This window comes from Arthrobacter rhizophilus (genome assembly GCF_026241105.1).
In the GTDB taxonomy this organism is placed as follows: Bacteria; Actinomycetota; Actinomycetes; order Actinomycetales; family Micrococcaceae; genus Arthrobacter.
In genome coordinates, this window is sequence record NZ_JAPFFT010000010.1 from 111,808 (window position 1) to 155,441 (window position 43,634).

Annotated in this window: 36 protein-coding genes (1 of these 36 running past the window's edge); 16 read left to right on the forward strand and 20 right to left on the reverse strand. The window is 64.0% G+C overall.

The window, feature by feature from the left end:
• The 6 genes in view from OOZ51_RS10810 to OOZ51_RS10835 are tightly spaced (at most 55 nt apart) and all read right to left on the reverse strand, a layout consistent with a single transcriptional unit that may run on beyond the window.
• On the reverse strand, positions 1–567 hold the 5' portion of the coding sequence (locus tag OOZ51_RS10810; protein ID WP_265979512.1) for an HpcH/HpaI aldolase family protein. It extends 270 nt beyond the left edge of the window; 567 of the gene's 837 nt are visible here — the first part of the coding sequence; it begins with the start codon at positions 565–567; its stop codon lies beyond the left edge, outside the window.
• The gene (gene hpaH / locus OOZ51_RS10815; RefSeq protein WP_265979513.1) at positions 552–1,337 is read right to left on the reverse strand and encodes a 2-oxo-hept-4-ene-1,7-dioate hydratase; all 786 of its coding nucleotides are present in this window, start codon (positions 1,335–1,337) and stop codon (positions 552–554) included. Before hpaH ends, OOZ51_RS10810 begins: the two co-directional genes overlap by 16 nt.
• A gap of 53 nt (positions 1,338–1,390) precedes the next feature.
• The gene (hpaD, locus tag OOZ51_RS10820; protein ID WP_265979515.1) at positions 1,391–2,479 is read right to left on the reverse strand and encodes a 3,4-dihydroxyphenylacetate 2,3-dioxygenase; all 1,089 of its coding nucleotides are present in this window, start codon (positions 2,477–2,479) and stop codon (positions 1,391–1,393) included.
• A 36-nt stretch (positions 2,480–2,515) separates the two neighbouring features.
• Positions 2,516–4,030 (reverse strand): 5-carboxymethyl-2-hydroxymuconate semialdehyde dehydrogenase, encoded by a 1,515-nt coding sequence (gene hpaE / locus OOZ51_RS10825; protein ID WP_265979517.1) that lies wholly within the window; start codon positions 4,028–4,030, stop codon positions 2,516–2,518.
• A gap of 55 nt (positions 4,031–4,085) precedes the next feature.
• Positions 4,086–4,760 (reverse strand): GntR family transcriptional regulator, encoded by a 675-nt coding sequence (locus OOZ51_RS10830; RefSeq protein WP_265979519.1) that lies wholly within the window; start codon positions 4,758–4,760, stop codon positions 4,086–4,088.
• Positions 4,753–6,222: a fumarylacetoacetate hydrolase family protein gene (locus tag OOZ51_RS10835; RefSeq protein ID WP_265979520.1), complete on the reverse strand. Its 1,470-nt coding sequence runs from the start codon at positions 6,220–6,222 to the stop codon at positions 4,753–4,755. Before OOZ51_RS10835 ends, OOZ51_RS10830 begins: the two co-directional genes overlap by 8 nt.
• Positions 6,223–6,444: 222 nt before the next feature.
• Between OOZ51_RS10835 and OOZ51_RS10840 the strand changes: the two genes are divergently transcribed.
• Together OOZ51_RS10840 and OOZ51_RS10845 are read left to right on the forward strand one after the other, a co-directional pair.
• Complete coding sequence (locus OOZ51_RS10840; RefSeq protein WP_265979521.1) at positions 6,445–8,349, forward strand: FAD-binding monooxygenase; 1,905 nt, start codon at positions 6,445–6,447, stop codon at positions 8,347–8,349.
• Between the two features lie 73 nt (positions 8,350–8,422).
• A complete protein-coding gene (locus OOZ51_RS10845; RefSeq protein ID WP_265979522.1) occupies positions 8,423–9,151 on the forward strand; it encodes an alpha/beta fold hydrolase in 729 nt (242 codons plus the stop codon).
• Between the two features lie 10 nt (positions 9,152–9,161).
• On the opposite strand, the gene OOZ51_RS10850 is transcribed toward OOZ51_RS10845, so the two are convergent.
• Both OOZ51_RS10850 and OOZ51_RS10855 read right to left on the reverse strand, forming a co-directional pair.
• Positions 9,162–9,791 (reverse strand): hypothetical protein, encoded by a 630-nt coding sequence (locus tag OOZ51_RS10850; RefSeq protein ID WP_265979523.1) that lies wholly within the window; start codon positions 9,789–9,791, stop codon positions 9,162–9,164.
• A gap of 50 nt (positions 9,792–9,841) precedes the next feature.
• Complete coding sequence (locus OOZ51_RS10855; protein WP_265979524.1) at positions 9,842–10,774, reverse strand: NAD-dependent epimerase/dehydratase family protein; 933 nt, start codon at positions 10,772–10,774, stop codon at positions 9,842–9,844.
• A 181-nt stretch (positions 10,775–10,955) separates the two neighbouring features.
• Here OOZ51_RS10855 and OOZ51_RS10860 point away from each other — a divergent pair, with 181 nt between their 5' ends.
• On the forward strand, positions 10,956–12,110 hold the full coding sequence (locus OOZ51_RS10860) for a hypothetical protein (RefSeq protein WP_265979525.1): 1,155 nt from the start codon (positions 10,956–10,958) through the stop codon (positions 12,108–12,110).
• A 32-nt stretch (positions 12,111–12,142) separates the two neighbouring features.
• Positions 12,143–12,586, forward strand: coding sequence for a tautomerase family protein (locus OOZ51_RS10865; protein WP_265979526.1), 444 nt, complete (start codon positions 12,143–12,145; stop codon positions 12,584–12,586).
• A 56-nt stretch (positions 12,587–12,642) separates the two neighbouring features.
• On the opposite strand, the gene OOZ51_RS10870 is transcribed toward OOZ51_RS10865, so the two are convergent.
• The 3 genes from OOZ51_RS10870 to OOZ51_RS10880 all read right to left on the reverse strand — a co-directional run bounded on the left by OOZ51_RS10870 (position 12,643) and on the right by OOZ51_RS10880 (position 14,958).
• Complete coding sequence (locus OOZ51_RS10870; RefSeq protein WP_265979527.1) at positions 12,643–12,957, reverse strand: carboxymuconolactone decarboxylase family protein; 315 nt, start codon at positions 12,955–12,957, stop codon at positions 12,643–12,645.
• Between the two features lie 829 nt (positions 12,958–13,786).
• The gene (locus tag OOZ51_RS10875; RefSeq protein WP_265979529.1) at positions 13,787–14,482 is read right to left on the reverse strand and encodes a maleylpyruvate isomerase family mycothiol-dependent enzyme; all 696 of its coding nucleotides are present in this window, start codon (positions 14,480–14,482) and stop codon (positions 13,787–13,789) included.
• Between the two features lie 26 nt (positions 14,483–14,508).
• Positions 14,509–14,958 carry a MarR family winged helix-turn-helix transcriptional regulator gene (locus tag OOZ51_RS10880; protein WP_265979530.1) on the reverse strand — a complete coding sequence of 150 codons (450 nt, stop codon included), beginning with the start codon at positions 14,956–14,958 and terminating at the stop codon, positions 14,509–14,511.
• 103 nt (positions 14,959–15,061) lie between these two features.
• Here OOZ51_RS10880 and OOZ51_RS10885 point away from each other — a divergent pair, with 103 nt between their 5' ends.
• From OOZ51_RS10885 to OOZ51_RS10895, 3 genes are all read left to right on the forward strand, one after another.
• Positions 15,062–16,951, forward strand: a complete 1,890-nt coding sequence (locus tag OOZ51_RS10885) for an ABC transporter ATP-binding protein (protein WP_265979532.1) — start codon at positions 15,062–15,064, stop codon at positions 16,949–16,951.
• Between the two features lie 143 nt (positions 16,952–17,094).
• A complete protein-coding gene (locus tag OOZ51_RS10890; RefSeq protein WP_265979533.1) occupies positions 17,095–18,198 on the forward strand; it encodes an ImmA/IrrE family metallo-endopeptidase in 1,104 nt (367 codons plus the stop codon).
• Positions 18,198–18,728, forward strand: coding sequence for a hypothetical protein (locus OOZ51_RS10895; RefSeq protein WP_265979535.1), 531 nt, complete (start codon positions 18,198–18,200; stop codon positions 18,726–18,728). Before OOZ51_RS10890 ends, OOZ51_RS10895 begins: the two co-directional genes overlap by 1 nt.
• Positions 18,729–18,946: 218 nt before the next feature.
• Here the strand turns inward: OOZ51_RS10895 and OOZ51_RS10900 are convergent, their stop codons facing one another.
• The 6 genes from OOZ51_RS10900 to OOZ51_RS10925 are packed head-to-tail and all read right to left on the reverse strand — an operon-like array spanning position 18,947 to position 26,854.
• A complete protein-coding gene (locus tag OOZ51_RS10900) occupies positions 18,947–19,624 on the reverse strand; it encodes a response regulator (protein WP_265979536.1) in 678 nt (225 codons plus the stop codon).
• Positions 19,621–22,269, reverse strand: a complete 2,649-nt coding sequence (locus OOZ51_RS10905; RefSeq protein ID WP_265979537.1) for a DUF4118 domain-containing protein — start codon at positions 22,267–22,269, stop codon at positions 19,621–19,623. The genes OOZ51_RS10900 and OOZ51_RS10905 overlap by 4 nt, the downstream gene beginning before the upstream one ends.
• Positions 22,270–22,326: 57 nt before the next feature.
• Positions 22,327–22,938 carry a K(+)-transporting ATPase subunit C gene (gene kdpC, locus OOZ51_RS10910; protein WP_265979539.1) on the reverse strand — a complete coding sequence of 204 codons (612 nt, stop codon included), beginning with the start codon at positions 22,936–22,938 and terminating at the stop codon, positions 22,327–22,329.
• 8 nt (positions 22,939–22,946) lie between these two features.
• Complete coding sequence (gene kdpB / locus OOZ51_RS10915) at positions 22,947–25,085, reverse strand: potassium-transporting ATPase subunit KdpB (protein WP_265979540.1); 2,139 nt, start codon at positions 25,083–25,085, stop codon at positions 22,947–22,949.
• Complete coding sequence (kdpA, locus tag OOZ51_RS10920; protein ID WP_265979541.1) at positions 25,082–26,749, reverse strand: potassium-transporting ATPase subunit KdpA; 1,668 nt, start codon at positions 26,747–26,749, stop codon at positions 25,082–25,084. Before kdpA ends, kdpB begins: the two co-directional genes overlap by 4 nt.
• A gap of 6 nt (positions 26,750–26,755) precedes the next feature.
• A complete protein-coding gene (locus OOZ51_RS10925; RefSeq protein ID WP_323054733.1) occupies positions 26,756–26,854 on the reverse strand; it encodes a potassium-transporting ATPase subunit F in 99 nt (32 codons plus the stop codon).
• A gap of 367 nt (positions 26,855–27,221) precedes the next feature.
• Between OOZ51_RS10925 and OOZ51_RS10930 the strand changes: the two genes are divergently transcribed.
• Positions 27,222–29,198: an APC family permease gene (locus tag OOZ51_RS10930; protein ID WP_265979542.1), complete on the forward strand. Its 1,977-nt coding sequence runs from the start codon at positions 27,222–27,224 to the stop codon at positions 29,196–29,198.
• 251 nt (positions 29,199–29,449) lie between these two features.
• The gene (locus OOZ51_RS10935; RefSeq protein WP_265979543.1) at positions 29,450–30,868 is read left to right on the forward strand and encodes an amino acid permease; all 1,419 of its coding nucleotides are present in this window, start codon (positions 29,450–29,452) and stop codon (positions 30,866–30,868) included.
• Positions 30,869–30,927: 59 nt separating this feature from the next.
• On the opposite strand, the gene OOZ51_RS10940 is transcribed toward OOZ51_RS10935, so the two are convergent.
• The gene (locus tag OOZ51_RS10940) at positions 30,928–31,962 is read right to left on the reverse strand and encodes a LacI family DNA-binding transcriptional regulator (RefSeq protein ID WP_265979544.1); all 1,035 of its coding nucleotides are present in this window, start codon (positions 31,960–31,962) and stop codon (positions 30,928–30,930) included.
• A 291-nt stretch (positions 31,963–32,253) separates the two neighbouring features.
• Here OOZ51_RS10940 and OOZ51_RS10945 point away from each other — a divergent pair, with 291 nt between their 5' ends.
• From OOZ51_RS10945 to OOZ51_RS10975, 7 genes are read left to right on the forward strand one after another with little or no spacing between them, the layout of a single operon-like run.
• On the forward strand, positions 32,254–33,573 hold the full coding sequence (locus OOZ51_RS10945; RefSeq protein ID WP_265979546.1) for an extracellular solute-binding protein: 1,320 nt from the start codon (positions 32,254–32,256) through the stop codon (positions 33,571–33,573).
• 3 nt (positions 33,574–33,576) lie between these two features.
• The gene (locus OOZ51_RS10950; RefSeq protein WP_265979547.1) at positions 33,577–34,479 is read left to right on the forward strand and encodes a carbohydrate ABC transporter permease; all 903 of its coding nucleotides are present in this window, start codon (positions 33,577–33,579) and stop codon (positions 34,477–34,479) included.
• Entirely contained in the window at positions 34,479–35,402 is a 924-nt protein-coding gene (locus OOZ51_RS10955) for a carbohydrate ABC transporter permease (protein ID WP_265979548.1), read from the forward strand. Before OOZ51_RS10950 ends, OOZ51_RS10955 begins: the two co-directional genes overlap by 1 nt.
• 34 nt (positions 35,403–35,436) lie before the next feature.
• Complete coding sequence (locus OOZ51_RS10960) at positions 35,437–36,630, forward strand: Gfo/Idh/MocA family protein (protein ID WP_265979549.1); 1,194 nt, start codon at positions 35,437–35,439, stop codon at positions 36,628–36,630.
• A 13-nt stretch (positions 36,631–36,643) separates the two neighbouring features.
• The gene (locus OOZ51_RS10965) at positions 36,644–37,648 is read left to right on the forward strand and encodes a sugar phosphate isomerase/epimerase family protein (RefSeq protein ID WP_265979551.1); all 1,005 of its coding nucleotides are present in this window, start codon (positions 36,644–36,646) and stop codon (positions 37,646–37,648) included.
• Positions 37,649–37,699: 51 nt separating this feature from the next.
• Positions 37,700–38,398: a ThuA domain-containing protein gene (locus OOZ51_RS10970; protein ID WP_265979552.1), complete on the forward strand. Its 699-nt coding sequence runs from the start codon at positions 37,700–37,702 to the stop codon at positions 38,396–38,398.
• Positions 38,383–39,522 (forward strand): Gfo/Idh/MocA family protein, encoded by a 1,140-nt coding sequence (locus tag OOZ51_RS10975; RefSeq protein WP_265979553.1) that lies wholly within the window; start codon positions 38,383–38,385, stop codon positions 39,520–39,522. The genes OOZ51_RS10970 and OOZ51_RS10975 overlap by 16 nt, the downstream gene beginning before the upstream one ends.
• Here OOZ51_RS10975 and OOZ51_RS10980 read toward each other — a convergent pair.
• On the reverse strand, positions 39,504–40,718 hold the full coding sequence (locus OOZ51_RS10980) for an ROK family transcriptional regulator (RefSeq protein WP_265979554.1): 1,215 nt from the start codon (positions 40,716–40,718) through the stop codon (positions 39,504–39,506). The two genes, OOZ51_RS10975 and OOZ51_RS10980, sit on opposite strands and share 19 nt — an antisense overlap.
• A 156-nt stretch (positions 40,719–40,874) precedes the next feature.
• Positions 40,875–43,493: a glycoside hydrolase family 78 protein gene (locus OOZ51_RS10985; protein ID WP_265979555.1), complete on the reverse strand. Its 2,619-nt coding sequence runs from the start codon at positions 43,491–43,493 to the stop codon at positions 40,875–40,877.
• Positions 43,494–43,634 lie beyond the last annotated feature (141 nt).

Genomic DNA, 43,634 nt, shown 5'->3' on the forward strand with positions numbered 1-43,634 from the left:
CAGGCCCATGGAAGCGGCGAGGTCGGAGGGACCGACGAAGATGGCGTCGACGCCGTCGACCGCCAGAATGTGCTCCACCGCCGCGACGGCGGCCTCGGTTTCGATCTGGACCGTCACGCTGACCGTCTCCGAGGCGCGGGTGAGGTAGTCCGGGATGCGGTTCCAGCGCGAGGCGCGGGCCAAGGCCGAGCCGACGCCCCGCACGCCATGCGGCGGGTAGCGGACAGCAGCCACCGCAGCTTGCGCCTCCAAAGCCGTGTTGACCATGGGGATGAGAAGGTCCTGCACGCCCAGGTCCAAGTATTGCTTGAGCAGCACGGTGTCGTTGGCCGGAGGGCGGACCACGGCCTGGACGGGGTAGCCGCGGACTGCCTGCAGTTGGGCGAGGATGGATTCAAGGCCGTTGGGGCTGTGCTCGGCGTCGATCAGGAGCCAATCCAAGCCGGCCCCGGCGCACAGTTCGGCGATCAGCGGGCTGCCGGAACACACCCACATCCCGGCGAGGGGCCGGTCCGCGGAGGCCAAGGCTTGACGGAACGTGCGGTCTGGTTCTACTCGAACCGGCATGTGACAACTCCCAAGGGTCCGTAGTCGGCGTGGACGGTATCGCCTTTGTACACCCAGAGCGGGCGGGTGAAGGAGCCGGCGAGGATGATCTCCCCGGCCTTCAGCCCGTCACCGTGCGGGGCGATCTTGTTGGCGAGCCAGTGCACGCCGTTCGCGGGATGGTCCAGGACGCCCGCGGCGACGCCGGTTTCCTCCACGGTCTGGTTCTTGTAGAGGATCGCTGAGACCCAGCGGAGGTCGACGGCGTCCGGCTTCACGGGGTTGCCGCCGATCACCATGGCACCCATGGCTGCGTTGTCCGAAATGGTGTCCACGATGGTCCGGCCCTCCATCTCGATCCTTGAATCCAGGATCTCGAGGGCCGGAACCACGTAGTCGGTGGCGTTCAGGACGTCGAAGATGGTGCAGCCGGGTCCGGCGAGGTCCTTCTTCAGCACGAAGGCCAGCTCCACCTCCACCCTTGGGTGGGTGTACTGGTCCCATGCCACGGAGCATCCCGTTTCCAGGACCATGTCGTCAAAGATGGCGCCATAGTCGGGTTCGGTGATGCCCGTGGCGGCCTGCATGGCCTTGGACGTCAGCCCGATCTTGCGGCCTACCAGCTTCCGGCCGGCCTCCTCGTTCCGGCGGCGCCATAACTGCTGCACGGCGTAGGAATCCTCCATCGTCATGTCCGGGTAGCGGGCAGTCAGGCGCGGAATCGGGGTCCGGGACCTGCCGGCCTCCAGTAGTTCGTCCGCAATCGCTTCTATCGTCTTCGGGTCAAGCATCTCCACACTCCGTTCGGGCATCCTGCGGTCAGCATACGTTTAGCGTTGCGAGCCTAGAGCTGGGAGCCGACCTTGAAGCCCTTCTTTTCCCCGGCGGGGCCGTCCTCGGGTTGGCGGGTGTAGGAGAAGCCGTCGGCGCCGACGGTGACGGCCATTTCGCTCTTTTCCTCACGGACGATGACCGGCTGCGGGTTGCCGTCGAGGTCCAGGACGAGGGAGGCCTCGGTGTACCAGGAGGGGACCACGGGGTTGCCCCACCAGTCGCGGCGCTGGTTGTCGTGCACGTCCCAGGTGACGGTGGGGTTGTCCGGGTCCCCGGTGTAGTAGTCCTGGGTGTAGATCTCGATGCGGTGCCCGTCCGGGTCCAGGATGTACAGGTAGAAAGCGTTGGAGACGCCGTGCCGGCCGGGGCCGCGTTCGATCCGGTCGCTGATGCGCAGGGCGCCCATCTTGTCGCAGATCTGGATGATGTTGTGTTTCTCGTGCGTGGAGAACGCGATGTGGTGCAGACGGGGCCCGTTGCCGCCGGTCAGGGCGGTGTCGTGGACGGTCTGCTTGCGGTGCATCCAGGCGGCGTACGTGACGCCGTCGGAATCCTTGATGTCCTCCGAGACACGGAAGCCCAGGTCCTCAAGGTACTTCCGGCCGCGGGGAACGTCGGGGGTGACCTGGTTGAAGTGGTCCAGGCGGACCAGCTCGCCGGCGGAGTAGAGGTCGTAGCGCTGGGTGAGGCGTTCGACGTGTTCCACCTCGTAGAAGAATTCGTAGGGGAAGCCCAGCGGGTCCTCGACGCGGACCGAGTCGCCGACGCCCTTGGTGAAGCCGTCCTTGCGGCGCTCAACCCGGCAGCCCAACTCGCGGTAGTAGGCCTCGGCCGCGTCCACCTCGGCCGGGGACTTCACCCGGTAGGCGAACGCGGCGGCCGCGGCGACGGGTCCCTTGCGGAGCACCAGGTTGTGGTGGATGAACTCCTCGAAGGAGCGCAGGTAGATGGTGTTCTCGTCTTCCTCGGTGACGTGCAGGCCGAGCAGGTCAACGTAGAACTCGCGGGACTTGGCGAGGTCCGTGACCACGAGTTCGAGGTAGGCGCAGCGGACGATGTCCGGTGCCGGGACGGTGGGCGTGGGGACGAAGTTGGTCATTGTTGTCTCTCTTCTTTGAGGAGGGTGGAAGCGCGTTTAGGCGCCGAATTTGGGCGTATGAACAGCGCCGAGGGTGATGTGCACGGCCTGCTGGTCGGTGTAGAAATCGATGGAGCGGTAGCCGCCCTCGTGGCCCAGGCCGGAGGCCTTCACGCCGCCGAAGGGGGTGCGAAGGTCCCGGACGTTGTGGCTGTTGAGCCACACCATGCCGGCCTCGACGTTCTGCGCGAAGTTGTGGGCGCGGGTCAAGTTCTGGGTCCAGATGTAGGCCGCCAGGCCGTATTTGGTGTTGTTCGCCAGGGCGAGGGCTTCGTCGTCGTTCTCGAACGGGGTGATCGCGACGACGGGACCGAAGATTTCCTCCTGGAAGATCCGCGCGTCGGGCGCGACGTCGGCGAACACCGTCGGTGCGATGTAGTTGCCTTCCGGGAGGTGTTCCGGGCGTCCGCCGCCGGCGAGCAGCCGGCCTTCGGTCTTGCCGATCTCAACGTACGAGGCCACTTTGGCGTAGTGCTCGGGGTGGACGAGTGCGCCCACTTGGGTCTTGGGGTCGTGCGGGTCCCCGACGACGATGTTCTTCGCGCGGGCGGCGTACTTTTCGCAGAACTCGTCATAGATGGCGCGCTCGACCAGGATGCGCGAACCGGCGGTACAGCGTTCCCCGTTGAGGGAGAAGACCCCGAACAGGGCCGAATCGATCGCGGCGTCCAGGTCGGCGTCGGCGAACACGACGCACGGGGACTTGCCGCCCAGCTCCATGGAGAGGCCCTTGAGGTTCGCGGCGGCGTTGCGGAAGATCGTCTGGCCCGTAGTGGTCTCCCCGGTGAAGGAGATCAGCGGCACGTCCGGGTGCTTCACGAGGGCGTCGCCGGCTTCTTCGCCGAGGCCGTTGACCAGGTTGAACACGCCGTCGGGGAGGCCTGCGTCCTTGAAGATCTGCGCCCACAGCGAGGCCGAGAGCGGCGTGAACTCGGCAGGCTTGAGAACCACGGTGTTGCCCGTGGCCAGGGCCGGGGCGAGCTTCCAGGATTCGAGCATGAACGGGGTGTTCCACGGGGTGATCAGGCCCGCGACGCCGATCGGCTTGCGGTTCACGTAGTTGATCTGGGCGCCCGGGACCTTCATGGCGTCGTCGAACTGGGCCACGATCAGGTCCGCGAAGAAGCGGAAGTTTTCCGCCGCACGCAGGGCCTGGCCCTTGGCCTGAGTGATCGGCAGGCCGGTATCGAAGGTCTCCAGCTCGGCGAGCCGCTCCTCCTGGGCCTCGACGGCGTCGGCGATCCTGTTCAGGACGCGGGCGCGTTCGCGTGGCTTCATCTTCGGCCACGGACCGCTCACGAAGGCTTCGCGGGCCGCGGCGACGGCGAGATCGATGTCTTCCTTCTGCCCTGCCGCGGCGGTGGCGTAGTTGGTGTTGGATACCGGGTCCAGGACATCGAAGGTCTTACCGCTCATCGAGTCAACGAACCGGCCGTTGATGAAGTGCTGGATGTGGGCGGGAAGGTCCTTCGGCACGTAGTGGGTGGTGGTTTCTGGTGCAGTGAACGTCATTGTTTCTTCCTTTACTAGTGCAACGCGGGGTCACTTACGGCCCATGTTGGCCCGTTTAATGGGCGCTAAGTGACCCCGCGTTGCTTTGTGCGAGGTACGCGTCCAGGGTGGCGGCGCGGTGCCGGCGGGCGGCTTGTTCGATGGTGTCGGCGTCGGCGTTGCTTTCAATGAGTTGGAGCAGCGCTTCGTGTTCGTCCACGGATTCATGCGCGCGCCCGGGGACGAAGCGGAACGTCGAGGCCCTAATCGAGGCGAGCCGGTTCCAGCCCCGGTGCACGAGGTCCAGGATGTGCGGATTCGGGCAGTGTTCAAAGAGCACGCTGTGGAAATCCTGGTTCAACGCCGTGAAGCGGACGGGATCGAAATGCTCCAGGCAGTCCCGCATCTCCGCGTTGACCTCACGGGCCCTGGCAATGTCCGCCGGGCCGATCAGCGGTGCGGATAACGCCGTCGCGGCCCCCTCGATGATGCTCAGCGTCTGCATCGTGTACAGGTACTCGGTCGGGTCGATCCCGGAGACGGTGGCGCCGACGTTGCGCTCGAACTTCACGAGCCCTTCGGCCTCCAGGCGGCGGATGGCTTCACGGACCGGGACCACGCTGACGCCGAGGTCCTCGGCGATCTTGGCCAGCACCAGCCGGTATCCGGGCGAGTAAGTGCCATCCACGATGCGCGCCTTGACGGCGGCATAAGCTTGCTCGGATTTGCTCCCGACGGCGGTTTCAGTCACCTTGGGCCCCTTCCCATTGCTCGTAGCGGGCACGCCACTGCGCGTTCATCGGGTAGAGCCCGTCCACGCTGTTGCCCTGCTTGACCATCTCGAAAATGAAGGCTTCTTCCTTCTCCTGTTCGATGCACTCATCCACAAGTTCCTCGGCGATGGCCGGCGGAATCACCAGGATGCCGTCCGAGTCGGCCACGACGATGTCGCCTGGCTGGACGGTGGCTCCACCGCAGGCGATGGTGATATCCGTGTCCCACGGGATGTGGCGACGCCCCAGCACGGCGGGGTGCGGGTTGGCGAAGTAGGTGGGCATGTCCAGTCCTGCCACCGCCGAGTAGTCGCGGACGCCGCCGTCGGTGATGATCGCCGCGGCACCGCGCATCTGGGCACGCAGCGCCAGGATGTCCCCCACCGTCCCAGTGCCCTTTTCGCCCCGGGCCTCCATGACCAGGATCTCGCCCTCGTTGACGGAATCGATGGCCCGCTTCTGCGCATTGAACCCACCGCCATGGGTCTTGAACAGGTCCTCGCGGTTCGGAACATAACGCAAAGTCCGGGCGAGTCCGACCACTCTGCGGTCCGGACGGGTGGCCTGCAGACCGTCGATGCTCACGTTGTTCAGCCCGCGCTTTCGCAACTGGCTGGACAACGTAGCGGTGGCGACGCTTTCGAGCTTCTTCTTCAGCTCCGGGGTCAGGACAGGCACGACGACGGTGAGGCCCGCCGCTTCCCGCGAACCGTACGCTTCCTCCCGCTGCGTGTCATCAGACTTGGGCCGGGCACCGAAGTCCGCGAACGCCGTCGTACCTTCCACGACTGTGGAGGCCAGACGACCGCTGCTGATCCCGCCACTGGTGACCTCAACCTCGACGACGTCGCCGGGTTGGGCGACGGAGGCGCCGGCCGGGGTGCCGGTCAGGATAATGTCGCCGGGTTCGAGGGTGAGCAGCTGGGAAAGGTCAGCGACGAGGCGCGCGAAGGGGAACAGCAGGTCTTCGGTGGTGTCGTCCTGGACGAGTTCGCCGTTATGCCAGGTGCGGATGCGCAATTGGGAGGGGTCGACGTCGGCGGCCGGGATCAGCGCGGGGCCCACCGGCGTGAAACCGTCGCCGCCCTTGGACCGGAGGTTTGAGCCCTTGTCCGCGTAGCGGAGATCGTAGACGCCGAGGTCGTTGCTGGCCGTGACCCACCCGACGTGGCCCCACGCGTCCTCAAGGCTCACGCGGCGGGCAGGCCTGCCAATGATCAGCGCGATCTCGCCCTCGTACCCGAGGAGTTCACAGCCGGCCGGACGCTCCACTGTCGACGGGACTTCTGCCGAACCGACCGTCAGGGACGACGAAGGCTTCAGGAAATACGACGGCTGTTCCGGGGTGCGGCCGCGCTGCGCGGCCCGGCTCGGGTAGTTGATATGCACCGCGATGACCTTGCGGGCCGCGGCCAGAATGTGGTCGGTGACCTGTTCCAAGATTGTCTCCTCATCGAGTACGAAATCGTATACGATAACTATGGCCGGGGATCTTCGCGACGTCAACCCCTTGTTTTCGGGAGTTTTCAGGAGCCCTTGTCACCTTCGTCACACCTGCCGTACAGTTTTGAATCAGATAATTGTTTCGATTATTGAACATCGAGTTCTAATATCGAACACCGATAACGTTAAGACCACCGCACAACGAAGTGAGGAAAGCCCGTGCAGTTCCACCACCACGGTTATGTATCCGGTGACCCGCGAGTCCAGCCAGCCGCCGGCGTCGGCATCAACAGACCCACGGACCTTCCCGACGAGGTCGATGTGCTCATCGTTGGCAGCGGGCCCGCCGGCATGCTCGCCGCCGCTCAGCTGTCCCAGTTCCCGGGCGTCACAACCCGGATCGTGGAGCGCCGCAGCGGAAGGCTTGCGATCGGCCAAGCAGACGGCATCCAGGCCCGCAGTGTCGAGACTTTCCAGGCCTTCGGGTTTGCCGAGCGGATCATCGCCGAGGCGTACCGGATCACCGAGATGGCGTTCTGGAAGCCGGATCCCGCGGACCCCTCGCGCATCATCCGGACCGCCCGCGCCCTCGACGATCCAACGGGAGACATCAGCGAATTCCCGCACCTCATCGTCAACCAGGCGCGCGTGTTGGACTACTTCGCCGAGTTCATGGCGAACTCCCCCACCCGCACCTCTCCCGATTACGGATACGAGTTCCGTGGCCTCGAGGTCACGGGTGAGGGCGACTACCCCGTCACCGTCACCCTTCTCCACACCGCCGGACCCAACGAAGGCCAGGAGCGCACTGTCCGGGCCAAGTACGTCGTCGGCGCGGACGGCGCGCGCAGCAAGGTACGCGAGTCGATCGGCTGCACCCTCGCCGGCGACCAGGCCAATCATGCCTGGGGCGTCATGGATGTCCTCGCCGTCACGGATTTCCCCGACATCCGGACGAAGTGCGCCATCCAGTCCGGCACGGGCGGCAGCATTCTGCTGATCCCGCGCGAAGGCGGACACCTCTTTCGCATGTACGTCGACCTCGGCGAAGTGGATCGGAATGACAACCGCTCCGTACGCAACACCACGATCGAGCAGATCATCGCCAAGGCGAACGACATCCTCCACCCCTACACCCTCGATGTGCGCAACGTCGCCTGGCACAGCGTCTACGAAGTCGGCCACCGCCTGACAGACCGGTTCGACGACGTCCTGCCGGAGGAACGCGGCACCCGCACGCCACGCGTTTTCATTACGGGCGATGCCTGCCACACCCACAGCGCGAAGGCCGGCCAAGGCATGAACGTCTCCATGCAAGACGGCTTCAACCTGGCCTGGAAGCTCGGTCATGTGCTCGAGGGCCGCAGTCCGGAGAGCCTGCTGTCCACGTACTCGGCCGAGCGCCAAGTGGTTGCCAAGAACCTCATCGACTTCGACAAAGAGTGGTCCACGCTCATGGCGAAGAAGCCCGAGGAGTTTGAGGATCCCACCGAGCTGGAGAACTTCTATGTGAGCACGGCAGAGTTCCCTGCTGGTTTCATGACCCATTACGCCCCCTCGCCGCTCATCGCCGAGCCCACCCACCAAGGTTTGGCGACGGGATACACCATCGGCAAGCGTTTCAAATCCGCGCCCGTGGTGCGCGTCTGCGACACCAACCCGGTCCAACTCGGCCACCAGGCCAAGGCGGACGGACGATGGCGCATCTATGTCTTCGCGGACGCGGCCGAAGCTGGCGCGCCGTCGCCCGTCGTCGACTTTGCCGAGTGGATCGCGAACTCGCCGGATTCGCCGCTGGCCGCAACGCCGTCGGGCGCTGACCGTGACGCGTGGTTCGACGTGAAGGTGATTTACCAGCAGGAGCACACGAGCGTCGACATCGGCGCCGTGCCGGAGGTATTCAAGCCGCAGGTGGGCCCGTTCAGGCTCACCTACCTTGAGAACGTCTACGGCACGGATCCTTCGGCGGATATCTTCGCGCTGCGCGGCCTGGACCGTGCCGGCCTCATGGTGGTGGTGCGCCCGGACCAGTACGTCGCGAACGTCTTGCCCCTCACGGCGACGGCGGAACTCGCCGCGTTCTTCGCGCCCCTCCTGCGATCGGGACGGACCGCGGCAGTGTGAGCTGTTGGCGCGTCCTGGCGCGCGGGACACCGGAAGGGTTCATTCTGTCGGTGGCCCGTCGTAGGGTACCGGCATGGACATCATCTTGGTTCCCGGATTCTGGTTGGACGCCTCATCATGGTCGGAGGTCACGCCGCCGCTCGTTGCTGCGGGACATACCGTCCACCCACTTACGCTGCCTGGGCTGGAGGCCGTTGATGCCCCACGGTCCGGCATCGGCCTCAGGGATCACATCGACGCCGTAGTGGCAGCTGTAGACGCCGTCGGCAATCCTGTTGTTCTAGTCGGCCACTCCGGCGGAGGTGCCATCATCCACGGCGCCGTCGACGCCCGCCCGGACCGCGTGGTCCGGGCGGTTTACGTGGACAGCGGCCCTCTTGGCGAGGGCGGCGTCATCAACGACGAACTGCCGGTTGAGGGCGACGCCGTGCCCTTGCCGCCATGGGAGCTTTTCGAAAATGAGGACCTCGTGGACCTCAATGACGAGCTGCGCGCCGCCTTCCGCGCACGCGCCATCCCGGAGCCAAAGAACGTGGCCACCGATAAACAGCGGCTGCACGATGTTCGCCGCTACGACGTCCCGGCCACCATCATCGCGTGCGAGTTCCCCTCCAGCCTGCTCGGCGAGTGGATCGAATCCGGCCACCCCTTCGTGGCCGAGCTCGCGCGCATCAACGATGTCGAATTCATGGATCTGCCCACCGGACACTGGCCCCAGTTCACCAAGCCGACCGAACTCGGCGAAGCCATACTCGCGGCTGTTGAGCGGAAGGGAGCGGAAGGGATAGGGCAGTTCAGGTGAGCGTCGCGCGCTATCCGACGCCGTGATGGGAAACTGTCGGGTCCGCGACTTCAACTAGGAAGACCGGATGTTCGGGCTGAGGTTCACTGGGAACCCAGACTCGGATCTCGGCGCCGATGCCCGGGACCTGGGACTCCAGGAGGAATGCCGGGCCGCCCGCGGGCGGGCGCCAATTAGCTCTGAACGAAGCTAGGCCGGATTCGCCAGTCGCGACGGTCAGCGTGAATGAGGCCACGCCCCCTTCTTCCAAGAACCCTACGCGTCTGGACGAAACGATTCCCCGGATGGGCCGGGCGGTTACCCGCAGGCTGCTCCATTGCCGCTGTGCAGCACGTTCCCGGGCGGCATCCCTGACGGACGCGACATACCCGGCCCAGAAGCCGATCGGGAGCCCGACGAGCATCACGGTGAAGATCGCGTTGAACCACCAGCCTGGCGTGTCCGAGGTCCACAGAATCGCGACGGGCCATCCACAGACCATCGTTGCGATAACGAAAGCACAAGCCACGATGGTCCGCCCGGCTGAGCCCAGTCTTCGTTGGAAGAGCAACTCCAATGGCGGTGCGGAGTCTGAACTGATACTCGGAACGAGGTGGACGAGGCGAACCACTCTCGGGATGTTTGGAACGCTGGACTCCATGCGCCGATCGTAGCAAGACCCTGAGCTGCCTGAGGCAGCCTCAGGACGCCTTAGCTGCTCGTTGGGGGCTTGCGGTAACTGTCCACCGTAACTTCCAGAGCTTCGTTCCATGGTGTTGCCGTGACACCCAGCATCTTCTGTGTCTCCGTGGAGTCGATCACGAAGGGCGTCCTGAATTGGTAGCTTGAGGCTGAGATCTCGCGCAGGATGGGAATGACCGTACCGAGGGCTCTGAGTGACCACTGCGGGATCGAGGCGACCCGGCCTTTCACGCCCCAGCGCTCATTCACCTGCCGCACGATTTCCGAGCGCGGGACGGACGCACTCGGCACATGCCAAGCACGGCCCCATTCGCCTGTGTGCTCTGCGGCTGCGATCAGTGTCGCGGCGATATCGGGCAGGAAGCTCCAACTGTGCTCTAGTGCGGGGTCTCCAACGACGCGCGCCGTTTTGGAAGCCAACACTGGTTCGAAAAAGCCACTACCGAGGTGCGTTGACATGCCAGCGGCCCCTGGGCCGAAGTAGTCGCTCGCCCGAACCTCTGCGGCCCGGAGTTCACCGCGTTCGTGCGCCGCCAGCACCTTCTCCCAGCCCGCCTTGCGCACCAGGCCCTTTTTCTCGGTCGTAGCGAGCGCTGAGTGCTCGGTCATCGGACCGTCCGGGGAGCCGTAGGCATAGAGGTTACCCATGAGCACAAGAGCTGCCCCGGAGTCACGCGCCGCCTTGATTACGGCGTCGAAGATCGGAGGCCAGTCTGCTACCCAGTCGGTGTACGGCGGGTTGGTGCAAACGAAGATTGTGTCGGCTCCGCGTGCGGCCTGCGTGACGGCGGCAGGGTTGTTGGCGTCCAGCTTCACCGGAGCCGCGCCAGGGATCGTAGTGCCGCTGCGGGTGCCGATAGTGACTTGGTCGCCACGGGCGGTGAGCTGCCTCGCAAGCGTCCCGCCTACGAGTCCCGCGCCGAGGATGAGATGGCTTGCCAAAATGGTTATCTCCTGAGCTGTCCGGCTATACGTTGCTGGGTGACATCGCACACCCTACAACACGACGGAGCCCACCACCCTTGACAAGAATCGAGGGGGCATGAATGATACGAGCCTCACAGCTTTGTCCCTTCCCTTGGACAATGGCTGAATTGGTGTCCGGCATTGTCGAAAGAGTGTATTGACAGTAATCGTGTGGGCGTGTTTTTCGGTCGGGATGGTTGGGTTGCTCCTGAACTGGATGAGTGTGATCGGAACGCTGATAGTGCCGCGACCGCTGCACAGCAGCCTTTCACGGGTGACCCACTTGGTCACGGCGAAAATCTTCCTTGCCATCACAAGACCCGTGACCTCGTACGAAGTACGTGACCGGATCCTTGCCTGGCAGTCTCCGATGTCGCTATTTGTCCGCTTGCTTGTTTGGGTGATCCTGTTCGATTTGTCGTTCAGCCTCCTGCTTCTTCCCTTCGTCGACGGTGACATCTGGCAAGCCGCTAGTGAAGCCGGCTCCGCGATGTTCACGCTCGGCTACGCTGCGCCGTCGAACGTTGGCAACACAGTGTTGGTGTACGCGGCCGCGTATACCGGGTTGATAGTCATCGCTTTACAGATTGGCTACCTGCCAACGCTTTATGCGGCCTTCAACAGGCGTGAATCGGAAGTCACGCTCTTGGTGTCAAGAGCAGGCTCGCCGTCGTGGGGACCTGAGCTTCTGGTGCGCACACGGTTTGGCATGGCCGCTCAGAACAGCACCAGCGAGCTTAGCGATCTCTACCGCATCTGGGAGCGGTGGGCCGCTGATGTGGCAGAATCACACAGCACTTACCTCACGTTGGTGTGGTTCCGTTCACCCGCTCCGCAATCGAACTGGCTCAACTCCCTGCTCAGCGTGATGGACGCGGCTGCGTTGCAACTTTCGTTGAGTCCGGGGTCTGCACCGAGTACCCGGGCGCGGCTGGTTCTTCGGATGGGGTTCACCTGCCTGAACCAAGTGGCGCGGGCCATTCGTATCCCGGTGGAGGATGACCCCGATCCCGATTCCCCACTCGATGTGACTTTCGAAGACTTCCAAACGGCAGTGGAACTCCTGCGAGCCGTCGACTACCCGGTCGAAGTGACCGCGGAGCAGGCGTGGCCCCACTTCAGGGGCTGGCGCGTCAACTACGAAAAGGTGGCGTACGCCCTCGCCTACGCAATCGACGCCCCGCCTTCAATGTGGAGTGGCCCGCGGCGATTCGCGTCAGAACCCACAATGCCGTACCGGCCGAAGAACCGAACCTCAAAGGAAGTAAAGCCAGACGATCCGCAAATGCTTGGCCAGCGGAGGACACGCTAAAGGTTGACCCAACTTAGAAAAGGAGAAGCGTCATGCCCATGATCGACGTATATGCCACCACCGGAACCTTTGCGGACAAGCACCGGCTCGCGGTTGACCTGGCATCAACTGTGATGCGGGTGGAGCAGGTCCCGAACATTCCGATGTTCCGAAAGAACACGGCAGCATTCATCCATGAACTCCCGGAAGGGGACCTGTCGAATGTCGACGGCGACAGCGGCTACGTGCGGGTCCAGGTGCTCACTAACGCGGGCGCATTGGACCGCGACAAGCAGCTCGTCTTGGTCGAAGAGCTGACCGCCCTCATCGCGAGCGCCGCGGCGGACCCGACGCTACCCGAACGCACTTGGGTTCTGCTCACAGAAGCGCCCGACGGCGGTTGGGGCCTCAACGGCCACGCCAACACCAACAATGAGCTCATCGAGGCCGCGCGTGCACAGATCGCCTCTCTCCAAGGGCAACCCCCGCAGGCCTGAACTTCCGGCAGTAACCGGAGATGGAGGCACCAGGCGCCCCTCGGACGTGAACACTGCTACTCGGCAAACACCTGCTTGGCGACCGCCATGGCAGACATCGCCTTCGGCCAGCCCGCGTAGAACGCCAAGTGCGTGATTGCCTCGCTCAATTCGGCCTCGGTCAGTCCGTTGGCCTTCGCCAGGCGCAGGTGTCCAAGAAGCTGTTCGGTGCTGCCGCTCGTTACGAGACTCGCAACGGTAATGAGGCTCCGGTCGCGCTTGGCCAACTCGGTCCGTTCCCAGACGTCGGCGAACAGCACGTCGTCGGTGAGTGAGGCCAGTTTGGGTGAGATGTCCCCGACGAGTTGCTGGGCGCGGGATTGTTCGGTCATGTTGTTCTCCTTGTTTGTGATTCTCCGGCCGGGGCGAATTTATCCCTCGTTCGGTGTGCTTTCGGCTTCGCTTTCAATCCTAGGAACGCACAACAGAATGAGGGAGGGGCGGCCTTTACCTGTCTCCTGAGGAGACGCCGGGTGTTCCACCTAAGCCGGGTGTTCGCGCCTAAAGCGACGGATATCTTCTGAGACCCACCATGCCCCCGGCGGCGATCAGTGCTCCGCCAAAGGCCAATAACAATCCCGCCACAGACAAGGTCGGTGCTGAGGGCTGGCTGTTCGGGGCTGGGCCGCCGGGGTCAAACCTGGGACCCACCGCCGACGCTGAATTCTGAACGGAAGGAGCAAGAGGAGCGGCGATCAGCGACGGCGATGCGGACGCTGTCGCAGCTGGCGGCGCGGTCTTGATCGGGTCCTGCTCCACAGTCGCCACCGGCGACGGGGGTGAGGCCCCACCAGCCGGAACCGTAGCTCCGGGATCCGGTTGGGGTTGCGGTTGTACCGGTGGGCTGGGCGTACTTGGCGGTGTAGGTTTGCCCGACGGGCGGGGAGTTGGGGAGCTACTCGGAGAGCACATACCGACCAGTCCAAGAAGGCCCGGCGAATCGCAAGGCGCGGCCACTGCGGTCCCTGCCGGTGCAAGTGCGATCAGGCACAAAGCGAAAGGAATCGCGACAAGGGCAGCTGGTACCTTCCGGCGAGTCATGGCTTCGACTCTACCTACTGAGCGGCAACTTGGGAGACAAGTCCGGCCCGGGCCGAGCCACAAGGCCAGCGCACCAACGATCACGGCCGTATCGACAGCCGCTTAGGTGTCCGATGATTCTCAGGGCGTGATTGGCCCTTTCAGGACACGGAGCGCAAGGGAAGTATCCCCCTCGATGGCGGCGGTATCTGTGAGGTCTGAACGCCCCCAGAGACCGAGGTACATGCTGCGCAGAGGTGCGGTAATCGACGCCGCGACGGGCCCCGTACCAACGGTCCATCCGCCGGATCCTGGGACGTTGAAGGTCACTGCCGCTTCCGGTTGCGGCATCCGCCCTAGCCTCAACTGGCGAGGGGTGAACATTTCCAACACCTCGCCGATGCCATCGAATAGGAAGTCCTCGCTGAAAGCGGGGGCCTCTAGACCGGATGCCATGCGGGCATCGACAAGGTGGATCGCGTGTTCGTGTGCCTGGCGCCTGAGCCAGAATCCGGCCTTGCGCGGAGGGGGCCCGAAAGTCCAGCACTCGTTCTCTGGATCAATCCTTGCCATTGTCTCAAGAAACGAGTTCGCCCTCTCAAGGAACCACCCTGAAGCGCCGACGGACGGGGCAGGAGGTTCCTCGACGAACTTTCCCCGAAGAACAATCTCGGCGGCCCATCGTTCGATCGAACCGAGGTGCCCGAAAAGTCCGTCGAGTGTCCAACCCGGACAGGCGGGAACCGAATGTGCAAGCTTTTCTTCAGGTTGTCTGGCAAGGATGCGGAGTTGATCGACGCAGATGGACAGCTCGGCAAAGTAGAAATCAGGCGACATGGGTCGAGCATAGACTGCCGTTCGCCTCAATCTCCGAGCTGCCCCAGAATCCGCGCCAGCTCGGTGCGATCCCCTGCACTGAGCCGGGCAAAGTACTCGGAGGACTTGCCACGCCGTTCGGCGCTGATCTTCGCAAAGAGCTGCTGCCCGGCTGCCGTAGCGGCGACCCGGGTGGCCCGACGGTCCGTAGGATCTGGGTCGCGACGGACGAGGCCCTTGGCCTCGAGCTGATCCACAACCTCAGTCGCCGAACGCGGAGCAATGCGCAACCGTTCCGCCAGGTCCTTCAAGCGCATCGGGTCCCCGGCATCTTGGGCACCGGATGGACGCCGTCGCATCAGCGTCATGAGCGCCCGCCACTGGTGCGGCGTCATCTCCCACGGCGCCAGTTGCTCGGCCCAAGTCCGGCGCAGCCCTCGGAAAGCGGCATGGAAGAGATCGCCGAGGTCGGCAGAATCAGAGGGCTGTGAATGCATGGTGCCAGTCTAACAATTTGACCCGTAACCACATAGTGAGGTAACCTCTGTATTACAAAAAGCGCGATTCCCTACGCCCCACTCACCACTGGAGGTGGTGCTTATGACGGAGAACATCCTCACCCAAAATCCCCATCGACCGGGCCCTGGCGCCCGAAATCCCGGTCGCGGCCCCGCCCGCCTCAACCCCGCCGACCGGACCCAGCTGAAACAGAATCCCGTGAGCCTCAAGCGGATCGCCGGACTGTTCACGCCGCACAAGGTGACCATTGCCGCCGTCGTGCTTCTCATCAGCGCATCCAGCATCATCGGCCTGGCACAGCCGTTCCTGGTCCGCCACATCATCGACGTCGCGCTACCCGGCAGGGATCTGCCGCTTCTCGCGTGGCTGGCCACCGGGTTGATCGCCGTAGCCGCCGCCACCGCGCTCATTGGCGTGACGCAAACCTGGATGACCACAGGCATGGGCCAGAAGATCATGCACACCCTGCGCACGCGCTTGTTCACACACTTGCAACGGCAATCACTGGGGTTCTTTACCCGGACCCGCAGTGGCGAGGTGCAGTCGCGGTTGAACAACGACATTTCCGGCCTGCAGCAGGTCATCACATCCACCGCCACGGGCGTCGCTTCCAACCTGACCACTGCCATTGCGACAGCCATCGCCATGGTGGCCATTTCGCCCGGACTCTCGCTCCTGTCCCTGATAGTGATCCCGCCAGCTGTCTGGTTCACGCGCCGGGTGGCCCTGCTCCGGCGAAACATCACGTCCACGCTGCAGAGCGAACTGGCCACTATGAACACACAGGTCGAGGAAGGGCTGTCAGTCTCCGGCGTCCGGCTCTCCAAAACCCTCGGAACCACCAAGCGCGACGCCCACCGCTACACGGAGAGCTCCAAACGGCTGATCGGCCTGGAGATGCGCTCCCAACTGGCCGGCCGTTGGCGCATGTCCACCATGGGCATCATCTTCTCGGCCATTCCGGCGCTGATCTACTTGGCCGCTGGATTGCCCGTCACCAGCGGAGGCATGACCATCGGCACGCTCGTGGCGTTCACCGCACTGCAGGCCGCCATCTTCCGCCCGGTCATGAGCCTGCTGGACCTCAGCGTCCAGTGGGTCACCGCGATGGCCCTGTTCAGCCGCATCTTTGAGTACCTGGACTTGGCTCCCGAGATCACTGCCCCGGCACAGCCCGTTCCCTTGGACCCGGCCGCAGTGCGCGGCGAGGTCCGCTTTGAGGGCGTCAGTTTTGCGTACGACGGCGGCACTGAAGTTTTGCACGGCATCGACCTTGCGCTCCCGGCCGGCACCAGCACCGCAATCGTGGGGCCCACAGGTTCCGGAAAATCGACACTGGGCTCACTGGTCCCACGCCTGCATGACCCCACCGCCGGACAGATCACCATCGACGGCGTGAATGTCCGCGACATCTCCCCGGAGGACCTGACGAAAATTGTTGGTGTGGTGTCCCAAGAGACGTACTTGATTCACGACACCATCCGGGAAAACCTACTGCTGGCGGCACCGGACGCGGGCGACGCAGTCCTCTGGAGCGCGCTGGCCTCCGCGCAGATCGCTGACCTGATCGCTGGCCTGCCCGACGGTTTAGACACCATGGTCGGCGCCCGGGGCCACCGGTTCTCCGGCGGCGAGCAGCAGCGCTTGGCCATTGCCCGGACCATCCTGCGCAACCCGAAAGTGCTGGTCCTCGACGAGGCCACATCCGCCCTGGACAACGCCACCGAGTACCAGGTGCAAGCGGCGCTCGACCGGCTGGCGGTTGGCCGGACTACGCTCACCATCGCCCACAGGCTCTCGACGGTGGAGAAAGCGGACCAGCTGGCCGTCCTTGCTGGCGGTGCGATCGTGGAGCTCGGAGCGCCTGGCGACCTTCGCGCTGCAGGCGGCGCCTACGCACAACTCGTCGAGGCCAGAGAGGCCGTGCACTTTGAAGATCGCCTCGTGGAAGCCGCCGGCCTCACGGCATGAACCGGTACCCGAGCACTTGCTGATGAAGTCACTGATCGACGACGACGGAATACAGATAGCTCTACTGCGATGCGTCCTCGGGTGTCTCCCAGTTCCTAAGTCTTGCTTGCGATTTTCGCAAGATCTTGCGCTAGAGTGGATTCATGGATGCCGCATCTATTGAACGTGTCCGGGAAATCCTTGACTCCACGGGCATGAAGAACTCTGAGATCGCCGGAGCTATTGCAACTACCCCCGACAAGCTTTCCAAGTCGCTTTCAGGCGTCCGCAAATTCACAACGACCGAACTCGCGCTTCTGGCTGAACTCGCAGGAACGACCGTCGAGTGGATCTTGACGGGCCGGCACCGCGCTTCTCCCGCGATAGCAGCCCGAACAGCTATGGCCGCGGCGCCCCACACGTCCGACATCGAGACAATCGCACGCCGCTTCAGTGAGGCGAGCGATCAGTTGACCATGCTCTCCGAATCAAAACGAGAGCTGAGGGTGCTCCCACCCCTCCGTCACGTCTGGTCATACATCGAGCAGGCAAACGAGTTGGCTGCGGATGCATTGGCCGCGATCAGCGCCTCTGGCAGCAGCGTGGTTTCCAGGCCAAGCTTGGTCGACGTTGTTGAGGAAGTCTTTTCGATCGACGTTGCTGTGACATCTTTGCCTAAGGGACTGGATGGGTGTTCTTGGCAGACGGACGAGCAGCGATTGATCATGCTTCAGCCAACAGACAGGTGGGCACGCCAGCGATTTACCCTCGCTCACGAACTCGGCCACATTCTGGCCGCTGATGCTCAGGAGCTGATTGCCGAGGAAGTGCCGTCTCATAGCTCCTTGGAAACTGAAAAACGGGCGAACTCCTTTGCCGCTGCGTTCTTAATGCCGGAATCAGAAGTCGAAGCGCAGATTGGCGGCAGCGACCCAGACGACGAACAATTCATGCGCGCCGTCTGCCATTTCCGGGTATCACCGATCGCGTTAGCATATCGTCTTCAGAACCTCCGCCTGTTAGATCCTTCTAAGGTCGAATCCTGGAAAGCAGTGACGGCGGAGACCTGCGCGCTGGCAACCGGGGATTACAATCTTGTCGCAACTGAAAGGGCTCGTTCGGGGGCAGATCGAATCCCGCCCCGACTCCTAATTGGTCACCTTGCGCAATACTCAACCCGCAAGACTTCAGTCCGTCCGCTTGCATCCCTTATGGATCGGGATCCAGAGGAAATTGCCGAACTCCTGCATCCTGTGGACGCAAAATAGTGCCAAGCCTCCTCTTTCCCGACAACACCGTCCTCTGCAACTACGCAGCGGTTAACGAACTCAGTCTGTTGCAGGAGTTATTGAGGTCCAACGGGCGATGGACGCAGGCAGTTTATGCCGAGGCCCGCCGTTCATCCCGGCAAATCCCCCAGTTGGAAGCTGTCGCGAGCGAAGGATGGCTCGGGGAACCAATCGAGATTGAGGACCACGAGCAAGTGGAGAACATTCGTCTTGCCCGGCTGGGAGGGAGTCGAACAAAACCATTTGAACACCTCGGCGAAGCAGAGACGTGTCATCTGATCCACAACGTCGCAGGCTATCGAGACTCCATTTGGATTACCGACGATGGAGCAGCTTTCGACTTCGGACAGCAGCTGGGGATCGTCACGTGGGACACCCGCACTACGGTCGAGCAGCTGATTGCTGAGGGCACGCTAACAGCGCGAGACGGCTTTGCCTTAATGGGGGCGATGTGGAACGCAGACAGATCTCCCCGAAGGATGCCGGAACGATGGCAAGAACTCCAGTAACTTCTGCGAGTGGATCAGCTTGCCCGACTGGCAACGTGGCCAAGGTTGAAGGTTCCGCCCGTCCAGCGACACCAGCTGGATGCCTTCCGCCACAGGGAACGGCCAACGCTTGATCTGGGGTTCTGAACCCGCGTAACTTCCGGAAGCACATCACGGGCTCGTCCAAAGTCAGCCACTATGTCATCCGCGGGCCGTCCGACTCGTGGAAGCCGCCGGCATCACGGCATGAACCGGTACCCGATCCCTGCCTCGGTGATTAGGTGGCGAGGGTTCCCGGGTTCCGGTTCCAGTTTCCGCCGGAGCTGGGCCATGTATACGCGCAGGTAATTGGCTTCCTTGGCGTAGGCCGGCCCCCAGACCTCGCTGAGGAGCTGTTGCTGGGTGATCAGCTTCTCCGGGTTCCGCACGAAGAGATCCAGGATCCCCCACTCGGTCGGCGTCAGCCGGACGTCCACGCCGTCGCGCGTCACGCGCCTCATGGCCAGGTCCACCGTGAACGAGTCGGTGACCAGCACGGGCGGCTCTTCGCCCGGATCCGTGGTTCGCCGCAGGATCGCCCGGAGGCGGGCCAGCAGCTCGTCGAGCCCGAAGGGCTTGGTGATGTAGTCGTCCGCGCCCGCGTCCAGTGCTTCAACTTTGTCGTCGGAGCCATGCCGGGCGGAAAGGACCAGGATTGGCACGTTGCTCCACGCACGCAAGCGGGTGATGACCGTGGTTCCGTCGATATCCGGCAATCCAAGGTCGAGGATCAGTACGCCCACCGGATGCTGTGCTGCAGAGCGCAAGGCCGATTCGCCGTCGGACGCGGTGGCCACGGTGTAACCGTGGGCTTGGAGCGTGATCCGCAAGGCCTTGACGATATGGGGATCGTCGTCCACCACCAGGACGTTGCTCATCTCGCCTCCTTGGAGGCGCTATCCGGGCTGCCAGACGGCGGCACATGGCGGCGCTCCAAGAGCACCGATTGCGCTTCCAAGGGAGCTTGCGCCTCCTCATGCGGGAACGCGACCCCGGTCGACAACGGCAGCCGGATGACCATGGTCAAACCACCACCCGGAGTCTCCTCCGCGGTGAGTGTGCCTCCCATCGCTTCCGTGAATCCCTTGGCTACAGCGAGGCCAAGGCCAACCCCGGTGGTGGAAGGGACGTCGTTGAGCCGCTGGAATGGCTGGAACATCCTGACGACGCTTTCGGCGGGGACCCCCTGGCCGTGGTCGATGATGCGCAGTTCTCCGGACGGCCTCCCATCCAGGGCGGACGAGCTGAGTCCGCCCGCTGCACCCACCAGGACCGCATCCGAGTCCGGAGCGTACTTGATGGCGTTCTCCACGATGTTGGCGATGACGCGTTCCAGCATTCCGGAATCGGCGTCGACCTCCGGCATGTTTCCCGGCAGGTCGACGCGCACCCTCCCCGGCGGTACGCCATGCAGGGCGGCCGGAATCACTTCGTACCAGCGCACCGGGCGGATGAGCGCGTTCACCGAGTCCGAGGTAATGCGGGACATGTCCAGCAGGTTCCCCACCAGGACGTCGAGCCTGTCCGAGCATTCCTCGATGGTTGCCAACAGTTCCTGCTCCTCCTCGGGCGTGTAGTGGACGTTGCTTTGCCGCAAGCCGCCCACGGCCAATTTGATCCCCGCCAGCGGAGTCCGGAGGTCATGGGAGACGGCCCGCAGGATGGAGGTGCGCATGGTGTTGCTCTCGGCCAAGCGCATGACTTCACGGCGACTGGCCGCCAATTGCCGCCGCTCCAGCTGGGCCGATAGGTGCGCGCCGAAGGCGCTCAGCAACCGGCGGTCGCTGGCAGGCAGAATGCGGCCGGACAGGACCAGCCGGGTTCCCGCGTCGACCTGTTCGGTGTTGTCGGCGCCGTCGGGAGGAAGGGGCGCGGCCTCTCCGGCTTTGGCGACGAGGCGCCAGCCGCCGGTAGCTGCGCCCGCGGAACCCGCGCCTGTTGCCCTGAAGAGTGCCGCCCCGCGCATCTGGAACACGTCCAGCGCCTGCTTCAAGAGTCCTTCGACGGTGTCCTCTGCGCTCGACGCCCCACGCGTGAGGTCGCCCAGGGTGGTGGCCTCGGCCCTGGCCCGGGCGGCCTCCTTGGAACGCCGGGCCGAGACGTCCACCACGGCGGCCACGGCGGCTGAAACACCCACGAAGACCAACAAGGCAAGGATGTTCTCGGGGTCGCTGATGGTCAGGGTGCCCACGGGGGGTATGGAGAAGTAATTCACCAGCAGGCTGCTCCAGAGGGCACCGAGCAGGGCGGGCCATAACCCGCCCACCAGGGCCACGGCCACAGAGCCCGTCAGCTGGAGAAGCACGGCAGTCGCGATGTTGTGTGAGGGACTCGCGGCGAGGAGGAGCTGCACAACAACCGGCAGGACCACGGCCAGCGCAAAACCGATGGTCACCCTTGTCCGGCCGAGGTCCCGCTGCCGCGGACGGTCAACGCCACGGCCACCCAGGGGATGCGACACCATGTGCACATCGATGTCCCCGGAGTCACGCACCACCCGGTTGCCGATCCCCCGGCCAGTCAGCCTGCCAACGAGGGACCGACGCCGGGAAATCCCGACGACGATCTGCGTCGCGTTAACGCTGCGGGCGAAGTCAAGCAAAGCCTTCGCAGGATCCTCCCCGGCCACCGTGTGGTAGCTCCCGCCGAGATCCCGGACCAATAGCCGCTGGGCCTCCAGCGCCTGCGGCGATTCCGAGGCCACCCCATCGGCGGCGCGGACGTGCACGGCGAGCAAGTCTCCGCCGTTGACGCGCTTGAGAATGCGGGCGGCCCGGCGGATGAGGACTTCCCCTTCAGGCCCGCCCGTAAGTCCAATGACAATCCGCTCGCGGGCCGGCCAGCTCGCCTCGATCCCCTGCTCCGAACGGTACTTCGCGAGCCCTTCGTCCACGCGGTCGGCCAACCAGAGAAGGGCGAGTTCCCGCAGCGCGGTCAGGTTGCCGAGTCGGAAATAGTTTGACAATGCGGCATCGATCTTGTCCGCCGAATAGATCTTGCCGTCTCCCAACCGCTGCCGCAGCAGCTCTGGTGAGATGTCCACAAGGTGGATCTGATCGGCGCGCCGGACGACGTCGTCGGGCACCGTCTCCGACTGCCGCACATCGGTGATGGCGCTCACGACGTCGCCCAAGGAGGCCAAATGCTGGACGTTGACGGTGGAAAGGACGTTAATGCCGGCGTCGAGCAGTTCCTCGACGTCCTGCCAGCGCTTGTGGTTCCGGCTTCCGGGGATGTTCGAGTGTGCGTATTCATCGACGACGGCGATCCGGGGCTTGCGTGCCAGGACCGCGTCGACGTCCATCTCTTCGAAGGTGGTGTCCCGGTACGCGATGGTGTGCGGCGGGATGACTTCCAATCCGTCCATCAAGGCCCGGGTGTCGCTGCGCCCATGGTCCATGGCGAGGGCCACCGCCACGTCCTCGCCACGTCCGCTCAGCCGGTGGGCCTCTTCGAGCATGGCGTAGGTCTTCCCGACCCCCGGGGCTGCCCCGAGGAAAATGCGCAGCGTTGCCCGTGCCATGTGGTCATTCTTTCACTTGTTGAACGAGGCGGTACGGCCGGGCGAGGCCTGGCACCCTCACTTGGCCGGCGCCGCTGCGGCCACGTCCAGGTTCAGTTCCGCGACATTGACCGACGGCTGCCCCAGGAAGGCCTCAAGTCCCGTGACCGTGCGCCGGTCCACCATTGCCTGCACTGTCTCGGGACTCAGCCCGTGCGCCTTTGCCACCCTTGTCACCTGGAGGCGGGCGTAGGCCACCGAGATCTGCGGGTCCAGGCCGGAACCGCTGGCCGTCACGGCGTCGGCGGGGACGTCTGACTCCTTGACCCCCTCGGCGGCGGCGATAGCAGCGCGATTGGCCTTGACGGCGTCGAGCAGTTTGGGATCGTTGGGTCCCAGGTTGCTGGCAGTGGACGCCCCCGGGTCCCACTTGGCCGCCGAGGGGCGGGCATGGAACCACAGCGGGTTCTGGGTGCCGGCCTCATCGGCTACGACCTGAGCGATCAGCGCCGAGGCGGCCGGACGGCCGGCCGAGTCTTTCACGATGGAGCCGTTGGCCTGGAAGGGCGCAACAGCCTGGCCGATTCCGAAAATCGCCAGCGGGTAGATCAATCCGAGGACAACGGTGGCGAGGAGCAGGAACCGCAGGGCCGTTCCCGCTTGCCGAAGATAGCCGGAAAAGATGTTCATGGTGGCTCCTAGCTGATGCCGGGGATGAGGGAAATAAGAAGGTCGATGAGCTTGATCCCGATGAAAGGTGCCACAAGGCCGCCGAAGCCATAGATCGCGAGGTTCCTGGCCAAGGCTTGCGTCGCCGAGACTGCGCGGTATTTGACGCCGCGCAAGGCAAGCGGAACCAGGGCGATGATGATCAGGGCGTTGAAGATCACCGCGGACAGGATGGCCGACGACGGCGAGGCCAGGCCCATGATGTTCAAGAGGCCGAGCCCCGGAAACGCCGCCGTGAACAGTGCTGGAACGATCGCGAAGTACTTTGCGACGTCGTTCGCGACCGAGAAGGTGGTCAGGGCGCCACGCGTGATGAGCAACTGTTTGCCGATCCCCACGATGTTGATGAGCTTGGTGGGATCGGAATCCAAATCCACCATGTTCGCGGCTTCCTTGGCGGCAGGGGTTCCTGAGTTCATGGCGACGCCGACATCCGCCGCGGCCAGTGCGGGGGCATCGTTGGTGCCGTCGCCCGTCATCGCCACCAAGCGGCCTTGCGATTGCTCCTCCTTAATGACGGCCAGCTTGTCTTCAGGAGTGGCCTCGGCGACGAAATCGTCAACGCCGGACTCCGCCGCGATTGCTTTGGCCGTAATCGGGTTGTCCCCCGTGATCATCACCGTCCGGATCCCCATCTTCCGGAGTTCAGCGAAGCGGGCGTGCATTCCCGGCTTGACCACATCGGCAAGGTGGATAGTGCCCAGAACCCGGGCTCCGCCGTCGTGCCCGACGCCGGCCACCAACAGTGGGGTGCCGCCCTGGGCCGAGATCTCCCGCACCTTGCTGTCCACCTCGGCGGGTGTCTGACCGCCGGCGTCGGCAACGAACTTCGCGACGGCGGTTGCGGCGCCCTTGCGGATCTTCCGTCCGTCGAGGTCCAGGCCGCTCATGCGCGTGCTTGCGCTGAACTCGACAACCGCGAAGTCTTCCGAACCCTTGAGGAGCGCAGCGAGGTCCGGGCCGCTGACACCCTTTGCTGTTGCAAGCTCCACGATCGAGCGTCCTTCGGGCGTCTCATCGGCCAGGCTGGAGAGCCGGGCCGCTTCGATGAGTTCGGTCCGCTCGACGTCGTGGGCGGGGAAGAAATTGACCGCGCGCCGGTTGCCGTAGGTGATGGTGCCGGTCTTGTCGAGCAGGAGCGTGGTGATGTCTCCAGCGGTCTCCACGGCGCGGCCGGAGGTGGCCAACACGTTGTGCTGCACCAGGCGGTCCATGCCGGCGATGCCGATGGCCGGCACCAACGCCCCGATGGTGGTGGGGATCAGGCAAACCAAGAGCGCCACCAGGACGATCGGCGACGGCGTTGCGCCCGTGAGGGACGCGAACGGTGCCAAGCTCATGGTGACCGCCAGGAACACGATGGTCAGGGAGACCAGGAGGACGTGGAGGGCAATTTCGTTGGGCGTCTTCTGCCTGACTGCGCCTTCCACGAGCTTGATCATCCGGTCGATGAACGTCTCGCCGGCTTCCGCCGTGATGCGGATGGCGATCCGGTCGGAGAGGACCTTGGTGCCGCCCGTCACCGAAGAACGGTCGCCGCCCGATTCACGAATCACGGGCGCCGACTCACCAGTGATGGTGGACTCGTCCACGCTGGCCAGGCCTTCGACGATTTCGCCATCGGAAGGGATGACGTCCCCGGCTTCGCAGATGACGACGTCGTTCTTCCGCAGTTCCGTGCCCGGCACCTCCCTGAGGGTGCCATCCTCCAGACGAAGCCGCGCAACAACGCCTTTCCTGCTGGCCCGAAGGCTGTCCGCTTGGGCCTTGCCGCGGCCCTCCGCGATGGCTTCGGACAAGGTCCCGAAGAGCACGGTCAGCCAAAGCCAGGCGGTCACCGCGATTCCGAACACGGCCGGTTTGAGGATGCAGATGGCAGTGCAGAGGGCCGCACCAACCAGCACTGTGAACATCACCGGAGAGTGGATCATCTGGCGTGGCCCCAGTTTCCGTACCGCAACCGGCAGCGCGGAACGGATGCTGGCGAGGTCCAGTTTGGCTGGCGCCTTGGTGTGATGCTTGTGCTCCCCCGGAGTGCCCAGGGGATTGCCGTCTGCGTAGGTCTGGGCGGCCGTGTCCTTGGCGAATGCCGTGCTGGACTTGGTCATTTGAGGAGTCCTTCTGCGAGGGGGCCCAAGGAAAGGGCCGGGAAGTAGCTCAAGGCGGTCATGATGACTGTGACGCCGAGCAAGAGCGAACCAAAGAGCCAACCGTGGGTCGGGACCGTGCCGGACGACGCCGGGATCTTGGGTTGTTTTGCAAGGGAACCGGCCAAGGCCAGCACCAACACGATGGGCAGGAAACGGCCCAGAAGCATGGCGAGTCCCATCATCGTGGACAGATACGGTCCGGAGCTGGTAATTCCACCGAAGGCCGAGCCGTTGTTGTTGGCGCCGGACGTGAAGGCATAGAGCACTTCGCTGAATTGGTGGGGTCCGGAGGCTGGTGCGTTGGCCATGGCGTCCGGCAGCAGGACCGTGACCCCGGCGAGCGCCAACACCACCACGGGCGTCACCAGGATGTACATTGCTGTGAGCTTCATTTCCCGGGGGCCGATCTTCTTGCCCAGGAATTCCGGAGTCCGGCCAACCATGAGCCCGGCAATGAACACGGAGACAATCGCGAGGATGAGCAGGCCGTAGAGCCCTGAACCCGTGCCGCCGGGAGCCACCTCACCGAGCATCATGTTCACTATGGCGACTCCACCGGCCAGGGGCGGCAGGGAATCGTGGGCAACGTTGATGGCTCCCGTGGACGTCAAGGTGGTGGCCGTGGCAAAGATTGAGCTTTGGGCGGCGCCGAGTCGCTGCTCGAAGCCTTCCCCCAAACCTCCGGCAGCCGCCGTCGCGGTTCCTTGCGCGGAGGCGACGGCCCAGCCCATCAGGGCAGTGGAACTCAGCCAGAGCGTGCCCATGACACCGACTACCGTGTACCCCTGCCGCTGGTCCCCCACCATGCGGCCATAGGCATAAGGCAGGGCAGACGGGATGAGCAGGATCAGAAAGACTTGGAACAGGCTGATGAAGACGTTCGGGTTCTCGAACGGATGGGCCGAATTCGCATTGAAGTAGCCGCCGCCGTTCGTGCCTAGGATCTTGATTGCCTCCTGGGAGGCTACCGGCCCACCGGGGATGGTCTGGGTGACACCGGTCGCTTGGTTGACGACGTCGGTTGACCAGAAATTCTGGACGACGCCGCCAATCACCATCACAATAGCCGCGAGCGCAGCCATCGGGAGCAGTATGCGGAACGAGGTGCGGGCCACGTCCACCCAGAAGTTCCCCAGCCTGTCCGTCCGGGTTCGCACGATGCCGCGGATCAGCGCGACCACCACCACAATTCCGACGGCGGCCGACAGGAAGTTCTGCACGGCCAGGAGGCACATCTGCACGAAGATGCCCATGGTGGACTCAGGGACGTACGTCTGCCAGTTGGTGTTGGTGGCGAAGGAGATGGCCGTGTTCATGGCCGTCCAAGGGTCCACGCCAGGCAGGGAATTGTTTCCGGGCAGGACGCCTTGGAGCCGCTGGAGCAGGAACACCACCAGGATGGACACTGCAGAGAAGACCATGACACTGCGCAGGTAGATCGACCAGCTCTGCTCGGAGTCCGGGTCAACGCCGGACACCCGGTAGAACAACCGCTCCACGCGGGTTGACCTTTTCCCTTCAAAAACGCGGGCGAGATAAACGCCCAGCGGTTTGTGCACCAAGATGAGCAGCAAAAGCAGAACGGCCACCTGGGTGACGAAGGAGGCAACATTGAAAACCATCCGGAATCACCACTTTTCCGGGTGGATCAAAACGGCCAACAAGTAGCCGAACAGACACAGGCCCGCAATGAACAGGACCAACCACATCACGGCGTCCGCGTTCATTGCCCGTTCACCGGCCCGTCGCCGTCGACAATTTTCCCCAAAAGGTGGGCAATCCACATCACGATCCCCATGGACACCACGAAGATCCCCACAACAGCCACGTCGGCCACTGGAACGTCCTTTCATCCGCGCCCCGTTTGCGGGGCTGATGCCAGTCAACTCCTTGGCAGGCGGCGAAAAGGCGGTCCTGACGAGTTCTTAATACGCCTGGCCTGAATCTTGATGGCCTCTTAACAGGTACAGCGTGGACTCCGGGGGAATGGCCGTTAAGGATTCATCAAGATCCCCTTCAACCAGCAAATAGACCTGCAATCGGTGCTATCTTCATCAATGATCGCGGTGCTGCGCGTCGCGCGGAAAGGACACCATGACTACCTTGAGCAGGCCGCCAGCTGATCCTTCGGCACCAAGGCCCGGGGGCATGGCCTCCTTGCGGACATGGCTGCTGTTCGGACTGCAGGACTCCAAAGGATCGCACCAGGGCCCCGGCGCGGTGGGCGATGCTCACCTGAAAAAGCACTCGTGGTGGCAGGTCATGTGCCTCACCGGCGTCGACTATTTCTCCAGCCTGGGTTACGCCCCGGCGATTGCGGTACTGGCCGCGGGGGTGATTTCCCCGATCGCCACCTTTGTCCTGGTTGGCCTCACTTTGCTTGGCGCCCTTCCCGTCTACCACCGGGTTGCGGGCGAAAGCCCACGCGGTGAGGGATCAATCGCCATGTTGGAGCGCCTCATGCCGCGATGGACCGGCAAATTCTTCGTCCTGGTGCTGCTGGGCTTCGCCGCGACCGACTTCATGATCACCATGACCCTATCCGCAGCAGATGCCACTGCCCACCTGATCCAGAACCCGATTGCGCCCGGCTGGTTGCAAGGCCAAAATGTCGCGGTCACGCTGTTCCTGTTAGCACTACTCGCCGCCGTATTCCTGCGAGGATTCAAGGAAGCGATCGGGGTCGCCGTTGCCCTCGTCGTCCTTTATCTGAGCTTGAACGTCGTGCTCGTGGTGGTCACAATGGCTGAAGTCGTTGCCCACCCCGCAGCCGTCACTGACTGGTGGACGGCGCTGTCCACCTCCCATGGAAACCCGCTGATGGTGGTCGGCATTGCCTTGGTGGTTTTCCCCAAACTGGCGCTAGGCATGTCCGGCTTCGAGACCGGCGTCGCTGTCATGCCGCAGATCAAAGGGGCCCCCGGCGACACCGAAGACAATCCCGTTGCCCGCATCAAGGGCGCCCGGAGACTGCTCACCTCAGCCGCGGTGATCATGAGTTCATTCCTGCTTGCCACCAGCTTCATCACGGTGGTGCTGATCCCGGAGCAGGAATTCCAGCCCGGCGGCCAGGCCGACGGCCGCGCGCTGGCATTCTTGGCGCACCAATATCTCGGGGTGGGGTTCGGCACCGTCTACGACCTGAGCACCATCGCCATCCTCTGGTTCGCCGGGGCCTCGGCCATGGCCGGGCTGCTGAACCTGGTGCCCCGATACCTCCCCCGCTACGGCATGGCTCCCGAGTGGGCCAAAGCAGTGCGTCCGCTGGTCTTGGTGTTCACCCTCATCGGGTTCCTGATCACTTACCTGTTCAACGCCGACGTCGATGCCCAGGGTGGCGCGTACGCGACCGGTGTGTTGGTCCTGATGACCTCGGCAGCCGTGGCGGTGACGCTCTCCGCCCGCCGTTTAAGGCAGCGCAAGCGCACGGTCGGGTTCGGCGTCATCGCCGTGGTCTTCCTCTACACCACCGTCGCCAACATGTTCGAGCGTCCCGAAGGCATCCGGATCGCCGCCATCTTCATCGTGGGGATCATCGTGATCTCCCTGCTTTCCCGGATCCGGCGCTCCTTTGAGCTGCACGCTACCCACGTCCATCTGGACCGCCAGGCTTTGGAATTCATGTCAACCAATCTGAGCGGCCCGATTGCCCTCATTGCCCATGAACCGCTCCGTCTCACTGCTGAGGCCTATCGGGAAAAGCTCTCCTCGGCCATCGAAGTCAGCCACATCCCGGTCGACTACCAAGCACTTTTCCTGGAAGTGATCGTGGACGATTCTTCTGACTTCGAAACCGCACTTGAAGTCCGTGGCGTCACCCGTCACGGGCACCAAATCCTAGAAGTCCACGGACCCGTGGTCCCCAACACCATCGCATCGGTGCTCCTGCACATCCGAGACGTGACGGGCCTCATGCCCCACATCTACTTCCGCTGGACCGAGGGCAACCCGGTCATCAATCTCCTGCGCTTCCTGTTCCTCGGCGAGGGTGAGATCGCCCCGGTAACCCGCGAAGTCCTGCGCGAAGCCGAACCAGATGTCACCCGGCGCCCTTGGGTCCACGTAGGCTGACCCGGCAACCACCTCCGGGACCATTACTCCGAGCAGAAGTGCTTCCTTATTGCTTTTAAAGCAACACATGTTTACTAATACGGCTACAAACTGTGTAACTTGCTATTTATCGACCACGCAGATTGTTTGAGTGCACAACCAATACCGCTGTTATCAGACTTAAGATGGGAATCAATTGTGATTCAACGCACACAATTTTGGCCGAATGCACGCCCTCCGGCCGCCCCCCAATCTGAAAGACGGCGCTCTACATGCACGCTGAACAGCAACTTTCTAAATCCCTAAAACCACGGCACTTGTCCATGATCGCCATCGCCGGCGTCATTGGCGCAGGGTTGTTCGTCGGTTCCGGAGCTGCAATCCAGCAGGCCGGCCCGGGTATCCTCCTGGCGTACATGGCCGCAGGCCTTGTGGTGATCCTCGTGATGCGAATGCTCGGTGAAATGGCCGCCGCCAACCCGGAAACGGGCTCGTTCTCCACATATGCCGACAAGGCGCTCGGCCGCTGGGCTGGCTTCAGCATCGGGTGGCTGTATGCCTGGTTCTGGATCATCGTTCTGGGCATCGAGGCCACAGCAGGGGCCGCGATCTTGCACCGCTGGGTTCCCGGCGTCGATCAGTGGCTGTGGGCGCTAGTGCTCATGATCCTGCTGACACTTACGAACCTCGGCTCGGTAAAGTCCTACGGCGAGTTCGAATTCTGGTTTGCTTCGATCAAGGTCACCGCAATCGTCTTGTTCCTGCTCGCAGGCCTCGCGGCGATCCTCGGCTTCATGCCAGGCGTGCCAGCTCCGGGCGTCGCCAACTTGCTGGAAAACGGTGGTTTCCTGCCGAACGGGCCCGGCGCGGTCTTGGCCGGCATCCTCGTAGTCGTCTTTTCTTTCTTCGGTGCGGAAATCGCCACCATCGCGGCCGGTGAGTCTGCCGATCCCGTGGACGCCGTCAAGAAAGCCGTCAAGTCCACCGTCTGGCGCATCCTGGTTTTCTACGTCGGATCGATCGCCATTGTGGTCACCCTCCTGCCCTGGAACAGCGCCAGTGTGGCAAAAAGCCCCTACGTAGCCGTCATTGAGCTGTACGGCATCCCGGGAGCCGGCACCATCATGGACATCGTGGTCCTCACCTCCGTGTTGTCCTGCCTGAACTCCGGTCTCTACACCGCCAGCCGCATGCTCTTCTCCCTGTCCAAACGCGGCGACGCTCCCAGGTCCTGGGGCAGGATCTCCAAGCGCGGCGTCCCGGCCACCGCAGTGCTGGCGTCCACCGTGGTTGGCTTCATCACCGTGGGCCTGAACTACATCGCCCCTGACACTGTGTTCCTGTTCCTCGTCAACACGTCTGGCGCGATTGCCCTCTTCGTGTGGCTGGTCATCTCGGCTTCCCAGTTGATCCTGCGCCGCCGCATGGGTGCCTCGGCTCAGGGCCTGAGCCTGAAGATGTGGTTTTTCCCGTACCTGACGTGGGTTGCGATCATCAGCATCGTGGCATTGCTGATCGGAATGGTGATCCTGGAGTCAACCCGGGAATCGCTCCTGCTCTCTGTGCTCCTGGCCGTCATTGTGGTAGCAATTGGCCTATGGCGCTACCGCAAGGGTGTAGCCGTCCCGGCCACCAGCCCGGCGACCGGGGAGGTCGACGCCGTCGCCCCAGCAGGAGTGCCGGTGCCGTAACGCCCTAAGTTCTGCAAGAAGGTTCCTGGGCCGACGAGCGGCCCAGGAACCTTCTATGTCTAAGCCGGCGGGGCCGTGGATTCGCGGACCACCAAGTGCGTGGCGAGTTCCACTCTGCGTGAATCGACCGCATCGCCTCGCATTTGCCGCAGCACGAACCGCAAGGCGGCGCGGCCCATCTCCTGCAGCGGCTGGGACACCGAGGTCAGGGGAGGCACCGATTCTTCGGCTTGGTAGGTGCCGTCAAAGCCGACCACACTGATGTCCTCCGGGATGCGGATCTTTTGTCGACGCGCCTCGGCGAGCGCCCCCAAAGCGATGCTGTCGCTTGCGGCGAAGATCGCAGTTGGGCGCTCTTCAAGCTGAAGCAGGGTCTTCATTCCCGCCACACCGTTCTCGGACCGGAAAGGCCCTGACAGGATGTAGCGCTCCTCGACCGGCACACCCTTCGCCATCAGTGCGGCCATGTAGCCGTGAAGCCGCGCTTGGTTGCATTCCGCGGCTTCCGGCCCGCCCAGGTAGGCGATCCGCCGGTGACCTAGATCCAGCAAATGGGCCGTGGCAGCCTTGCCGCCCGCCCAGTTGCTGGCGCCCACGCTGACCACGTCATCTGGCGGCGGGTTGAGCGGGTCGATGACAACGATGGGAATCTGCCGCCGTCGAAATGGATCCAACTGGGCCGAACTGAAGGCCGAGGTCACCACGATCATGCCGCTGCGCCCTTCGTCGATGATCCGCTGGGCCCGTTGCTCCGGGCTTAGTGTCGACGCACCCTGCTGGCCCGTGATGTTGAGGAGGACTTCGACGTCGGAGGCGGCCGCGTGCTCCAGCACGCCATTGAGCACTTCCACGCCATACGCCGAGTTCAAGGTGTCGAGCACTACCTCCACCACAGGCCGCCGGCCCGCGCTGTTTTTTCGCTGAAGCGGTGACTTGTACCCAGTCCGCTCCAAGGCAGTCAGAACCCTGGCGCGAGTAGGGGCGGCAACGTCCTCGCGCCCGTTGACGACCTTCGAGACCGTCGGCATCGAGACGCCCGCCTCCCGCGCAACCGCGGCCAACGTCAGCTTGGCCGGGCGTTCATTGCTGGCCATCACTCCCCTACTCTTTCGAAATATTTCGCTCCCACAAGTCTGGGTGCCAAAGCCAGCAGAGTCAATCATCATTTCGTAAAAGAGTTGAACTTTATGCCCGAAAGTCCTTGACCGTGACTCAGACCACAGCTAAATTTGCCTGACGGACCGAAAATAATATCGAAATATTTCGAAGAATCCGTAAAGCGTACTCAGTGTCAGCGGCAGTGCAGCCTCATCCCTGAAGGCCGGACTCCCGAAACCAATAGCCGGGCAATCAGCGTCGAGCCCGGAGGACGAATGGAAATGCAAATGGTAAAACTCACGTTGCGTTCGGCAGCGATCGCCGTCACTGCTGCGGCCGTGTCACTCTCCCTCGCTGCCTGTGGTTCCAGCGGACCGGCGGGTTCGGCGGGCAACGCCGATTCGACCACCATGTGGGGCCTTACGGGCGGTAACCAGCCCGTGCTCCAGAAGTCCATCGATGCGTGGAACAAAGCTCACGCGGATGAGGCAATCAAGCTCGACTTCTTCGCGAACGACGCGTACAAGACTAAGGTCCGCACCGCCGTCGGCGCCGGCCAGGGACCCACCTTCATCTACGGATGGGGCGGCGGAGTCTTGAAGTCCTACGTCGACTCCGGCCAGGTTGCCGACATGTCCGATTTCATCGCGTCAAACCCGGACGTCAAGAGCCGCTACCTTCCGTCCGTGCTCAAGAATGGCGTGATCAACGGCAAGACCTATGCCTTGCCGAACAACAACGTGCAGCCGGTCGTCCTGTATTTCAATAAGGACGTCTTCGACAAGATCGGCGCACAGGCCCCCAAGACCTGGGATGAGCTGATGGCGCTGGTGCCGAAGTTCAAAGCAGCCGGTATCGCCCCCTTCTCCCTGGGTGGCCAGTCCAAGTGGCCTGACCTGATGTGGCTCGAATACCTTGTTGAGCGCATCGGCGGACCCGACGCCTTCGCGAACATCGCCGCGAACAAGCCCGGCGCGTGGTCCGATCCCGCCGTCAAGGAAGCCCTGACCAAGATCCAGGAACTGGTTGACGCCGGCGGATTCGTGAACGGCTTCTCCTCCGTTGCTGCCGACAGCAACGCCGACCAGGCGCTCCTCTACACCGGCAAGGCCGCCATGATCCTGCAGGGCGGCTGGATCTACCAGGGCATGAAGAAGGACGCGGCGGATTTCGTCAAGAGCGGCAAGCTCGGCTACATCACGTTCCCAACCGTTTCCGGAGGCAAGGGCGATCCGGCCAACGTGGTGGGCAACCCTTCCAACTTCTGGTCGATTTCGTCCAAGGCCACTGACAGCCAGAAGAAGGCCGCGCTCGACTACGTCAAGAGCGGAATGTTCACCGACGCGGACACCCAGGCCCTGATCGATTCCGGAGCCGTTCCCGTGACCACGGGCATCGAAAGCAAGCTGGCAGCATCGCCGGACAAGGACTTCCTGAGCTACGTGTACGGCATGGCCAAGAACGCCCCGAGCTTCACCCTCTCTTGGGACCAGGCCCTCAGCCCCGCACAGGGAGACGCCATGCTGGCGAACCTGGACCAGATCTTCCTGAAGAAGATCAGCCCCGATCAGTTCGTCACAACCATGAACGCAACGATCGGAAAGTAAACAGTGTCTACCTCAACCGGTTCTTCCCGGCGGGTCCTTGAAAAGGGCCCGTCGGGGTGGCTGGCCGCACCAGCCCTCGTTTTCTTCCTCCTGTTCGCCATCCTCCCGCTCCTTGGCGTGCTCTTCCTCAGCTTCACCAAATGGGACGGGCTGGGCGAAATCAAGCTGGACGGCTTGTCGAGCTGGACCACGGTCCTGACCGATCCCGTCACTGGTAACGCGCTGTTGGTCACCGCCAAGATCATGTTCTTCTCGTTCATCGTCCAGGCGCCCATCAGCCTGCTGCTGGGCGTGTTCACGTCCGCTTCCCAGAAATACCGCGCAGCCCTCGCGGTCCTATACTTCGTGCCGCTGCTGCTCTCCTCGGCTGCCGTCGCCATCGCTTACAAGGCCCTGTTGGACCCGAACTTCGGCCTTGGCCCGGGCTTGGGCCTTCCGTTCCTTGCCCAGGACTGGCTCGGCAACTCGGACCTGGTGCTGTTCGTCGTCGTATTCGTCATCGCCTGGCAGTTCGTCCCGTTCCACACGCTCATCTACCAAGGTGGCGTCCGCCAGATCCCTGCGTCCCTCTACGAAGCGGCCCAAATTGACGGCGCAGGACGCATGCAGCAGTTCTTCGCCATCACTTTGCCCCAGTTGAAGTACACCATCATCACGTCCTCTACCCTCATGGTGGTCGGCTCGCTGGCCTACTTCGATCTCGTCTTCGTCCTCACGGGCGGCGGACCCGGGTACGCCACGCGGCTTTTGCCGCTGCACATGTACCTGACGGGCTTCAAGGCCAACGACATGGGCGCCGCCAGCGCCCTGGGCGTCATCCTCGTGGTGATCGGCCTTGCGCTGGCCCTGATCCTGCAAAGACTCGGTGGCAAGAACCGCAACGCAAGCCAATTGGAAGGTGCCTGATGGCTTCCACAACCCAGCTTCCCGTACCTCCGGCAGGGCGCACCGCGCTAAGCAACAACGCGAGCCACAAGCATGGCCCCCGGTCAAAACGGACCAAGGGACCAGGACGCTTCCGTCCTAACTATCTGGGCGGCTTGGGCGGTTGGTTGTGGCTGGCGGTCATCATCGTTCCGATCTACTACGTGGTAGTCACCAGCCTGAAGAACCAGGCCGGCTTCTTCACCTCGAACCCGATGCTGCCGCCAAGCGAGCCGACGCTGGACAACTACAAGCTGGTGCTCGAGAACGACTTCGCCATGTACTTCGTAAACAGCCTGCTCGTCACGGTGGGCAGCGTGGTGCCCGCACTCCTGGTGTCTTTCATGGCTGCCTACGCGATCGTTCGGGGCAAGGGCCGCTTCCTGGCTTGGACCAATAACACGTTCCTCCTGGGCCTGGCGATTCCGCTCCACGCCACGATCATCCCCATCTATTGGATGATCACCAAGGCGCATCTCTACGACACGTTGTTGGCGCTTATCCTCCCGTCCATCGCGTTCGCCATTCCTATTTCGGTCCTCATCCTGAGCAACTTCATGCGGGATGTCCCCAACGAGTTGTTCGAGTCCATGCGGCTCGACGGCTGCTCGGACTGGGCCATGATGTGGCGACTCGCGCTGCCCATGACGCGTCCCGCCGTCGTAACTGTTGGCATTTACAACGCGCTGGGAGTCTGGAACGGCTTCCTCTTCCCGCTGATCCTGACCCAAAGCCCCTCCACGCGCGTGCTTCCACTGTCCTTGTGGACCTTCCAAGGCGAATTCAGCGTGAACATCCCTGCCGTGCTGGCTTCGGTGGTGCTCGCGACTTTGCCGCTCCTGGTCATCTATGTGGTGGCCCGCCGCCAGCTGCTCAGCGGACTGACCGCCGGATTCAGCAAATAGCTGTCGCTCTTTGAATGGCACGAAAGGAAACACAATGACTACCCCAAAGCCCTTGCGCGTCGGCATGGTCGGCTATGCGTTCATGGGTGCCGCCCACTCCCACGCCTGGCGGACTGCGCCGAGGTTCTTCGATCTCCCGCTGGACCCCCAGCTCACCGCCCTGTGCGGCCGGAACGACGACGGCGTCCGGGCCTCCGCGCGCAAGCTCGGCTGGGGATCCGTGGAGACAGATTGGCGCCGGCTCCTCGAGCGGGACGACATCGACCTGATCGACATCTGCACCCCGGGCAACACCCACGCGGAGATCGCGATCGCGGCCCTTGAAGCCGGCAAGCACGTGCTCTGCGAAAAGCCGCTGGCCAATTCGGTGGCAGAGGCAGAGCGCATGACCGAAGCCGCCCGGGCCGCGGCCGAACGCGGGGTGTTCTCGATGTGCGGGTTCAGCTACCGCCGCACGCCGGCGTTGGCCCTCGCCAAGCGGATGGTCGACGACGGCAGGCTGGGAACCATCCGGCACGTGCGGGCGCAGTACCTGCAGGACTGGCTCAGCGACGAAAACGCGCCCATGACCTGGCGGCTGGACAAGTCCAAGTCCGGGTCGGGCTCCTTGGGCGACATCGGAGCACACAGCATCGACGCCGCGCAATGGGTCACCGGGCAGCAGATCACCGGCGTTTCCGCGCTCCTGGAAACCTTCGTCCACGAGCGCCCGCTGGCCGGTGACCTCGTGGGCCTCGGCGGACATGGCGACGTCGGCGCGGATGCGCCGCGCGGGACGGTCACCGTCGATGACGCCGCGATTTTCACCGCAAGGTTCGACGGCGGCGCTGCTTCGCCGGGCGCCGTCGGGGTTTTCGAGGCGACGCGCTTCGCGCTGGGACGGAAGAACGCGATGCGCCTGGAGGTCAACGGCACCAAGGCCTCCCTCGCGTTCGACTTCGAAGAGATGAACGTACTGTCCTTCTACGACGCCGCGGAATCCCCCGACGCCGGGTTCCGTCGGATCTTCGTCACCGAACCCGAGCACCCCTACGCCGGAAATTGGTGGCCCACAGGGCATGGCCTCGGATATGAGCACGGTTTCACGCACCAAGTGGTGGACCTCGTGACGGCGATCGGGGCAGGCGAGCAGCCCTCGCCGTCGTTCGCCGATGCCCTGCAAGTGCAAAAGGTCCTGGCCGCCGTGGAAGGCAGCGCCGCAGAGTCCAGCCGCTGGCAGAAAGTCTAGGAGGGGAATCCCAATGAAAAGACCCATCACACTATTCACCGGCCAGTGGGCCGATCTGCCCTTCCAAGAGGTCGCCCGGCTCGCCGGCGAGTGGGGCTTCGACGGGCTGGAAATCGCCTGCTGGGGCGACCACCTGGACCCCTACCGCGCTTCCGTGGACGACGGCTACGTCCAGGAACGCCTCGAGATCCTTGAGAAAAACGGCCTCAAGGTCTTCGCGATCGCCAACCACCTCACGGGCCAGGCAGTGTGTGACGACCCCATCGATGAGCGCCACCGGGACATCCTCTCCGATGAAATCTGGGGCAATGGTGATCCCGAAGGGGTACGTCAACGCGCTGCGGAGTCCATGAAGGACACCGCACGGGCCGCGGCACGCCTCGGCGTCAAGACCGTCACCGGATTCACGGGCTCCTCCATCTGGAAGGCCGTGGCCATGTTCCCGCCTGCCTCGGAAGCGATGATCGAGCGTGGCTACCAGGATTTCGCGGACCGCTGGAACCCGATCCTCGACGTGTTCGACGAGGTCGGAGTCCGCTTCGCCTTGGAAGTCCACCCCTCAGAGATCGCCTACGACTACTGGACCGCAAAGCGCGCCCTGGAAGCCGTCGGCCACAGGGAGAGCTTCGGGCTGAACTTCGATCCGTCCCACTTCATCTGGCAGGACCTGGATCCGGTGATGTTCCTCCAGGATTTCGCACCGAAGATCTTCCATATGCACGTCAAGGAATCCATCCGCCAGCTCAATGGCCGAAATGGCCGGCTCGGATCCCACTTGCCATGGGCGGATCCGCGCCGTGGCTGGGACTTCGTCACCGCAGGCCATGGGGACGTGAAGTGGGAGCCGATCTTCCGGACTCTCAATGCCATCGGCTATGACGGGCCAACCAGCGTCGAATGGGAAGACGCGGGCATGGACCGGCTCGTGGGAGCGCCGCAATCTTTGGCCATGGTCCGGGAACTCGCCGCTATCGCCCCGCCCGTCGCCGCATTCGACGCCGCGTTCTCGAGCCGCTGACTTTTCCGGCTGCTATTGCCGGGTTTACGTATTTCTAAGCAAAAGGAAACCATGACTGACAAGAAGACCGCCCTGGTGGTCCGTGGCGGCTGGGATGGCCACCAGCCATTCGAGGCCACGGAATTCTTTATCCCGTTCCTCAAGGACAACGGCTACGACGTCCGGGTCGAGGAATCCCCCAAGGTATATGCCGATTCGGCATACATGCCCGGCGTTGACCTGATCGTGCAGTGCATGACCATGTCCACCATCGAAAAGGACGAATTCGAAGGGCTCCGCACCGCCGTCGAAAACGGCACGGGACTGGCCGGCTGGCACGGTGGCATCGCCGATTCCTACCGGAACAACTCGGACTACCTGCACATGATCGGCGGCCAGTTCGCGTGCCATCCGGGCAAACACCCTGACGAACTCATCGGCGAGCAGTCCGACAATTACGTGCCCTACACCGTGAACATGCTCCCGGCTGCCGCGAGCCATCCCATCACGCAGGGCATCAGCGACTTCGAGCTGGTCACCGAGCAGTACTGGGTCCTCTCGGACGACTACATCGACGTCCTCGCCACCACCACGCAGAAGGTCCGCGACTGGGACCCGTGGAACCGGGAAGTCACCTCCCCCGCCATCTGGACCCGCCAGTGGGCCGAAGGCAGGATCTTCGTCTGCACCCCGGGCCACCGCGTGGAAATCCTCCAGGACAGCAACGTCCGCACCATCATCGAAAGGGGCATGCTTTGGGCAACCCGATAGACACAGCCAAGCCAATAAAAGTAGGCATCATCGGCTGCGGCGCCATCATCGCCCAGTACCTCACCAACTTCCGCCGCCTGGACGCCATTGACCTGGTGGCCGTCGCGGACCTCGACCCCGCCCGCGCGCAAGCGGTCGCCGATTCCTGCGACGGCGTCCGTGCACTCAGCGTAGAGGAGCTCCTCGCCGCGGAGGACGTCGAGTTGGTCCTGAACCTCACCATTCCGGCCGCGCATGCGCCGGTCGCTTTGAGGGCGATCGCCGCCGGCAAGAGTGTCTACGGGGAAAAACCCCTCGCTGCCACGACCGCCGAGGCGCGGCAGGTGCTCGACGCGGCGCGGGAGGCCGGCGTCCTGGTCGGCTGCGCACCGGACACGGTGCTCGGCACCGGGATCCAGACCGCCCGCAAAGCGATCGACGACGGCCTGATCGGCACACCCATCTCGGCCACCGCAACCATGGCCACCCCGGGGCACGAGCGCTGGCACCCGAACCCGGACTTCTACTACCAGCCCGGCGGCGGACCCCTGCTGGACATGGGGCCCTACTACGTCAGCGCCCTGGTCACGCTGCTCGGCCCAGTGGTCTCGGTCATCGGAGCCGCGAGCCACACCCGGAACTCGCGCACCATCGGCTCCGGCCCGCGCCAGGGCGAAACGATCCCCGTGACCATCGACTCGCACGTCACCGGGGTCCTGGTCCACGCCTCCGGCGCGCTGTCCACGCTCGTGATGAGCTTCGACGCCGTGAAAACCAAGTCCCCCAACATCGAGATCCACGGGGCCACAGGGTCCCTGGTTGTTCCCGACCCGAACCACTTCGACGGCGACGTCCGGCTTTTCACGCTCGGCGCCGACTCCTGGCAGACGCTACCGGCCTCGGCCGGCTACATCGATTCCGGCCGCGGCTTCGGCATCGCCGACCTCGCCGCCACTCCGGCCGGCGCGGAACCGCGTGCGGGCGGTCAGTTGGCTTACCACGCGCTGGAGGTCATGGAATCAGTGCTGGCATCCGCCCACAGCGGGACCGCGGTGACCATCAAAAGCACGGTCGAACGGCCGGACCCCGTGGAGTTGACCGCGTTGGCGGCACCGCTCGCACAGGTTCAGGGAATCAGCTCGTAAGGGTTGCCCAATATTCTCCGGACTGAGGTTGCCGCGGCGCCGATGAGCGCCCCTGTTCGCCCCAGTCCGGAGAACGCCACGTTCCCTTCCGGGATCAGTCCCGGCGCGAAGTGGTCCAGGCTACGGCGCAACGCGGGAGCGATCCACTCCTCAAGTGCCTCGAAATGCCCGCCAAGCACGACGGCGGAGACGTTCGCCACCCGCGCTGTGGAGGCCACGGCGATTCCGAGATAGCGTCCGGCTTGTTCCACCCCTGAAACCGCGAGATCATCGCCGTCGTGGGCGCGTTTCAGCAGGAGTGCCATGGGCCCTGTGTTCGAATCCTGCTCTATTCCCGCGGCGGAATATATGGCGTCTTGGCCCGCAAACGTCTCAAGGCAACCGTGGCCACCGCAGGCGCACAACGGGCCGTCGGGATTCACCACGACATGTCCGATCTCGCCGGCATGACCTTGCGGACCGGCGAACAGCTGTGAATCTATGACCAGCCCACCTCCCACTCCCACCTCACCGGACACGTACAGGAAGTCACGGAACCGGTCGCTTTTGCCGTGATTTGCGCCGTGGCCAAACCAGAGTTCCGCGAGCGCGGCACTGTTGGCCTCGTTCGAAAGGGAGACGCCGAAAGGCGCGTCCGGCAGCAGCGTGGGCAGCTCCTCGGAGAGGTCGACGTCGGCCCAGCCCAGGTTCGGGGCGGCCAGGACCACGTTGCGCTCCGCATCCACCAACCCCGGCACCGTCAGTTCCCCGGCAAGAAGTTCGACGCCAGCGCCCGACGCCTTTGTTGCTGCCTGCTGCGCCATGGCGACGAGAAGCGAGAGGACGTCGGCCGGCTTGCTTCCACGGTTGTGCCGTTCACGGGTCTCGTGGAACAAGAGTTCCCCTGTGAAGTCCAGGACTCCTACCGCGAGGTAGTCCACATTTATTTCCGCGGCGAGGGCACCGCGCGCAGGGTTGAGGACGATTCCAGTTCCGGGCCGTCCGCGTTCGCCGTCGCGCGTGACATTTGCTTCCAGCACCAGGCCCGACTCGAGCAGATCGGCAACGAGGCTCGAAACGGAGGCCTTGGTCAGTCCGCTTTCCGCGGCAAGTTGGGCACGCGTCGCCCCACCCCGCCCCTGGATCCAGCCGAGCACAAGTGCCAGGTTCTGCCTGCGGACATCGCCCACTCTTCCGGGCGACGGCGTGGCGGGCATGGTTCCTCCAGGATCCGGTTTTGACGAGGTGACTTACATCATCATTCACGTATTAGTCCTTGAGGGCCATTTGGACCGTGCCGTGCGGCTGGCTACGGCGGCGGCGGTCCTGAGCCGGTCCGGCGCCGGGACCGCGGGGTCCCGGCGCCGGAGGGCTCACATGACCGGGAGGCTCAGCCGGTGCTTTCCCGAGCCCAGCTCGCTGGGGAGTCCGCCCGGAAGCTCGACTGTCGCCGTCGTTCCTGTCGGTACGGTGGCGTCGAGGTGCATCGTCCCATTCTCGATGCGCCATGAGACCTCAGCCATACCGTACGGAGTCAGGTGGCGCGTGGTCGCGTGGGTGATCCCCCCGCCAGGACGCGGCCGGATGCCGATCTTTCGGTAGCCGGGCTCGAGGGGCGAGAGGCCGCCGATGACCCGGTGCATCCAGTCAGCCACAGCGCCGAGGGCGTAGTGATTGAACGAGGTCATTTCGCCGGGGTTGACCGTGCCGTCGGGCAGCATGGAGTCCCACCTTTCCCAGATGGTCGTCCCTCCTTGCTTCACGGCGTACAGCCATGAGGGGCATTCTTCCTCCGTGAGCAGGTCATACGCCGTCCCTACGTGGCCGCCGAGGGTGAGGGCGTCGCTGATGACCGGGGTTCCGGCGAATCCGGTGGCGATGCGGTTCCCTGATTCGGCAACGAGCTCGGCGAGGCGCTCGGCCGCGCGGCTTTTCTGCCCTTCCGTGGGCAGAAGGTCGAACACGAGGGCGAGCGCGTAGGCGGTCTGCGCGTCACTCGTCATGGTTCCGTCCTCGCGGACGTACCGCTGGGCGAAGGCCTGCCGGACCTTTTCGGCCAGTTCTGCGTACCGGGCCTCGTCGTGGGCATTGCCGAGCACACTGGCAATCCGGGAGAGGTGACGAGCCGACCAGGCGAAGTAGGCCGTGGCTACGAGGTAGCGGTCGGTGCGCGCATCGGTGGGATCGTGCGGGGGTGCTGCCGGGTCGAGCCAGTCGCCCAGCTGGAAGCCTTCGTCCCAGAGGTGCGTTTCGCCAGCCCGTTCGGCCATAAGGTCGACCCATGCCTTAGCACTGGAATACTGATCGGCGAGCACGCCCTTGTCTCCGAACCGTTCGTACAGGGTCCAGGGGGTGAGCACGGCGACATCGCCCCACACGGCTCCGGGGATCGTCGCATCCCACGAGCCGGCCTGGACCCAGGGGACATACCAGGGGACGGTCCCGTCCGGAAACTGCTCGTCGGCGACGTCCTTGAGCCAGCCGGCGAGCATCCCCGAGCAGTCGTAGAGGAAGGACGCCGTGGGAGCGAAGACCTGGATGTCGCCGGTCCATCCGAGGCGTTCGTCGCGTTGGGGGCAGTCCGTGGGAATGCTGACGAAGTTCCCGCGCATGCTCCACCGGACGTTCTCGTGCAGGCGGTTGATGAGCGGGTCGGAGCATTCGAACCAGCCGGTGCGTTCCATGTCGGTGTGGTGGACCCGGGCTGTCAGCGCGTTGAGCTTGACGGCGTCGACGGCTCCGGTGATCTCGGCGTAACGAAAGCCGTGCATGGCGAACCGTGGCTCCCACGTGTGCTCGGAATCGTCCGCGAGGGTGTATTCGTCGGTCGAAGCGGCCAGGCGCAACGGCCTCGTGTAGAGCTCGCCGTCCTGGAGGACTTCGGCGTGGCGGATGGTCACGGTGTCGCCGGGCTTCCCGTGGATGGTGAGGCGGAGCCGCCCGACGAGGTTTTGACCGAAGTCGATCAGGGTCTTGCCCGCGGGCGATGTCCAGATGCGCTGCGGGGCGAGCTCATCGGTGCACCGGACGGGCGGTCCAGCGGGGGCCTCGAGGGTGGCTTTGCTCAGGTCGACGACCCGCACCCCGGACCATGCACTGTCATCAAAGCCCGGCTGCGACCAGCCGCGCTCCTCGAGGCGGGCGTCGTGGCGTTCGCCGTCGTAGAAGCTCGCGAAGGTGATGGGGCCGTGGGAGGTTCTCCATCCGTCGTCGGTGGTGATGACATCCCGCCGGCCGTCCATGTAGGTGATTTCGAGCTGCGCGAGGAGGGAGGTCCGGTCTCCGTAGTTGTTGCGGGTGCCTCCCTGGAAACCGATGCGTCCGCGGAACCAACCGTCGGCCAGCCACGCACCGACGGTGTTCTCGCCGTCGACGAGGAAGTCGGTAACGTCAAACGTTGAGTAGAGCAGGCGGTGGTCGTAGCTCGTCCAGCCCGGGGCGAGGACTTCGTCCCCCACCCGCCGGCCGTTGATCTCCATTTCGTACACGCCCTGCGCGGTGACGTAAAGCCTGGCCGAAGCAATGCTTGCGCCTGTTGCGAAGGAGCGTCTGAGGAGGGCAGGCGGGTTGTCTTCCTCGCGGTTATGCTCCAGGTCCGGCGTGACAGCCAAGGCAGTCCAGTCGTCGGCGGCGAGGAGGCCCGCTTCAATGGAGAGGGGTTCGCTCCATGGAGACGGGTTGTCGTCGGTTCCCCAGAGCCGTACCTGGACTTCTACACCCTCACGTGACTGCAAAGCGGGGAAGGGCCACTCCACGAGGACGGATTCCGGGGACAAGGCTTCAGTCGTCACGCGCGCCTTCCCGGCCCGCTCGACGGCGATCTCGTACTTGCGCTGTTCCCACCCGGCCGGGGCTTGCGTCTGCCAGGAGAGGCGGGGGCGCGCTTCGCCGATGCCAAGGGCGACCGTTCGGTGTTCGGCCTGCATGCGGACCACTCGGGCTGTGGGTGCTGTTGTCTCTTTTGTCGCTGTGGCTGCTGCCGGGAGTGTCATGTGGTTCTTCCCAAGTGTTCTCGAGGTGTGGGTGCGGTGGGGGGGCGGGGGGGCGCCCCCCCCCCGGGGGGGGGGTATTGCCCGCGGGCGGGCCCAGGGGGCCGAGGTGCCAGGGGGGTAGGGGGTGTGCGATTTATTAAG

Excerpts from the sequence above, each read along its gene's own strand:
- hpaH (WP_265979513.1), bottom strand. The coding sequence starts at position 1,337 with ATGCTTGACCCGAAGACGATAGAAGCGATTGCGGACGAACTACTGGAG.
- hpaD (WP_265979515.1), bottom strand. The coding sequence starts at position 2,479 with ATGACCAACTTCGTCCCCACGCCCACCGTCCCGGCACCGGACATCGTC.
- hpaE (WP_265979517.1), bottom strand. The coding sequence starts at position 4,030 with ATGACGTTCACTGCACCAGAAACCACCACCCACTACGTGCCGAAGGAC.
- OOZ51_RS10845 (WP_265979522.1), top strand. The coding sequence starts at position 8,423 with ATGGACATCATCTTGGTTCCCGGATTCTGGTTGGACGCCTCATCATGG.
- OOZ51_RS10850 (WP_265979523.1), bottom strand. The coding sequence starts at position 9,791 with ATGGAGTCCAGCGTTCCAAACATCCCGAGAGTGGTTCGCCTCGTCCAC.
- OOZ51_RS10865 (WP_265979526.1), top strand. The coding sequence starts at position 12,143 with ATGCCCATGATCGACGTATATGCCACCACCGGAACCTTTGCGGACAAG.
- OOZ51_RS10870 (WP_265979527.1), bottom strand. The coding sequence starts at position 12,957 with ATGACCGAACAATCCCGCGCCCAGCAACTCGTCGGGGACATCTCACCC.
- OOZ51_RS10875 (WP_265979529.1), bottom strand. The coding sequence starts at position 14,482 with ATGTCGCCTGATTTCTACTTTGCCGAGCTGTCCATCTGCGTCGATCAA.
- OOZ51_RS10880 (WP_265979530.1), bottom strand. The coding sequence starts at position 14,958 with ATGCATTCACAGCCCTCTGATTCTGCCGACCTCGGCGATCTCTTCCAT.
- OOZ51_RS10885 (WP_265979532.1), top strand. The coding sequence starts at position 15,062 with ATGACGGAGAACATCCTCACCCAAAATCCCCATCGACCGGGCCCTGGC.
- OOZ51_RS10890 (WP_265979533.1), top strand. The coding sequence starts at position 17,095 with ATGGATGCCGCATCTATTGAACGTGTCCGGGAAATCCTTGACTCCACG.
- OOZ51_RS10900 (WP_265979536.1), bottom strand. The coding sequence starts at position 19,624 with ATGAGCAACGTCCTGGTGGTGGACGACGATCCCCATATCGTCAAGGCC.
- OOZ51_RS10905 (WP_265979537.1), bottom strand. The coding sequence starts at position 22,269 with ATGGCACGGGCAACGCTGCGCATTTTCCTCGGGGCAGCCCCGGGGGTC.
- kdpC (WP_265979539.1), bottom strand. The coding sequence starts at position 22,938 with ATGAACATCTTTTCCGGCTATCTTCGGCAAGCGGGAACGGCCCTGCGG.
- kdpB (WP_265979540.1), bottom strand. The coding sequence starts at position 25,085 with ATGACCAAGTCCAGCACGGCATTCGCCAAGGACACGGCCGCCCAGACC.
- kdpA (WP_265979541.1), bottom strand. The coding sequence starts at position 26,749 with ATGGTTTTCAATGTTGCCTCCTTCGTCACCCAGGTGGCCGTTCTGCTT.
- OOZ51_RS10925 (WP_323054733.1), bottom strand. The coding sequence starts at position 26,854 with ATGAACGCGGACGCCGTGATGTGGTTGGTCCTGTTCATTGCGGGCCTG.
- OOZ51_RS10930 (WP_265979542.1), top strand. The coding sequence starts at position 27,222 with ATGACTACCTTGAGCAGGCCGCCAGCTGATCCTTCGGCACCAAGGCCC.
- OOZ51_RS10935 (WP_265979543.1), top strand. The coding sequence starts at position 29,450 with ATGCACGCTGAACAGCAACTTTCTAAATCCCTAAAACCACGGCACTTG.
- OOZ51_RS10940 (WP_265979544.1), bottom strand. The coding sequence starts at position 31,962 with ATGGCCAGCAATGAACGCCCGGCCAAGCTGACGTTGGCCGCGGTTGCG.
- OOZ51_RS10945 (WP_265979546.1), top strand. The coding sequence starts at position 32,254 with ATGGTAAAACTCACGTTGCGTTCGGCAGCGATCGCCGTCACTGCTGCG.
- OOZ51_RS10955 (WP_265979548.1), top strand. The coding sequence starts at position 34,479 with ATGGCTTCCACAACCCAGCTTCCCGTACCTCCGGCAGGGCGCACCGCG.
- OOZ51_RS10960 (WP_265979549.1), top strand. The coding sequence starts at position 35,437 with ATGACTACCCCAAAGCCCTTGCGCGTCGGCATGGTCGGCTATGCGTTC.
- OOZ51_RS10965 (WP_265979551.1), top strand. The coding sequence starts at position 36,644 with ATGAAAAGACCCATCACACTATTCACCGGCCAGTGGGCCGATCTGCCC.
- OOZ51_RS10970 (WP_265979552.1), top strand. The coding sequence starts at position 37,700 with ATGACTGACAAGAAGACCGCCCTGGTGGTCCGTGGCGGCTGGGATGGC.
- OOZ51_RS10980 (WP_265979554.1), bottom strand. The coding sequence starts at position 40,718 with ATGCCCGCCACGCCGTCGCCCGGAAGAGTGGGCGATGTCCGCAGGCAG.
- OOZ51_RS10985 (WP_265979555.1), bottom strand. The coding sequence starts at position 43,493 with ATGACACTCCCGGCAGCAGCCACAGCGACAAAAGAGACAACAGCACCC.